Here is a 48,163-nt window from a genome sequence, read left to right as displayed (position 1 = left end):
CCCCCCATGCAGAACACGTGGTCGATAGGCCGGACGTGGAAGCCCCGCGAGGGGTGGAGCCGACCGGTACTAACGGGGAAGCGCGACACACATTCATCCCCTCCTATAGGGGACGGCATCAACCTCTTCTGCGGATCATACGCGACACGGAGCAACCGTGACGTCACAACCCAAGCGATCAACAGCGTCCACCATCCGGTCCCCGAACCACCAGCCCGAGGGACTGCGGAACCCCACATGGTTCCCTCCCACAATTGAAGATTTGCGGCGGTCATAGCCCAGGAGAGACGCCCGGTCCCATTCCGAACCCGGAAGCTAAGACCTGGCACGGCGATGGTACTGCACCCGAGAGAGTGTGGGAGAGTAGCACGCCGCCGCATCCACACGATAAGGAAGGCCCTTGGTCGAGCAACAGCTCCCAAGGGCCCTTTCGCATATACGCCAAGACACGCGGCGAACCCCCTCAGCCGGCTCCGCCGGCAGCTCCCCCTCACAAGGGGAGCAGAGGCAAGGCATGCGCCCCCTTCCAGGGGGAGCCGGCGGCCGCAGGCCGCGGGAAAAATCGTATCGGCCGAAGGCCGATTCAGTTTCCCGCGGCCTGCGACCGCTCGTTTTCTCTCCCCCAGTCCGCTGACGCGGACAGCCCCCTCGTCAGAGGGGGCTTATGCGAACGAAGTAGGGCTTAGCCTATCAATCACGCGGCGCTGATACGCCCTAAGGCTATGGCGGTGGTCAGCACGTATGCTTCGCGCGGGTTCGTCGCGTCCCAGCCGGTCGTATCGGCGGCGCGCTTGAGACGGTAGCGCACTGTGTTCGGATGCACGTTGAGCGTGCGCGCCGTGGTCTCCAGCGATCCTCCGGACGAGAGGAACGTGGACACCGTCATCATCGTCGGATCATCCGCGCCGTGACCGGCCAACGAACCGTACACCACATCCACGAGTTCGCGCCGCGCATCATCATCGCCGAGTAGCGCGCGCTCCGGTAGCGCATCCTCGGCGCGCAGCGGTGTGAGCATCCGTTTGCGCGCGAGCGTCGTCGCACCGGAATCCTTGGCGGCCGCGGCGCCCGCGCCCGGCGCGCCCGCACCATGCCCGACGACCAGCGCGGGCGCCGCACGCAACGTCGTCAACGCGGCGATCAACGTCGCCGTCGCACCGGAGACGCCGTGACGCACCGGTCCGAGGCACAACGGTGTCGTCGTCGCATCGAACGCGCCCGCGACCGCCGTACACGTCACATCGGGACTGACCGCCGCCTCCACGCGAATCAACGCGGCGACCACGCCGTCACGCATGCCGACCAGCGGCAGACCGCCGCCCAGATCGACGACCGCCTTCGTCACACCGCGCATCGTCGCCTCGACGGTGGCCGCGGGACGCCCCGCAATCGCGAAACACGCGAATCCGCCGTCGAATCCGAGCACGCGCAGCAGCGACGCGACGCGATCGTCGGACAATCCGGACGTCAGGGATTCGAACGCGACGCGCTCCACGCGGGCGCGGGCCGAACCGTCGTCATCGTCGGCTTCGGCGGCGCTCGTCAGCAGGTCCAGGAAATCAGTCATGTCTCCAGTGTAGTGAGTGCGGGCGTGGCGCAGACCCCCTCAGTCGGCCTTTGGCCGACAGCTCCCCCTCACAGGGGGAGCAGAGGGAATCGCCGATTCCTCAAGGGGGAGCAGGGGAATCGGCGATCAGCGGGTCTTGAAGTAGCGGAACAGATGGCGTTCGCGAATCAGGAGCGCACCGATCAGCGCCCCCGTCATCACGCCCGCATACCCGGCTGCCGGCACGCGCAGCAGCGCCGTGGTGAGCACCGCCGCGTCGGTGCGCGTGTTCTCCAGCCACGTCCAGGCGAACTCCACCACGCTCATCAGCGTCGCGGTGGACGCCCACGCAGCCGTTTCGACGAGGATCTGCACGACCATCGCCGGTTTCGGCACGCCGCAGTGCAATGCGGACGCGAGCTCCAACCGTCGCCGCCACACGGAGACGAATCCGGCGATCAGCGCGACCACGCCGGCCACGATCGGCGCCCATACGGTGAGTCGCCCGCGGTACATCGCGGCCGCGTCGAACGTGCGTCCGCGCGACGTGTTCAATTGCGAGACCATCGGACGTTCCTGCGTGCCCGTCGCATCGCCGACCGTCGTGACGCGCAGCAACGATTCGATGTTCTCCGGGACCGGCCACGATTTCACCCAACACTGGTCGAACAGGCCGCCGTACCCCGCGGGGACGGGCGCGACCGCCGCATACGAGTAGCCGCTCTGCCGCCCGTCGTCCGGCCAGTCGTAGACGCCGGCGACGTCGAGCGTCCTCTCGTCGCGTAACGCGAGTCGGCTGCCGGCGCGGGCGGCGAGCGGTGCCGCCGCCTCGCCCGACAGCCACACGCCGTTCACGTCGGACACCGTCGTGGGGCTCGCCTCGCGCCCGCCCGCCGTGCTGTTGCGGAACACGCCGATCGCGCCCGGCGTCGCCTCATAGACGGGCACGCCGGTCGACGGCAATGCGGCGAACGTGAGTTTCGTCTGCGAGGCGCGCGTCGCGCCGGCCGCGATGACGCCGTCGAGCGAGGCGAGACGGTCGCACGCGGTGCCGTCGATGCGGCCCGTATATGTGATGACGGTGGTGGAACCGCCTGCGGCGACGAACGCGTCCGCCTCGCGCTGGATCTTCGTGATCGCCATGAGGTCGGCGCCCGCGCACAGGAGCAGCAGGAAGGCGAGCGTCAGGGCCATCCCGCACGCGTGCGACGTGCCGGTTGCGAGATTGCGCACGGCCTCGTCGAGGACTCCGGCGAGGCGCATGCGGGGATGGGACCGTTCGCGCTGCTTCCGCGGTTGTCGTCGTGGCTGCTTCGGCTGGTTCATGATGATGCCCTTCTGCTGCCGGTCACGGCCGGTCATTGCCAATCGCCGAGGTCGATGAGGTCGGTGCACGCGTCGCGTGTGCGCGGATCGTGCGTGGCGACCACGACGATCGCGCCGCCGAGCGACAGCGCGTGAAGGCGCTCGTTCACCGTGGCGGCGGTGGTGAGGTCGAGCTGCGCGGTCGGCTCGTCGACGAGCATCAGGTCGGCGCCGCTGGCCACACCGCGGGCGAGCATGAGCCGCTGCGCCTCGCCGCCGGACAGGTCGCTGAACGGCTTGCAGGCGAGCCGCGTGAGACCGAACGCATGGAGCAGGTCCAATGCATGCGATTCGGCGTCATGGCGGCTTTCGCCGCGTGCGATGAACGGGAGCGCCACATGGTCGAGGGCGGTGCGGTTGGCCACGCCGTGCGGATTCTGCAGCACCCAGTTGACGCGGTCGCAGCCGATACGCTCCACCGTGCCTTGCGCGGGCGCGGTCCAGCCGGCGATGATCGACAGCAGCGTCGACTTGCCGGAACCGGACGGGCCGGTGAGCGCGTACACGTGCCGGGGAAGCAGCGTGACGGTGAGATGGCGGAAGAGCATGTCCTCGCCGGTCGGGTCGAAGGTGTGGCCCACGTCGGTGAGGACGACGCGCTTGGCGGGGGCGGTGTCGGCGGTGTCGGCTGCGGTGACGGTATCGGCCGGAATGACGGTGTCGATGACGGTATCGATGCTCATGGCGTTACTCCCGGCACGGCTTGCTGGTGGTGGGGGCGACGTCGACCGTGGTGAACGGGTCGACGCCGTCGGGCGAGACCATCGTCTTGCCGAGCTGCGAGGCGATGATCGTGACCGGCGTGGGCTTGCCCGTGACGCTCACGCACGCGGTGCCGCCCGACGTGCGGTAGAGCGCGGACGGCGGCACGGTGATCGACTCGATCGGATTCGCGAGACGCCACGTGAACGAGACCTGGAGCGTGCCGCCTTCGCCGGTTCCGGTGCCGCCGCCGGAACTGGTGCCGGATGCGCCGGTGCCGCCGGAACCGCCGCCGAGCGAGGCGAGACGGTATTCGGTGCTGGCGGCGATCGCGGCGAGCGCCGCCACGTCGGTGATTTCGGTGGTACCGGCGGCGACGGGGAAGTCCTGGCCGTTCACGGTGAGGATGCGGTCGCCGGTGACCGCATCCGACGATTGCGCGGATTGCGCCGATTGTGCGCCGGACTGGGACGCGGGCAACGTGGCTTTGACGGGCGCGCCGGACGTGGCGAACAGGTCCGCGCCCTGCATGGCCTGCCGGCCGACCGCGATCCGGCAGTCGGCGACGGTCACGGCGGCGGCTGGCAGCCAGATGAAGAACGAGGGGTCGATGGCCCAGCCGTCGTCCTTGGTGATGCGGCGCGCGCCCACATTGCCGGCGAGCGCGTTGTAGGCGACGATTGAATCCCAGACGAACCAGTCGGAATCGGGGGCGGCGTAGCCGAGCGCGCGCAACGCGTCGTTCAACGCGCGGGCGTCCGGTCCCTGCGTGCCGCTCGCGAGACGGCGGTACGGCGGGGTGGCGGTGTTGAGCGCGAGCAGGGGGACGGCGTCCACGGCGAGCGGGGTGCTGCCCGATGCGACGGTCGCGTTCGCCGCGCAATCCGACGAGGTGACCGTGCCGGACACGGGCGAGGTGACGGTCGTGGAGGCGCCGAGCGTCAGCGTGAGCTGGACGGAACGGGAATCGTCGAACCGGGTGGATGCGACCGTCATCGAACCGGCCGGCGTGGAGGATTCCAACGATTGGGGGATGCGCGAGCGGGTGAGCAGGAACCCGCCGGCCACTCCCGTCGACAGCAGCAGCGCCGCCAGCAGGACGATCACGGAGACGGTGACGCCGGTGCGGGCGGGCTTGGACGTGGTGGCGGAGGAGGTCTTGGAGGTCGTCTTTCTGCGCATCGTGGGTGCCTCCTTGCTGATGGTCGATTCCACTGTATGGCGTTCCGGTTGTCCACCGGGAGGGAATACGTCATCCGGAGGACGACATCATCTCCTGACCGGCTGACTTAGCCGGTCAGGATTGGCATTGGCGAAGTTTGCTTTGGTAGGAGGCATCGTCGTTCTTCTCCGCGGAGAAGGGACCGGATTGGTCGGCGAGATCGGTGTCGTAGTCGTTGACGGTGTAACCGCCATCCACGAGCCCCTGCTCGATGAGACAGGTGACGATGGTCTTGCGGATGTCCTTGTTGTCCGGATTCATCCGGACCGAAGCGACCAGGCCTCGGATGGCCGCGGTGCCGTTGCGTCGGTCGCAGGTCTGTTGGACCGTGTTGGTCCGCTCGCCCCAAGCCTTGCTTTCTTCTTCGGATAAGCCGGACGGCGGATAGACGCTTCCGGCACCGGTGGTATCGAAGTCGAAGGATCCGGGGTCGTATCCGTGGTCGATGAAGCATTGGTCGTATTGCTCCTTGAGCTCGTTCAGCTCTCCCTCGGTCACGACACCATCCTCGAGGATCGACAGACCCAGCCGATTGTCGTCGTCATTGTCGGCATCGCGCAATTCCGACCTTACGGTGTTCAGTTCCGCGGAATAACCGGTGTTGAGATCGTAGCCGTCGGTCGTCGTGGCGTTCGTGCCCGTATCGTGCCCGCCGGCCGCATTCACGGAGCAGCCGGCGAGTGTGGCGATCATGCAGATCGTGCAGACGGCGACGGCCGCGCCATTGGAGAGGATGCTGTTCATATGTCGCCCGTTTCCCATGATGCTTCGTTGCATCACCATGCTCTCAGACGGGAGACATGACGGGAAGCGAAAACGTAATCCACTGGACGACGGGCGGGCCTGACGGGCGGCCCGACACGCGGATACGCCTATACGCCTCTATGCCTATGGGCGGGCTTCGGCGGTGACGATGGCGCTGCTGTCCGTTGCCGTTCCGCGCGAATCGCGGTGGAAGGTGAGGCAGAGGAAGGCGAAGCAGAAGGCGACGGGGAGCATGTGGCGTTCGAAGTTGTTCGCCGGCGCGGTGATCATCACGCCCATGAGCAGCAGCAGCGGCAGATGCCAGGCGAGCGAGCGCCACCGTTTCAGGATCACCTCGGCCGCGCCGATGAGCAACGTCAGGATCACATAGAAGTTGCCGTGCGTCACCCAGCCGAGCACCGGGATCGCGCCCCACGAGTCGGCGAACGTGGCCACGCGCTCGCGCCAGGCGTGGTTGACGTATTTGAGCCACGTCGAGTTCTTCTGCACGTAGTCGCTGTCCACGTAGTAGTTCATCGACACGTACGGCAGGTCCGCGATGTCGAAGTAGCCGTAGCATTTCGCCATCAGCGCGTCCATCGCCACCACCGGGTTCGCCTTGACGATCTCGAGCCACGCCTTGTTGAAGCTCTTCATGTCGTCGGGTTTGACGGAACGCCAGCGGTAGCTCACCTTCTTCGACTGGATGCCGGAGGATTTCACCGGGTCCGCGTCCTGCGGGAAATACGCGTCGGCCATCTGATCGAGGTTGAAGACGGGGGCGAGCTCCTTGCGCGCCGATTCCGGGATCGTCTCCGGAGCGCGTTCGGCGACGCGGGCGATCATCTGCAACTGCACGCCGTGGCTTTCGATCGGGTCGCCGCCGATGATCGCGCCCGACGAGATCGCCATCGAGATGCCGCCGTGGATGAGGATCGTCGGCAGGAGGATCGCGACCACGTAGGTGGCCCAGCGGCGGCGGTCGGCGGCGATGGCGAGCACGAACTCGAAGAGCAGCACGTACCACGCGTATTTCGCGGAGATTAGCATGACGGCGTTCGCCGCGGCGAACGCGACGAGCGTGCGGCGGGGGAGACGGAGAATAAGGGGCTTGCGGGACCCCCTCAGTCCGCCTGTGGCGGCCAGCTCCCCCTCCCGGGGGGAGCGGGGGGACGAGGCGGCATTCCGGGGGGAACGGGGAGCGTCGGTTCGTGAGGCGTCGGTGAGGGCGTGGAGCTCGTACCAGAAGCCGAACGCCCAGAGGAACGCGAACGCGAACAGCGGGGATTTCGTCAGCGAGATCGTCGAGAACACGGCCAGCGGGCAGACGAGGAAGAATGCGACCACCGCGAGACGCACGCCCGCGTGAGCCGCCTCGGGCGGCAGCGCCGGGCGCACGCCGCGTTCGGGACGGGCGAACGCGCGCGGACGGAACCGGCTGCCGCGCTCCGGATGCGCGAAGTCACGCCGGGCCGTGCGCACGTCGGTGCGGCGCATCCACGGCAGATTGAGGAAGCGGTGCGCGGTCGCCGCCGTGCAGCAGACGGCGAACAGGAACTGGGCCGCCGCGAGCGCGATCACGCCCCAGTCGTTCGACCCGGTCAGATACCGGCTCGCGGCCATCGTCGACCCGTAGAAGAGGGTGAGCACGATGTTGTGCTGGTCGGTCAGATACGTCGGGTCGGCGGGCCACAGGTAGTGGGCGGTCGGGTAGATGTCCATCGGGGCGAACGAGAAGAAGCCGATGTATGGCTGCTTCAATCCGGTCCACTGGTTCCACGCCCAACTGAACTCGCGAGCCTGGCTGCGCAGGTCCGCGCCGAACGCGGCGAGCAACGTGGTCGGCGCCCACAGCCAGCCAACGAGGAAGACGGTCCACAGCTTCCAGCGCCGGTCGGTGAGACGCACGATCCAGCGGGAGAGGAACGTCCGGGAGTGCGCCGCGATGGTGCGCACACGGGCGCACCATCGCGCGCGACGGGTGGTCGGTGCGGTTGCGGACGTCACGTCGGTGGGAACGTCGGGACGATTGCGCCGACGCAACGGCAGGATGCGGCGTGGCGTGCGCTCGCCGGTCGCGCGGTCCGTGCGCCAGCCGAGCAGCGGCTCCCGCCTGCCCACGCGCATCAGCGCGACGATGATGGCCATATAGATGACGAAGGCGAGGATGCCGTACAACGCGTTCAGCCAATGGAACGCGGCGATCGAGGAATCCGCCCAGTACAACGGGCCGACGGCCGTGCACCAGGAGAGCCACAGCACCGCCGCCACGGCCAGCGCCCACCGCGCCACGGCACCGATGCGGTCGATGGGGCGGTACGACGTGCCCGCCGATCCCGCGGATGCGTGGGTTCGGGACGTCGCCGATTCGGCCGGGGAAGGGGGATTCGCTGTGACATCGCTCATAGGGCAGTATTCTAGCGTCGCGGTCACCTCGCTCGATCGGCTGCGCCGACCGTCTCTCCCTCCGCCGGCTGCGCCGACCGTCTCTCCCTCCGCCGGCTGCGCCGGCACCTCCCTCGTCAGAGGGAGGCGGGCGAGGCGGGAGGGTTTGGGATAGGCGGGGCGTATGGTGGTGGGCATGATTTCACTGTTGAAGGTCGCAGCATCGGAGCTGGAGCATACGAGGCGCATCGCGGACAAGGTCGTATCGGTCGCGGATATGGATTCGACGCACGCCGAGGCCCGGCGCATGCTCGAACGCGGCGAAATCGTGTTGGAGCGCGGTGAGGGCGAGCTGCCGGTCACCGTGATCACCGCCGATTATCTGAGCAACGCGCTGGTCAGGTTCGGACGCCAGTGGATCACGGCGCCGGGCAAATCGTTGGCGGCGACGTTCGTGAGCGTGATTCCCGAGACGGTCGCGGACGACGAGATGGTCAACGGGTGGCTGGCGATGATCGCCGAGCTGTCCCTGTTGGACGCGCTGGAGGGCGCGGTCGACGACTGCGGTGCCCGTCCGTACGACGATGAGTGCGGCTTCCAGCTCAAATGGCCGAATGACCTGTACTGCCACGGGTTGAAGCTGGGCGGCACGGTCGCCGAGGTGATGCCGCTGCACGGGGATTCCGAACGCAAGGCCATCGTGTTCAGCGCGGGATTGAACCTGTTTATGCCGGCCGACCATCTGCCCACGGCTCAGGCCACGTCGCTGCAGATGAACGTGGGGCCGCTGCCGCCGGTCGACGGGTTGCGCGACCTCATCATCGCGCGGTTCGTCGAGTCGATGCGGTCGCGGTTGGAGGCGTTCGTCGCCGCGCCGCTCGTGCAGTCGGGACGATTGCGCGCCGAGATGCGACACGTGTGCTGGATGATGGGGCGCACCGTCGACGCGCAGCTCATCGACGGTAGCGCCGTGCGTGGCGAAGTGGTCGCGTTGAACGACGACGCGTCGATCAGCGTGCGCACCGAGGATGGCGAGGTGCGGTCCCTCCTCGCCAGCGAAGTGGGCTTGCTGCAGTAAGCGGTATATGACTAGGCCCCCTCTGACTGAGGGGGCTGTCGAACGTAGTGAGACTGGGGGAGAGCAGAGGAGAGGCCGTAGGCCGCGGGGATATCGCATCGGCCTACGGCCGATTCCGTTTCCTCCAGCCTGCGGCCGCGGTCTCTCCCCCACCCGGCTTCGCCGGGAGCCCCCTCGTCAGAGGGGGCCGATGCCAATGGGTGTCAGCGGAGCTTGGCGAGGCCGGCGGCGACGAGGGAGGCAACGGCGGCCTTGACGATGTCGCCGATCACGAAGCCCATCGAGGCGATGGCGACGGCCGCGATCGGCGCGCCGGTCAGCGCGGACTGGATGAGGAATCCGAACGCGTAGACGGCCACGACGCCGCCGAGGAACGCGGCCGCGAAGTAGCGCAGCGCGCCGAGGAGCGTCGCCTTGACGCCATGTTCGCCAGCCTTGCCCTTGAGCCACGCGATGACGACCACGCCCGGCAGGAAGCCGAGCAGGAAGCCCGCGCTCGGGCCGACGAGCGCCATCGTGGAGGTGCCGCCGGCGAACACCGGCAGGCCCGCGGCGCCGGCCGCGAGATACGTGGCGACCGCGGCGCCCGCCTGACGCCACGTGAGCATGAGGCCGGCGAGCATCACGACGAACGTCTGCAGCGTGATCGGCACCGGCGTGCCCGGAATCGGAATCTCGCCCGCGGCGGCGGAGACCCACATGAGCACGGCGAACAGCACCGGCTTCCAGGAGACGGCGGCGACGCGGCGCGCGATGGAGACGGACTTGGCGGCGGACGATTGCGCGGCGGGCGTAGGGGTGTTGGACTGCATGAGATGATTCCCTTCTCGTGAAAACGCGGACCCGAACGAGGGATTCCGCCCGGCCGCCGGATGGTCCGCGGCCTTCCCGGCGTTACGGTCGCGGCCCGAAACGAATACGGGATGCCGCGGCTCTCCGCCGGCGTTGACATCGAGGATAGAACCGTCAAGCTACGGTGACGTTTGTGGAAGGTGACAAAAGTCCGCGCCGGGTTTTGTGGACGTTTCGATTGAAACCGTCAGTTTTGAAGAGCAGAATCTGACGTCATGGGGCAATCCGTCAAGAAACTACTCATCGCCAACCGCGGCGAAATCGCCATGCGCGTGGTCCGCACCGCGCGTGAGATGGGCATCGCCACGGTGGCCGTCTACGCCGAACAGGACCGCGAGTCGCAATACGTGTCGCTCGCCGACGAGGCGTACCTGCTGCCCGGCGACACCTACCAGGACACGTATCTCAACGAGGACCGGCTCATCGACATCCTGAAGCGCTCCGGCGCGGACGCCGTCCACCCCGGCTACGGCTTCCTGTCCGAAGTGCCGTCCTTCGCCGCCAAGGTCGAGGAGGCCGGCGCGATCTGGGTGGGGCCGCACCACACCGCGCTCACCGAGCTCGGCGACAAGATCACCGCGCGCCGCGTCGCGCTGCGCGCCAAGGTGCCGCCCGTGCCCGGCCTGTCCGAATCGGTCAAGGACATCCGCACGCTGCTCGACTTCGCGCACACGCACGGCTACCCGATCATGATGAAGCGCACCGACGGCGGCGGCGGGCACGGCATCACCGTCGTGCGCGACGACGAGGAGCTGCGCCGCTTCTACACGAACCACGACGCGCTCGAAGGCGGCGACCTCGACGAGTACTTCATCGAGAAGTTCATCGACAAGGCACGCCACGTCGAGACCCAGTCGGGCCGCGACAGCCACGGCAACTTCACCGTCTACTCGACGCGCGACTGCTCGCTGCAGCGGCGCAACCAGAAGCTCGTCGAGGAGGCGCCCGCGCCGTTCCTGACGGACAAGGTCGCCGAGACGCTCGTCGAATACTCCCGCCGCCTGTTCACCACCGTCGGCTACACGGGACTCGGCACCTGCGAGTTCATGGTCACGCCGAACGGCAAGGTCTACTTCCTCGAAGTGAACCCGCGACTGCAGGTCGAACACACCGTCTCCGAGGAGGTCAGCGGCCTCGACCTCGTGCGCGAGCAGCTCAACATCGCCGCCGGCGGCGAGCTCACACCCGCGCCCGAACCTCGCGGCCACAGCTTCGAACTGCGCATCACCTCCGAGGATCCGGCCACGAACCTCACGCCGTCCTCCGGCACGCTGGAGCGCATCGTGTGGCCGTCCGGCCCCGGCGTGCGCATCGACACGGGCGTCACGCAGGGCGACACGGTGTCGCCGAAATTCGATTCGATGATGGGCAAGGTCATCGTCACCGCGCAGGACCGCGCCGCCGCCGTGGCGCGCGTGCGCCGCGTGCTCGACGAGATGGTCATCGAAGGCGTGCCGACGCCGATCCCGCTGTTCAAGGAGATCTTCCGCGACGACGCGTTCACCGCCGAACACGGCCACGCGTTCGACGTGAGCACGAAATGGCTGGAACGCACGTACCTGAACCGCGAGGCGAACGCGGCGCGCGGCGGGCAGCCGGCGTCGCTCGCCGGCGCGCCCGGCGCGGACGCGAAGGTCGCCTCCGAGACGTTCGTCATCGAGATGAACGATCGTCGCGTCAAGCTCACCGTGCCGCTCGACGTCGTCGAGAACCTGACCGGCGGCGCGCGCGCACGCGGCGCGAAACGACCCACGCAGCCGCTGCGCGGGTCCGGCTCGCACGCCGGATCCGTCGCACGCGGGCCGATCGACGACGGCGCGAAGTCCGGCGTCATCGCCTCGCCGATGCAGGCCGTCGTCACGCGCGTCAACGTGGCGGAGGGCCAGGAGGTCGCGAAGGGCGACCTGATCGTCGTGCTCGAATCGATGAAGATGGAGAACTACGTGTACGCGCCGGCCGCGGGCACGGTGAAGAAGATCTTCGTCGGCCCGGCCGACGGCGTCGAAGCCGGCGACACGCTGGTCACGCTGGACGTGGTTGGGGCGTCCGGCTCGGCCGGCGACGCCGAGGACAACGGGAAGGAGGCCACGGAATGACCGACATCGTGGAGATGCCCGCCGTGCGCGACGCCGTGAAGCAGGCCGCCGGACAGGGCGGCGCCGGCGACGGCCGCCAGCCGCTGCGCGCGGCCGTCGTCAAGGCCGCCGAACTCGCGCGCGACGCCGAGAACCGCGCGCGCGACAAGCAGCACGCCAAGCACAAGAAGACGGCGCGCGAACGCCTCGACCTGCTGTTCGACACCGGAACCTTCGAGGAGATCGGCCGCTTCCAAGGCGGCGACATCAACGCCGGGAAGGCCGGTGCGGCCGTCATCACCGGCTTCGGCCTCGTCTACGGGCGCAAGGTCGCCGTCTACGCGCAGGACTTCTCCGTCAAGGGCGGCACGCTCGGCACCGCGGAAGGCGAGAAGATCTGCCATCTCATGGACATGGCCATCGCGCTCAAGGTGCCGATCGTCGCGATCGTCGACTCCGGCGGCGCGCGCATCCAGGAAGGCGTCGCCGCGCTCACCCAGTACGGGCGCATCTTCCGCAAGACGTGCGAGGCGAGCGGCTACGTGCCGCAGATCTCGCTGATCCTCGGCCCGTGCGCGGGCGGCGCCGTCTACTGCCCGGCCCTGACGGACCTCATCATCATGACGCGCGAGAACTCCGACATGTTCGTCACCGGACCGGACGTCGTCAAGGCCGCGACCGGCGAGACCATCTCGATGGCCGACCTGGGCGGCGGCGAGGTCCACAACCGCAAGTCGGGCGTCGCGCACTACCTCGGCGCCGACGAATCCGACGCGATCGACTACGCGCGCACCGTGCTCGCCTACCTGCCGTCCAACTGCGACGAACAGCCGCCGGTCTACGCGTACGCCGCCACGCGCGCCGAACGCGAGACCGCGAAACGGCTCGCCACGCTCGTGCCCGACAACGACCGCCAGCCGTACGACATGCTCGACGTGATCCGCTGCATCGTCGACTACGGCGAGTTCGTGCAGGTGCACGAACTGTTCGCCGCGTCCGCGCTCGTCGGCTTCGCGTGCGTCGAAGGCCGCCCGGTCGGCATCGTCGCGAACCAGCCGAACGTGAACGCCGGCATCCTCGACGTGGACTCGTCCGAGAAGATCGCCCGGTTCGTGCGCCTGTGCGACGCGTTCAACCTGCCCGTCGTCACCCTCGTGGACACGCCCGGCTACAAGCCCGGCGCAGAACAGGAGCATGCGGGCATCATCCGCCGCGGCGCGAAGGTCATCTACGCGTACGCGAACGCGCAGGTGCCGCTCGTCACCGTCGTGCTGCGCAAGGCGTTCGGCGGCGCGTACATCGTGATGGGATCCAAAGCCATCGGCGCCGACATGAACTTCGCCTGGCCCAGCTCGCAGATCGCGGTGCTCGGCGCGGCCGGCGCGGTGAACATCATCCACCGCCACGACCTCGCCAAAGCCAAGGCGTCCGGGCGCGACGTGGAGGCGCTGCGCGCGAAGTACATCGCCGACTACGAGGAGACCACCGTCAACGCGAACCTCTCGCTCGAACTCGGGCAGATCGACGCGATGATCGACCCCGAGCAGACGCGCGAGGCGATCGTCGCCTCGCTCGGCACGCTCGCCACCAAACGCCGCGTCCGCGCGAACGACAAGCACCACGGCAACCAGCCGCTCTGATCGGTCCGTTCGGCAGACCGATCAGCGCGAGGAGGAGGACAGTCCAGTGGACTGTCCGACGACGGAGCCATCCGCATAACAGAACGTAACCACAGACTTACGTAACGCAACAACAGACAAGGAACACCAATGAGCACATTCTTCCTCGACCAGCTCGCCGCAGGCGAGACGCCGCACGCGCTCGCCTTCGCGGGCCAGTCCACGCCGTGGCCGGTCGCGCTCGCCGACCAGACCACCGATCCGACGCTCGCCGAGGCGCTGCACGCGCACGTCGACGCCGCCTACACGAAGCTCACGCCGGTGAACGCCGACCTGCTCGCCACCACCGGCCGCCCGGTCGACCTGTTCGGCTTCACGCCGAACCCGGCCCGCCTCGGCGCGGCCGCCGACGCCACCGCCTCCGTCGAAGGCATCGCCCTCACCCAGCTCGGCGCGCTCATCGACCTCGAACACCTCGGCTACACGCTGCCGGCCGCCAAGCCGGCCGCCGTGCTCGGCCACTCGCAGGGCGTGCTCGCCGTCCACATGGCCAAGGCCATCGAGCAGACCGGCTCCATCGAAGCCGCCCGCGACCAGATCGACGAGATCCTCGCCACCGCCGCCCTGATCGGCGCCGCCGGCACGCGCGCCGCCCGCGAACTCGCCCTGAACCCGCTGCACGGCGAGGCCACGCCGATGCTGTCGGTGCGCGGCGCCACCCGCGCCCAGGTCGAGACGCTCGCCGCCCGCGTCAACAACCCGCGCGGACCGATCGCCATCGCCGTGACCAACTCGGACGACCACCACGTGATCTCCGGCTTCCCGGACGACCTCGCCGCCTTCGCCGTCGAAGTCGCCAAGGAGCACAAGAAGCAGGCCGCCCTGCGCGAGGAGAAGGTGCGCGGCGGCGCCGTGTTCGCGCCCGTGCTCGAGTACCTCGACGTGACCCTGCCGTTCCACTCCCCGCTCATGAAGCCCGCCGTCGACCAGACGATCGCCTGGGCCGAGGCCTGCGGCTTCGACACCGACCGCGCCCGCGCGCTCGCCGAGGAGGTGCTGCTCAACCATGTGGATTGGGCCGCCCGCGTGCGCGAGGCCCTGACCGACACCGACCCGGCCAAACTGTGGATCGTGGACATGGGCCCGGGCTCCACGCTCGGCAAGCTCATCGGCAACGTGGTCGAAGGCACCGGCGTGGGCGTCGTCGAAGCGACCACGCTCGCCGAGCGCGCCGCCCTCTCCACGCTCGACCCGGCCGAGGCCGAGACGCTGCGCACCCAGAACTGGAAGGCGTTCGCCCCGCGCGTGGCGCACACGCCCGCCGGCGACCGCCTCGTCACCAAGTTCTCCGAGCTCACCGGCAAGCCGCCGGTGCTGCTGCCCGGCATGACCCCCACCACCGTCGATCCGGAGATCGTCGCCGCGGCCGCGAACGCCGGCTACTGGGCGGAGCTCGCCGGCGGCGGCCAGGTCACCGCCGAGGTGTTCGACCGTCACGTCGCCAAGCTCGAGGAGCTGCTCGACGAAGGCCGCACCGTCGAGTTCAACGCCATGTTCATGGACCGTTACCTGTGGAACCTCCAGTTCGGCTCCTCCCGCATCGTGCCGAAGAAGCGCGCGTCCGGCGCGCCGATCGACGGCGTCGTCGTCTCCGCCGGTGTGCCCGAGCTCGACGAGGCCGTGGCGTTGGTCGCGCAGCTCAAGAAGGACGGCCTGCCGTACGTGAGCTTCAAGCCCGGCACCGTCGACCAGATCCGTCAGGTGATCCGCATCGCCAAGGCCGTCGCCCCGACCGTCATCCTCATGCAGGTCGAAGGCGGCGCCGCCGGCGGCCACCACAGCTGGGAGTCGCTCGACGACCTGCTCACCTCCACCTACGCCGAAGTGCGCGCCTGCGACAACCTCGTGCTCGTCGCCGGCGGCGGCATCGGCACGCCGGAACGCGCCGCCGACTACCTGTCCGGCCAGTGGTCGCGCGCCTACGGCCTGCCCGACATGCCGGTCGATGGCGTGCTCGTCGGCACCGCCGTCATGACCGCTAAGGAGGCGCACACCAGCCCCGAGGTCAAGCAGCTGCTCGTCAAGACCCCCGGCATCACCGCCGAGACCGTCGCCGCGTCCGGCGCGGCCGACGACCCGTTCGCCCCCGCCGGCGAGCGCTGGGTGCCGTCCGGCAAGTCCGTGGGCGGCGTCGCGTCCGGTCTGAGCCATCTGCACGCCGACATCTACGAGGTGGAGAACGCCTCCGCCGTGTGCGGCCGTCTGCTCGTGCGCGTCATGAAGCACCCCGAGGAGCTCGAGTCCCGCCGCGACGAGATCATCGCCGCGCTGGACCGCACCGCCAAGCCGTACTTCGGCGACCTGGCCTCGATGACCTACCTCCAGTGGGCGCAGCGTTTCGCCGATCTCGCCTACCCGTGGGTGGACGACACGTACGCCGACCGTTTCCTGCACCTGCTGCACCGCATCGAGGCCCGTGTGGCCGACGTGGATTCCGGCGAGTTCGATTCGAAGCTCGACGTGACCCGCGACGACGTGATCGCCGATCCGGCGCCCGCGCTCAAGGCGCTGGCCGCCGCCTACCCGCAGGCCGCCGAGCTCAAGGTCACTCCGGCCGACGAGGCGTGGTTCCCTGTGCTCGTGCGCGAATACCCGAAGCCGATGCCGTTCGTGCCGGTCATCGACAACGACCTGCTGCGCTGGTGGGGTCAGGATCAGCTCTGGCAGTCCGAGGACCCGCGCTATTCCGCGGATTCCGTGCGTGTCATCCCCGGCCCGATCTCCGTGGCCGGCATCACCACCGTCGACGAGCCGGTGGCCGACATCCTCGGCCGTTTCGAGGCCGCCGCGCTGGAGCGCGCGAAGGAGTCCGGCGCTGAAGCCGAGGACGAGTACGCGACGCTCGGCGAGGCCGAAAACGCCGAGGACTTCATCCGCAAGTCGCCGAACATCTCCTGGGTGGGCCACGTGACCGACAACCCGGCGTACGGCACCAAGCTCGGCGACAAGGACTACGAGATCCGCGCCGTGGACGCCGCGAACGGCGAATACGACCTCGACATCCATCTCGACACGTATTGGGACGACGATCCGGACGGCGGCAAGTCGAAGCACGCCGTGCGCGACATCGTCATCCCGCTCACCGTGCCGACCGACGCGACCGGCGGCATGCCGATCGTCAACCGCGAACGGCTGATTCCGGACGTGTACGCGATGCTCGCCGCCACCGCCGGCATCGGCAACACCGCCATCACCGGCGACAAGCTGACCGCGATGCCGGCCATTTCGGCCCCCTCTGACGAGGGGGCTGGCACGCGCAGCGTGACTGGGGGAGAGACCGCGGCCACGGCCGCTTCGCGTCCGTTCGGCGAGGCGCACGCCACCTACACGTTCTCCGCGAACCTCGGCTACGACCACGAGGCGGCTACCGGCGGCGCCCTGCCGGGCACGCTGCGCGCCTCCCGCATCGCGCCGGACGCGCTCGTCGGACCCGCCTGGCCGGCGATCTACGCGGCGCTCGGCTCCGTGTCCGTGAACGGATACCCGGTCATCGAGGGTCTGCTCAACGCCGTCCACCTCGACCATCTCATCGAACTCGAAGAGACCGAGGACGAACTGCTCAAGCATGTCGGCGAGACCGTCACGCTCACCTCCTGGGCCGAGGACTACTTCGAATCCGCGTCCGGCCGTGTCGTCACCATCCACGTGACCCACGCCGCCGCCGACGGCACGCTGCTCGCCCGCGAGACCGAACGTTTCGCGATCCGCGGCCGCGTCTACTCCGACGCGCTGCCCGTCGACTCCCCGGAGTTCGGCGACGCGAAGCACGACGAGATCGAATCTACGCCGAGGCGTCTGCTGCGCCGTGTCAAGGTGACCGCGCCGAACGACATGACCGCGTTCGCCCGCACCTCCGGCGACTTCAACCCGATCCACACCTCCAAGCGCGGCGCCGCGATCTCCGGCCTCGCCGCGCCGCTCGTGCACGGCATGTGGCTGTCCGCCACCGCCCAGCACGCGGTGCAGGCGGCCGACGAGAAGGGCGCCCACTACGAGATCGCCGGCTGGACCTACAACATGTACGGCATGGTCCAGCTGAACGACGAGGTCGAGATCTCCGTCGAACGCGTCGGCAAGGTGCGCCACGGTGGCATGGCCCTCGAGGTCGCCTGCCGCATCGACGGCCAGCTCGTCTCCCGCGGCACCGCGCTGGTGCGCGCGCCCGAGGCCGCGTTCGTCTACCCTGGCCAGGGCATCCAGAAGCAGGGCATGGTGTTGGACGAGCGCGCCAAGTCGCCCGCCGCCCGCGATGTGTGGGAGCGCGCCGACAGGCTCACCCGCTCCAAGCTCGGATTCTCGATCCTCGCCCTCGTGCGCGACAACCCCAAGGAGCTCACCGCCAACGGCGTCACCTACCGCCACCCGGAAGGCCTGCTCAACCTCACGCAGTTCACGCAGGTCGCGCTCGCCACCGTCGCGTTCGCGCAGACCGCGCGCCTGCGCGAATCCGGCAGCGACATCTGGCCCGCCTACTTCGCCGGCCACTCGCTCGGCGAATACAACGCGCTGTCCGCGTTCGCCGGCGTGATCCCGCTGGAGACCGTGCTCGAACTCGTGTTCCACCGCGGCTCCACGATGCACCACCTCATCCCGCGCGACGCGCAGGGCCGCTCCAACTACCGCATGGGCGCGCTGCGCCCGAACCAGTTCGGCGTGGGCGACTCGCAAGTGAAGGCGTACGTCGAATCCGTGTCCGAGAAGACCGGCGAGTTCCTGCAGATCGTCAACTACAACCTGGCCGGCGCGCAGTACGCGGTCGCCGGCACGATCGCGGGCCTCAAGGCGTTGCAGGCCGACGCGAACCGCCGCGCCAAGGAGGCGGGCGGCAAGCCGGCGTTCATGCTCGTGCCCGGCATCGACGTGCCGTTCCACTCCACGCTGCTGCGCAAGGGCGTGCCCGAGTTCCGTGACAAGCTCGACGCGCTGCTTCCCGCGCACATCGACTACCGTGGCCGCCTCGTCGGCCGCTACATCCCGAACCTCGTGGCCACGCCGTTCGAAATGACCAAGGAGTTCGCGGCGAAGATCCTCGAGGTCGTGCCCTCCGAGCGCATCAAGGCCGCGCTCGACGATCCGGCTGTGTGGGACTCCTACGCCGCCGACGACCAGAAGCTCGGCCGCCTGCTGCTCACCGAACTGCTCTCCTGGCAGTTCGCCTCCCCGGTGCGCTGGATCGAGACCCAGTCGCTGCTCTTCCACAAGGCCGCGCAGGGCGGTCTCGGCGTGGAGGAGTACGTGGAGGTCGGCCTCGGCAACGCGCCGACCCTCGCCAACCTCGGTGCCAAGACCCTGCGTCTGCCCGAGTTCGCCGGCACCGACGTCACCGTCTACAACGTGGGCCGCGACGAAGGCCGTGTGTACATGACCGATTCGGACAGCCTTGTGCCCGAGGAGGAGCCGGAGAGCGCTCCGGCCGCTTCGGCCGCCGTCGAGGCGGCCCCGGCCGGCGGCTCCGCCGTCGCCAAGCTCGGCTCCGGCGCGGCTCCGGCTCCTGCCGCGGGTGCCGCCGCTCCGGCCCCGACTTCGGCTCCCGCCGTCCCTGCGCCCCCGTCATCGGGGGAGCTGCCGGCGCAGCCGGCTGAGGGGGCATCCGGTGCGGACGTGCCCGACCTGCCGTTCAAGGCCGCCGACGCGATCGGCGTGCTCATGGCCTACTCGGCCAAGGTGCGCCTCGACCAGATTGGCGCCTCCGACACCACCGACACGCTCACCAACGGCGTGTCCTCCCGCCGCAACCAGCTGCTCATGGACATCAGCTCCGAGCTGGGCGTGGCCAGCGTGGACGGCGCCGCCGAGGCGACGCTCACCCAGCTCGCCCAGATCGTGAACAAGGCCGCCCCGAACTACAAGCCGTTCGGTCCGGTCCTCTCCGACGCGATCCGCGACCGTCTGCGTGCCCTGTTCGGCGCGGCCGGCGTCAAGCCGGCGCACATCCGCGAACGCGTGACCGGCGTGTGGCAGCTCGGCGAAGGCTGGGTGGCCGCCACGACCGCCGCGCTCCTGCTCGACACCCGCGAGGGCTCCAGCTCGCGCGGCGGTGACCTCGCCAAGCTGCCGACCGGCGCCGCCGCCAACGCGGCCGCCGCCGACAAGCTCATCGACGACGCCGTCGCCCTGGTCGGCCAGACCAAGGGCGTGGCCGTCTCCAAGCCGTCCGCCGGCGGTGCCGCGGGCGGTGCTGTGGTCGACTCCGCCGCGCTCGACGCGTTCGCCGAGAAGGTCACCGGCGCCAACGGCGTGCTCGCCGCCACCGCACGGTTCGTGCTGAACGAGCTCGGCGTGGCCGCCCCGGCGCCCGAGGCCGGCGAGGACGAGAACGCGGCCGTGGTCGCGGCCGTCAGCGCTGAACTCGGCTCCGACTGGCCCAAGCAGGTCGAGCCGCGCTTCGACGCGAACAAGGCCATCCTCTTCGACGACCGTTGGGCTTCCGCCCGCGAGGACCTCGCCCGCGCCTACTACGAAGGCGACGCGGACGCGCTCGCCGGCAGCTTCATCGGCCTCGGCAAGGCCGTCGCCGCCGAAGCCCGGTGGTTCGCGGCGAAGGCCGATGACGAGACGCTCAAGTCCGCGTTCGACCGCATCGCCTCCGAGGCGCTCGAGCCGGCCTCGTCCGACGCGCAGGCCTCCCGCTTCGCGGGCGACGTGGCCGTGGTCACCGGCGTGAGCCCGAACTCGATCGCCGCCCAGGTGGTCGAGGGCCTGCTCGCCGGCGGCGCCACCGTGATCGCCACCTCGCACAGCTTCAGGCCGTCCATCAAGGCGTGGGGCCGCCAGGCGTACCGCGAGCACGCCACCGGCGACGCCAAGCTGTGGCTCGTGCCCGCGAACCTGTCCAGCTTCCGCGACGTGGACGCGCTCGTGGACTGGGTGGGTCACGTCCAGAAGAAGACGACCGGCGCGACCACCACGATCCTCAAGCCCGCCTACGAGCCGACCCTGTTCTTCCCGTTCGCCGCCCCGCCGGTGCACGGCACGCTCGCCGACTCCGGCGAACTGTTCGAATCGCAGGCCCGCCTCATGCTGTGGGGCGTCGAGCGCGCGATCGCCGGACTGGCGAAGATCGGCGCCGACACCGACGTGCAGCACAAGCTGCACGTGGTGCTGCCCGGCTCTCCGAACCGCGGCGTGTTCGGCGGCGACGGCGCGTACGGCGAGGTCAAGTCCGCGTTCGATGCGATCGTCAACCGCGCCCGCGCCGAACGCGACGCCTGGTCGGACCGTGTCACCTTCGCCCATCCGAAGATCGGCTGGGTGCGCGGCACCGGTCTGATGGGCGGCAACGACCCGCTCGTCGCCGTCGTCGAACGTCACGGCATCCACACGTACTCCACCGCGCAGATCGCGGTCAAGCTGCTCGACCTGTGCACCGCCGACTCGCGCAAGGCGGCCGCCGAGGCGCCGCTCGACGTGGACCTGACCGGCGGTCTCGGCAGCGAGCCGATCGACATCAAGGCGCTGAGGGCGGAGGCGGAGGCCGACGCCGCGGCCGCCGTCTCGGCTCCCTCTGATGAGGGAGCTGGCGCGCGCAGCGCGACTGAGGGAGAGAGCGCGCCCCGTGGGCAGCGGATCAAGGCCCTCCCCACGCCGCACGTTCCGCACCAGCCGCACGTGGACCTCGCCGACTGGGAGGGAGTGACCGCCCGTCCGGAGGACGAGATCGTCATCGTGTCCGTCGGCGAACTGGGCCCGTGGGGCTCCGGCCGCACGCGCGCCCAGGCCGAACTCGGCATCCACCCGGACGGCACCGTCGACCTCAACGCCGGCGCCGTGCTCGAGCTCGCGTGGAACATGGGCCTGCTCACGTGGGCCGACAGCCCGAAGCCCGGCTGGTACGACACCGACGGCAACCTCGTGCCCGAGGAGGACATCGCCGACCGCTACCACGACGAGGTCGTGGCCCGCTCCGGCATCCGCCCGTTCGAGGAGGGCATGGGCGACGACTACAAGGACGGCGCCGACGAGGAGGAGGCCGAGGTCTACCTCGACCACGACGTCACCTTCTCCGTGCCCACCGAGCAGGTCGCCCGCGAGTACGTCAAGCTCGACGAGGCCCACACGTCCATCGCCCGCGACGATGAGTCCGGCGAATGGAACGTGACCCGCCACGCAGGCTCGATGATCCGCGTGCCGCGCCGCGCCGCCATGACCCGCACGGTCGGCGGCCAGTTCCCGAAGGGCTTCGACCCGGTCAAGTGGGGCATCCCCGCCTCGATGGTCGGCGACGTGGACCGCATCGCGCTGTGGAACATCGTCACCACCGTGGACGCGTACCTGTCGGCCGGATTCAACCCGGCGGAGATCCTCCAGGCGATCCACCCGTCGCTTGTCGCCTCCACGCAGGGCACCGGCTTCGGCGGCATGGCCTCGATGCGCAAGCTCTACCTCGACCGCTTCCTCAACCACGAGATTCCGACGGACATCCTGCAGGAGGCGTTGCCGAACGTCGTCGCCGCGCACGTCATGCAGAGCTACATCGGCGGCTACGGCAACATGATCCAGCCGGTCTCCGCCTGCGCCACCGCCGCGGTGTCGCTGGAGGAGGGCGCCGACAAGATCGCGCTCGGCAAGGCCGACTTCGTCGTCACCGGCGCGATCGACGACATCGGCGTGGAATCGGTGATCGGCTTCGGCAACATGAACGCGACCGCCAACTCCGCCGAGATGTACGGCAAGGGCATCGACGCGCGCTTCTTCAGCCGCGCGAACGACCGTCGCCGCGGCGGCTTCCTGGAGTCCCAGGGCGGCGGCACGATCCTGCTCACGCGAGGCGACATCGCGTTGAAGCTGGGCCTGCCGGTCGCCGGCGTGATCGGCTTCATCCACTCCTACGCGGACGGCGCCCACACGTCGATCCCGGCCCCGGGCCTCGGTGCCCTGGCGGCGGGCCTCGGCGGACGTGACTCGAAGCTGGTCCACGACCTCGCCAAGCTCGGCGTCACGCCGGACGACATCGCCGTGGTCTCCAAGCACGACACGTCCACCAACGCGAACGATCCGAACGAGTCCGAACTGCACAACACGCTGGCGCACGCCATCGGCCGCACCGACGGCAACCCGCTGTTCGTCATTTCGCAGAAGACCGTCACCGGACACGCGAAGGGCGGTGCCTGCATCTTCCAGGTCAACGGCCTGACGCAGCTGTTCGCCTCCGGCGTCATCCCGGCGAACGCGGCGCTCGACTGCGTCGACCCGAAGCTCGCGAAGGACGACCACATGACCTGGCTGAGGAAGCCGCTGCGCATCGGCGGCGGCGAGGACGTGTTCGGCCGTTCCGCGGCCGGTCAGCCGGTCAAGGCCGGACTCGCCACGTCGCTCGGCTTCGGCCACGTCTCCGGCTTCGTGGCGCTCGTGCACCCCGGCGCGTTCGAGGCGTCCGTCGCGAAGGCGGACGGCGAGGCCGCGCTCGAGGCGTGGCGCGAACGCGCGAACGCCCGTCTCGCCGCCGGCCAGCGCCGTCTCGAGGAGGGCATGATGGGCCGCGCCGCGCTCTACGAGCCGATCGACAACCGCCGCTTCCGCGAGGACGGCGTGAAGCTCGCGGGCGGCGGCCGCTACGACGCCCACGAGGTCGAGAAGGCCATGCTGCTCGACCCGGACGCCCGCCTGAACGCCTCCGGCTACTTCGAGGCGTGATCCGGTGACGCCAATCGCCTCCTTCGTCAGAGGGAGGCTTTTTCATATTCGTACATATTCATGCATATTCGTATGCGTATCGATTCGCATGCACATCGATGGGAGGTCATCATGCCGGTGCTGGGACTCGGCCATGACGTGGTCGACGTGGCGGCGTTCGCCGAGCAGCTCGCGTTGCCCGGATCGCGCATGCGCGCGCTGTTCTCGGTGCGCGAGACGCGCCAGGCCGCGGCCCGCGCGGCGGCGAAGCATGACGGCGAGGCCGTGCATCTCGCCGCCAAATGGGCCGGCAAGGAGGCCGTCCTTAAAGCATGGTGCGAGGCCGTGGGGGAGGGGCCGTTGCCGTACACGATCGACGATTTCCCCTGGTCCGGCGTCGAGATTCTCGACGACGCGCACGGCCGCCCGCACGTCGCGCTGCGCGCCGACGTCGCACGCGCGTTGCGCGAGTCCGTGCCCCAGTCCTCCGCCTTCCGCTGGCATGTCTCCCTCACCCACGACGCCGGCGTCGCCTCCGCCGTCGCGCTCCTCGACTCATAACCCCATGGTGCGGTGAAATCCCCATGGTGCGGTGCCGCAAAACGGCCATTTTCCAACGATATGGAGATTGTGTGTTGCCGCACCATGGGAGTGGTGGGCGATGGTGGACGGGCGTGGGGTGCAAACGCTGTTACCGTTGCGGCGACGCGTCTCGAAACGGTTTGACACGCCGGTTATCGAACCGGTTTGATAACACGCGCGCGCGACGATACACTGGACACCGTCATCGCATACAACCAACGACGAAGTTAGGCATCGCAGCTAAAAGGAGTCACAGATGGCCGAAACCACCGCAACCAAGTCCGCCCCCGCGACCGACGACGTGTTCGCCGCGCGACTCGCCCGCCATCACGACGAATTCGAATCCCTGTTCCGCATGCTGTACGGCGACTCGCCGGAGCTCGCCGTCTTCGAGCGCGCCATGGCCGAGGCCTACGCCGAGCGCCCCGCCGACCTCAAGGCCCTCGACGTCGAGCGCGAGAAGGACCCGGAGTGGTACAAGCGCGGCGACATGTTCGGCATGACCATGTACACCGACCTGTTCGCAGGCGACCTGAAGAAGCTCGCCGGCAAGATCGACTACCTCAAGGAACAGAAGCTCACCTACCTGCACCTCATGCCGCTGCTGAAGATGCCCCACCCGGACAACGACGGCGGTTACGCCATCGAGGACTTCGACACCGTCGACCCGCTGCTCGGCTCCAACGAGGACCTCGCCGCCCTCACCAAGAAGCTGCGCAAGGCCGGCATCAGCCTGTGCCTCGACTTCGTGATGAACCACACCGCCTCCTCCCATCGTTGGGCGAAGGCCGCCGAGGCCGGCGACCCCGAATACCAGGATTACTACTTCTGCTACGACGACCGCACCATCCCCGACCAGTACGACGCCGTCGTCCCGCAGGTCTTCCCGAACACCGCGCCCGGCAACTTCTCCTGGAACGAGAAGATGGGCAAGTGGGTCATGACCCAGTTCTACCCGTTCCAGTGGGATCTCAACTACCGCAACCCGAAGGTCTTCACCGCGATGATGACCTCCGTCATGCACCTCGCCAACCTCGGCGTCGAGGTGTTCCGCCTCGATGCGGTGCCGTACATCTGGAAGCAGTTCGGCACCAACTGCCGCAACCTGCCGCAGGTCCACACCATCGTGCGCATGATGCGCATGATGCTTGAGATCGTCTGCCCGGCCGTCGTCCTCAAGGGCGAGGTCGTCATGGCCCCCAAGGAGCTCGCCGCCTACTTCGGCACCCCCGAGCGCCCCGAATGCCACATGCTGTACAACGTGTCCATCATGGTGAACCTGTGGGCCGCGCTCGCCAGCGGCGACGTGCGTCTGCTCAAGCGCCAGGCCGACAAGCTCAACGCCCTGCCGGACAACTGCTGGTTCGTCAACTACCTGCGCTGCCACGACGACATCGGCTGGGGCCTCGACGAGGACGAGGAGGTGCGCCTCGCCATCGACCCGCTCAAGCACAAGGAGTTCCTGTACCACTTCTACGAGGGCACCGTGCCCGGCAGCTGGGCCATGGGCGAGCTGTACAACTACGACGAGGCCAGCAAGGACGCCCGCAGCTGCGGCACCGCCGCCTCCCTGTGCGGCGTCGAGAAGGCGCTCATCACCCACGACAAGCCCGCCTACGAGAAGTCCATCGACCGCGACCTGCTGCTCCACCGCGCGATGGCGTTCCTGCGCGGCTTCCCGATGCTCAACTGCGGCGACGAGATCGGCCAGCTCAACGGCTGGGACTACAAGGAGGACCCGGACCGCGTGGCCGACAGCCGCAACCTGCACCGCAGCAAGTTCGACTGGAAGAAGGCCGCCGAGCGCCACACGCCCGGCACACTCCAGAACCGCCTGTGGGAGGGCATGGAGTCGCTGCGCGAGATGCGCGACGACCCGTGCTTCGGCCCGGACGCGTGGGTGACCACGTGGGACACCCACGACGACGCGATTCTTGGCGTCCTGCGCAAGGAGGGCGAGCGCACGATCGTCGGCCTGTTCAACTTCACCGACGCCGACACCTACGCCGTGCTCGACAGCACCGCCGACGTCACGCTTCCCGAGCGCGTCGACCTCAAGCCCTACGAGGCGAAGATCATCGTCGCCCACGAGTGAGCGCTCCCCGAATCGTCGTCGCGGGGTGACGCCGCACGCGCCGCTCCACGACGTACCATCATCGGCATCGTGTCCTGTTCCTCTCGGACGCGATGCCGTCCCACCTGTGGCCCCGGCCGCGCGGATCCCCTTCCCGCGCGGCCGGGGCCATCCATATTCCGGCGGCGATCCGGGCGGCGGGTCCGGCGATCCCGCAACGGTGGAAGGGCCGGATCATCGTCCGTCGCCGCGCGCTACAGTCGCGTACATGGGAATCATCGGGAACGATGCGCGCATGCCGCGCACGGAACAGGTCGCCGACCGCGTCGTCGCCGTCGACGAGAGCGGATCGACGAACACGCTCGCGCGCGAGCTGGTCGCGTCGGGGGAACTTGCGGGGAACGTCGCCGGGGTCGGCGTGGGTGGTTCCGCCGCATCGGATCGCCCATACGTCGCCGTCGTCGCGGCCGACCGGCAGACTGCCGGGCGCGGTCGTCTCGACCACACGTGGCAGAGCGCGCCGGGTGAGTCGTCCACCGTGTCGTACGTCGTGACCGTGCCGCGCGCGCTCGCCGTCGACGAGACGGTGAACGGCTGGCTGCAGATGACCGCCGGCCTCGCCACGCTCGACGGCATCCGCGCCGCGCTCGCCGAAACCGGCGCGAAACCGCGACATGACGCGGCCGCCGACCGTCTCGGACTCAAATGGCCGAACGACATCTTCGCCGGCGGACTGAAACTCGGCGGCATCCTCGCCGAACTCGTGCCGTTGCCGGAAACGGTCGCGTCGGGAGGCGGGCCGTCGGTGGAAGCGCCCGACGATGCCGGCCGCGTCGCCATCGTCTTCGGCGTCGGACTGAACCTCGCCGTGCCCGCCGACCGGCTGCCCACGCCGCAGGCCACGTCGCTGCAACTGCACTACGCGCCATTGCCGTCGGGGGAGGGGGTGCGCGACCGGATCGCCGCCGGGACCGTTGTCGCATTGCGCCGCCGTCTCGCCGCGTTCGCCGCCGGGCCACGCGACGCGGCGGCGGCGTTGCGGCGCGAGACGGCTGGCGTGTGCGTCACGCTCGGACGCCGCGCCGTCGCGCATTTCACCGACGGAAGCTCGCTGGAAGGCGAGGCCATCGCGCTGAACGACGACGCGTCGCTCACGATCCGCGACGACGCCGGCGTGACGCACATCGTGCGCACCGCCGACGTCGGCGTGCTGCCCGCGTGACGTGTGACGCCGCCCGGCGGTGGGACGATTGCGGAGGTTCCGGTCGCGGCATCGCCGGCGACACGACGGTGCCGCGCGGGTTGTGCGTCGCGCGGCCTTGTGTATAATGGCACGAGTTGTTTTATCGGAGTGATTCGATGAGACGATGCGCGGATGTAGCTCAATGGTAGAGCCTCAGTCTTCCAAACTGATTACGCGGGTTCGATTCCCGTCATCCGCTCCACTAAGAGCCGGCGGGATTCCGCCGGCTTTCTGCGTTGTGAGGGGTGCATTCGAACTGTTCCGAATGCGTATCTTTGTTGCGAGGGGTACCTGATTCCGGATATCCCGGGTACGTGTGGCTTTATATCGGGGTTCATACTCGGGAAACTGGTCTGGAGGCACCCCTCGTAAGCCAGATGGATGTCCGTGACGCGTTCTTCTCCGGCGGCTTGCAGTATCGTGGACGGAAGAAAAACGGCGCGCGCCGTGGTCGGGCGCGACGGATGTGAAGGAACGACGGCAAGCGAGGCGGTATATGGCGGACGAGAGCGAATGCAACGAGGCCACCGAGATCGTGGACGGCAGGGTCGAGACGGTCGAGGTGTCGAAGCATCCGGAGGCGACGATTCCCGAGACCGACCTGTCGCTCGCGGACATCGAACGCGGACGCTCCCACCCCGTGCGCTGGGCCGTGTACGCCGTGGCCGTGCTCGTCGCGATCATCGCGCCGTACTGGTACGGGCGCGCGCTCGCCGTCAACGACACCGCGTGGCTGACCGCGCACCTCGACGAGTTCACGCCGCAGGGCATGACGTTCCTCTCGTGGACGGTCACCCTGACGGCCATCGCCATGCTGGGCGTCGCGATCGTCGACTCCGGGCGGTGGATCTGGCGCATCCTGTTCGTGATCGGGCTCGCCGCCGAACAGTTCGTCGCCGGCGTGGCGCTGCTCAGGCTTGACTTCTGGTATTCGACGTACGTCGTGTACGGCGAATCGGCGACCGTCGCGAACGCGGCCAACCTCGGCATCATCGCCGCCGGATTCGGCGTGGCCGTGTTCGCCGTGATTTGGGTGGGGCTGCTCGTCGTCATCAGGAAGGAGTCGCCGCTCAACGTGCTCACGCGCAGCTGGGCGTCGTTCATCCTGTTCTTCGTGATCGAGGTGGCGGCGCTGCTCGTCGTCATGTTCGGCGGGCTGCTCTCCACCGTCGCCGCGTGATTCGTGGCCGTGAGAGGCGCGGACGGGCGGGGCGCGTTCGCCCTGCGCGTGACACGCACGTCCGCGCCGTGTCCTATAGTTTCCATTTGGCGTAAATCGCCCGCGGATAGAGAGCGCTCCACGCACCGAGCATGGGGCACCGCGCAACGACCATAAGGAGGATGCCGTGGCACTTACGGCTGAAGAGAAGTCCCAGATCATCAACGAGTTCGCGACGCACGAGGGCGACACCGGCTCCCCGGAGGTCCAGGTCGCGCTGCTCTCCAAGCGCATCTCCGACCTGACCGAGCACCTGAAGAAGCACCAGCACGACCACCACTCCCGTCGCGGCATGCAGATGATGATCGGTGACCGTCGCTCCCTGCTCGACTACCTCAAGCGCAACGACATCAACCGTTACCGTGCGCTGATCGAGAAGCTTGGTCTGCGTCGATAGTACAGACTTCCGCCCGGGCGCCTTACGGCGTTCGGGCGTTTTACATACGCCTGCCAAACGGCAACACAACCGAAGAGGGGACGGATTCGAGAGGACGGGCCGCAAGGTGCGGCCGGCGAGAGAATCCGGTTTACGAATCGTGAGTTGACACGAGGGCGCGGCCGGGGGTCGCGCATGGCGACGGCGGGAGGCCCGATCGGAGGTCCGATCGGATGGGGCCGCGCCGCCGGAACGAAAGCGAATGTAAGAGCCTGGCCCGGCTGAAGAAGGGCCGCATGGTTGTAGGAAAAGACAAGACAAAGGAGGAACCCTGATGGAGGGTCCCGAAATCAAGGCCGCAGAGGCCATCATCGACAATGGGTCGTTCGGCAAGCGCACGCTGCGCTTCGAGACCGGCCGTCTCGCCCAGCAGGCTGACGGCGCCGTCGCCGCCTACCTGGACGACGACACCATGGTGCTGAGCACCACCACCGCCGGCAACAGTCCGAAGGAGAACTACGACTTCTTCCCGCTGACCGTCGACGTCGAGGAGAAGATGTACGCCGCCGGCAAGATCCCCGGCTCCTTCTTCCGCCGCGAAGGCCGCCCGTCCAACGACGCGATCCTGGCCTGCCGCATCATCGACCGCCCGCTGCGCCCGCTGTTCCCGCACACGCTGCGCAACGAGGTGCAGGTCGTCGAGACGATCCTGTCCGTCAACCCGGACGACGCGTACGACGTGGTCGCCCTCAACGCGGCCTCCGCCTCCACCATGATCTCCGGCCTGCCGTTCTCCGGCCCGGTCTCCGGCGTGCGCCTGGCCCTCATCGACGGCCAGTGGGTCGCCTTCCCGACCTGGTCCGAGCGTGAGCGCGCCGTGTTCGAGATCGTGGTCGCCGGCCGCGTGATCGACAACGGCGACGTCGCGATCGCCATGATCGAGGCGGGCGCCGGCAAGAACGCCTGGCACCTCATCTACGACGAGGGCCAGACCAAGCCGGACGAGACCGTCGTGGCCGAAGGCCTCGAAGCCGCCAAGCCGTTCATCAAGGTCATCTGCGAGGCCCAGAACGAGCTCAAGGCCGCCGCGGCGAAGGAGACCCGCGAGTTCCCGCTGTTCCCGGAGTACACCGAGGACCTCTACAACCGCATCGACGAGATCGCCCACCAGGATCTCAACGAGGCGCTGACCATCGCGGAGAAGCTGCCGCGTCAGGAGCGCATCCACGAGATCAAGGAGCACGTGCGCGAGATCCTCGCCAACGAGTTCACCGACATGGACGACGCCGAGAAGGACAAGGAACTCGGCAACGCGTTCAAGGAGCTGCAGCGCCAGATCGTGCGCCGCCGCATCCTCACCGAGGACTACCGCATCGACGGCCGTGGCCTCAAGGACATCCGCACCCTGTCCGCTGAGGTGGACATCGTGCCGCGCGTCCACGGCTCCGCCCTCTTCCAGCGCGGCGAGACCCAGATCCTGGGCGTCACCACGCTGAACATGCTCAAGATGGAGCAGCAGCTCGACTCCCTGTCCGGCCCGCAGTCGAAGCGCTACATGCACAACTACGAGATGCCGCCGTACTCCACCGGCGAGACCGGCCGCGTCGGCTCCCCGAAGCGCCGCGAGATCGGCCATGGCGCCCTCGCCGAGAAGGCCCTCGTGCCGGTGCTGCCGAGCCGCGAGGAGTTCCCGTACGCGATCCGTCAGGTCTCCGAGGCCATCGGCTCCAACGGCTCCACCTCCATGGGCTCCGTGTGCGCCTCCACCCTGTCGCTGCTTGCGGCGGGCGTGCCGCTGAAGGCCCCGGTCGCGGGCATCGCGATGGGCCTGGTCTCCGGCGACGTCGACGGCCAGCACATCTACAAGACCCTGACCGACATCCTGGGCGCCGAGGACGCGTTCGGCGACATGGACTTCAAGGTGGCCGGCACCTCCGAGTTCATCACCGCCCTGCAACTCGACACCAAGCTGGACGGCATCCCGGCCGACATCCTCGCCGCCGCGCTGCAGCAGGCGAAGGACGCCCGCACCACGATCCTCGAGGTCATCAACGAGTGCATCGACGGCCCGGCCGAGATGAGCGAGTTCGCCCCGCGCATCATCACCACCTCCGTCCCGGTCGAGAAGATCGGCGAGGTCATCGGCCCGAAGGGCAAGATGATCAACCAGATCCAGGAGGACACCGGCGCCGAGATCGCGATCGAGGACGACGGCACCGTCTTCATCTCCTCCGAAGGCGGCGAGGCCGCCGAGAAGGCGAAGCAGATCATCGACTCCATCGCCAACCCGCATGTGCCGGAAGCCGGCGAGACCTACAACGGCAAGGTCGTCAAGACCACGTCGTTCGGCGCGTTCGTGAACCTCACGCCGGGCACCGACGGCCTGCTGCACATCTCCCAGATCCGCAACCTCACCAACGGCGAGCGCATCGACCAGGTCGAGGACGTGCTCAAGGAGGGCGACACCGTCGAGGTCGTCGTCCAGGGCGTGGACGACCGCGGCAAGATCTCCCTCGCGATCCCCGGCTTCGAGGATCAGGAGAACAACGCGCGTCGCGGCGGCGACCGTCCGGCCCGCGGCGAGCGCGACGACCGTCGCGGCTCCCGCGGTCCGCGTCGTGACCGTGACGACCGTCGCGACCGTGACGACGATTTCGACGATCGTCCGCGTCGTCGCCGTTCCGACGACCGTGACGACCGTCGCGATGATCGTGATTACGATGATCGTCCGCGTCGCCGTCGCGCCGACCGCGACTACGACGATCGCGATCGTGATTACGATGATCGTCCGCGTCGTCGCCGTTCCGACCGCGACTACGATGACCGCGACGACCGTCGCGTCTCCCGCGCCGACCGTGATGACGATCGTCCGCGTCGTCGTCGTTCCGATCGTGACGACGACCGTCGCTCCGACCGTGACGACCGTCGCGGCGGCCGCGGCCGTGGCGGCTACGACCGCAACCCGCGCTACGCGACCGACGAGAACTACGACGAGTACCACGCGGACCGCATCGAGCGCACCGAGCGCCCGCGCCGCCGCGTCCGTCGCGACTTCGATCCGTTCGAGGACTGATTCGGACCGATCGGACTGTGGTCGCTGGTTCTCTCTCGGCCCCCTCTGACGAGGGGGCTGTCAGACGAAGTCTGACTGGGGGAGAGACCTGAACGCAAAACGAGGGGTGGATGCCGACCCATATGTGGACCGGCATCCACCCCTCGTTTGTTCTCCCGCGTATATCGACCGCGCTACAGCCCGGCCTCGGCGAGGGCGTGGTCGATGTCGCGGATGAGGTCATCGGTGTCTTCGAGGCCCACGGCCAGGCGGAAGAATCCGCGATGGAACTCCTCCGGGTACAGGTACTGACGTTCGTCGTCCTCGCCGAGGAACACGATGAGGCTTTCGTCATGGCCGAGCGAGACGGCGGACGTGATTACGTTGAGCTTGCTGACGAACCGGTTGTGCCCGTCATGGTCGGTGTCGAGCCCGAACGAGAGGACGCCGCCGAAGCCCGCGTCCGGGCGGGCGAGCTGACGCGCCGCCACGTCGTGGTGCGGATGCGATTCGAGTCCCGGGTAGGCGACGAACCGCACCTGCGGCAGGCTTTCCAGATGCTTCGCGATGGCCAGCGCGGACGCGTTGTGCTGGCGCATGCGCAACGGCAGCGTGACGGATCCGCGGTTGATGAGCCACGCGTTGAACGGCGAGATGATGCCGCCGTAGTTCACCTGGTAGGTGAAGCGGATCTGGTCGGTGAGCTCCTTGCGGGTGGCGATGGCGCCGCCGAGCGCGTCGCCGTGTCCGTTGATGTATTTGGTGAGGCTTTCGATGACGATGTCCGCGCCGAGGTCGGCGGGGCGCACGTTGAACGGCGAGTTGAACGTGTTGTCGACGGACAGCAGCGCGCCGGCGTCGTGCGCGAGCTTGGCCACCGCCTCGATGTCCGTGACCTTGAGGGTCGGGTTGGCGGGCGTCTCGATGTGCACGAGCTTCGTGTTCGGGCGGATCGCGCGTTCGATGTTCCGCGGATCGGACGTGTCGACGATCGACGTCTCGATGCCGTACTTCTCCGGCAGGATCTGGTTGAGCAAACGGTAGGCGGCGATGTACGTCGTGTCGGAGAAGATCGCGTGGTCGCCGCGGCTCAGCAGCGTGGTGAACGTGGCGGCGAGGGCGGCGACGCCGGAAGCGAGCACGACCGCGTCCTCGGTGCCTTCCAGGTTCGCGAGCTTCGCCTCCAGATAACGCTGGTTCGGATGGCCGTTGCGCGTGTACAGGTTCACGTCGGAGCTGGACCAGTTGATGTCGGAGGGGTCGTAGGGCAGCGCGTAGGCGTTCGCCAGCGTAATCGGGCGGCGGATCGCGCCGGTCTCGGCGTCGACCCCGTTGCCGAGGTGGATGGATTTGGTCGCGAACCCGAGGGGCGTGCCGTCGAAGGATTCGCCATGATGTACGAGATCTGAGGTCATGGTTTCGGTTTACCAGCCGCGCGTCTCCCGCGCGAGTGCGCGTGGTCGGCGGGAATCCGCGGAATCGCAGGGGTTGATAGCCGCCCATAGGAAGAACCGTGCCCGATTGCGGTGCTCGCGCTTCTCCACGCGGGAATCCCTCGCGCTCCGGGCCCATGGTGCGGCGAAAACCCCATGGTGCGGTGAACCGCTCATGGTGCGGTGGTGGGTGTTGATATTCCGCCGTTATGGAGATTATGTGTTGCCGCACCATGGGAATGTGGTCGGCTGCGACACGCCGGCGGGGTGGGAGACGGTGGGTATGTACCGGTTTGTTGCGGGGCGTGGAAGAATGGGTGCAAGCGGTTACGGATGATCGCGGACGATTACGGAACGCGGGGCGCGTGGGTGCGGCCGTGTTCCCCCGAGCGAAGGAGCGGGCCATGGGCGGTGCGGCGGTGGCGATAGTGATTGTGGTGGTGATTCTGGCGGTCGTCATCGGACTGGTCGCGTGGACGATCGCCGTCTATAACGGTCTCGTGCAGTTGCGCAACCGGGTCGGCAACGGTTGGGCGCAGATCGACGTGCAGCTGAAGCAGCGCGCCGACCTCATCCCGAACCTCGTCGAAACGGTGAAGGGGTATGCGGCGCACGAGTCCGGCGTGCTCACGCAGGTGACGGCCGCCCGCGCCGGCGCGATGGCCGCCGCGGCTCCGGGCGCCACGATCGCCCAACGTGCCGCCGCCGAGAACCAGCTGTCGCGCGCGTTGCTCAACCTTACGGCCACGGCCGAGGCGTACCCGCAGTTGCAAGCCAACCAGAACTTCGTGAACCTCCAGAACCAGCTGCAGGCGCTCGAGCAGAAGATCGCATACGCGCGCCAGTTCTACAACGACGTGGTGATGAAGTACAACACGCGCATCGAGACCGTGCCGAGCAACATCATCGCGGGGCTCTTCCACTTCACGCAGGCGCAGTACTTCGCCGCCGACGAGGCGAGCCGCGCCGTGCCGCAGGTGAGGTTCTGACCGGCGACCGTACGGAACGGGGCGACAAGCTCGTGAAAGGAGGTGGACGACGATGCGCAGACGACTGATCAACGCCGTGTTCGGCGCGCTGATCGCCACGGCCGTCCTCGTGGGCATCCTCGTCATCAGCCATGTCGGCGGCGTCGACGGTGCGACGATGAGCTACCGGACCATCGACTACACGGCCGTCGCCACCGCCGACGGCGATCTCAAGGTCACCGAACACCTCGACTACAAGCTCAAGGTGCGCGAGGACGAGGACGGCCACACCAAACGCTGGAAGCAGCTCTACTGGCAGTACACGCTCGACCCGGAAAAGCTCACCGACATCACGGACATCAGCGTGCGCAACGCCACCACCGGCGAGACCTACACGCGCATCGAACCGCGGAACCCCGACCTCGTCGGCGACGGTACGTGGGACATCGAATACGCGAACCACTGGTACATCGCCGACGTGACCGACGGCGCCGACGACCCGCAGCCCTACGAACCCGGTGAGGACGGGCTCGCCACCGGCTACGGCGCGCCCAAGACCATCGAGATTGGCTGGAACATCCCCGCCGTCAAGGAGACCGACAGTCTGAGATTCGACGTCTCGTTCACCATGCACGACGTCGCCACGAAACACCCGGACGTCACCACCTTCCAATGGGAGCCCATCGAAACCAGCAACCAGGTGCCCGCCGGCGTCATCACCGGCGTGGTGCGGTTCCCCGAAGGCGTCACGAAAGCCGACGCATGGAGCTGGCTGCACACCGAAAGCGTCAGCGGGACCAATACGGACGCCGAAGGGCGCACCGACGACGGCACCCTCCGCTTCACCGTCCACGACCTCAAGGCCGGCGGCTATATCAACGTCGTCGCCGCCTACGATTCCGAGCATGCCGGCACCGTGAAACGCTCCGATCCCCATATCAGGCTCGCCCGGCTCAAAGCGGACGAGAAAGCCAAGGAGCAGGCATGGCGGGACCGGCAACGCGGCGCCGCCCGACTCCGCCTCGCCACATGGGCGGGCCTCGCGCTCGCGGCCGTCACGCTCATCGCATGGGCGCTCGCCGCCGTGTTCCGCACACGCCGGCTCGCCGGCTACCACGGTCCCATCGAATACTGGCGCGATCCGCCCGGCATCAGCCCGGCCTGCGCCGCCCGCCTCATCGACGCGGTCGACACGCCCCCGTCCGGCAAGACGGGGAAGACCGACGACCGTGCGCTCGCCGCGACCGTGATGGCGCTCGCCGTGAAGAAGGCCATCGCCATCTACCCCGGTTCCGCCGACCTGTACCGCGGCATCGATCTGAGCCGGGCGGACGCGGTCGGCATCTCCCGCATGATCGGCGCCGACCTGGGCAGGATCAACGCCGCGCGCTCCACCAGCACCATCGTCATCCTGCCCGCCGCACTCGGCGCGGGACGCCCGGGGCTCGGCCTGTGCCGCTCCGAATCCGCCTGCCTGGACCTGCTCATCGCCATCTCCTACCGCGTGGGAAGCCCGGTGTTCGACCTCATGCAGATGCGCGCCGCCTGCAGGAAATGGAAGGACGGCTACAAGCCGCTCGGCGGGTTCGCCGCAGCCACGGAAAGCGAGTTCATCCTGCTCGACGCCACCCGGTCGACGGTTCCCAGCTACGCGACGCCCGGCATCCTCCTCGTGCTTCTCGGCTGCGCGCTGCTCGTCACCCCGGTCCTCACCTCGAACATCGCCGTGCAGCTGTGCGTGGGCGCCCCGTCGTTCTTCACCGGCGTGTTCACGTTCCTGGCCAGCGCGCCCCTCACGCTCACCGCGCGCGGCCAGGACCTCGGCGGCAGATGCCTGGGGCTCAAACGCTATATGGAGGATTTCTCCGACTTCACCGACCGCGGCGCGGCCGACCTGGCCCTATGGGACTGGTACATGGTGTACGCGGCAGCGTTCGGCATCTCCCGGCGCATGGTGGCCGAACTCGCCAAGGCATACCCCGAGGTCGCCGACCCCGATTGGCTCGACGCGAACGGTTCCGGCTCCCTCTGGTATTGGAGCTACCGTCCGTACCGGTGGCGGAGCCGCCATGACGGTGCGGACACGTCCGGCACGTCCGGTTCCCCCATCGGCGCGGACGGATTCGGCGGGCCGGGCTCCGGCGGCTTCATGTTCGGCGGCGACTCGTTCGCGGCCGGTCTGGGCGACATCGGTTCGCAGCTGAGCTCCGGATTCGCGTCCGTCTCCTCCACGATCTCGGCCGCGGCGCCGTCCTCCGACGGCGGTTTCGGCGGGAGCGGCGGTGGAAGCGGTTTCGGCGGAGGCGGCGGCGGGTCGGGCGGCGGCTCCTCCGGCGGCCGCTGACCCGCGGAACGCCGCGACGTGATGCGCAGCGACGGGATGCCGCGGGATATGAACGGATGCGACGGGACACGCCGTACCGGTGGGATGATGGCGTACGGGCATGGAATCTCGAAGATCGGGGGCGACGGGACATGGCGACACGACATGGCAGGACGATGCGGCGGTCCGTCGGAAGACGGATCGGCGGCGCGCTGGTCGGCGGCCTCATCGTCGGGGCCTTGGTCTTCGCCGTGATGTTCGCATCCGTCCACTTCGCCGTCCGGACCTCGCCGATCGGCTACCGCAGTCTCGACTACGAGATGGCGGTGCAACCCAACGGCGACCTCAAGGTCACGCAGCACATCGACGTGAGGCTCGACAAGCGCGACGGCGACGCTCCGTGGAGACAGCTCTTCCAACGCTACGAGATCAACAGTTTCGATCTGACGGACATCACCGACATCTCCGTGCGCGACGCCGACACCGGCCAGACGTACACGCAGGAGGATCCGATCTCGCCGACCGACGTTTCCGCCGACGCCCGATGGGACCGCTACCACGCCGGGCGCTGGTACATCGCCGACACGGACGCCCCATGGACGGACACGGGCCCGCAGCCGTACACGCCCGGCCGCGACGGGCTCCCCATCTACGACGACCCCACGGAGTATCAGGACTACGCCAAGGTGCACGGACTCGACGACTCGCCGACCAAGACCGTGGAGATCGGATGGAACATCCCCACCACCGTGAAGGCGCGCAGCATGCGCTTCGACGTGACGATGACCCTCGTGGGCGCCGCCACCCTCTACCAGGACGTCGCGTCCTTCCAATGGGAGCCGATATCCATCGACAACACGATCCCCATCGGCACGGTGACCGGAACCATACGCTTCCCCGAAGGCGCCCGCGCGTCGGATTCATGGGGGTGGCTCCACTCCGCGGGAGTCTCGGAGATGTCGCGCGACACGGACGGAACCCTGCGGTTCGCCGTGCGCAACGTGAAGGCCGGGCGGTCTCTCGACATGGTCGTCGCCTACGACGCCGACGTGACCCGGGACACCTCCCACGGCACGCGCGGCAGCCAATACAGCCCGGCCGGCACCTGGATACGGCACGATGACTGGGCGCAGCTGCCCTCGCTCAAACGGGAGGAGCGCGAGCGGGAACGGCAATGGCACGACCGTCAGCGGCGCGCGGCGACGACATGGGGCGTGGTCGCGGCGATCGGCGCGGCGCTCGCCATCGTCATGACGGCGTTCGCGCTGCGCGCGCTGCTCCGTTCGCTTCATCCCATGCCCGGCGAATCCGGCGGACCCGATGACACCACCGCGCCGGACCTCACGTATGTGCATGAGCCGCCGGATATCAGTCCGATCGGCGCCGCACGCATCGCGGAGATCCTCGGGCTGCCGGGGAAGGGCATGCCCGAAGGGCGTCGCCTGGCGGCCACCATCCTCGACCTCGCGCGCAGGGAAGCGATCGAACTCCGCACCGGTCCGGCGCAGGCCGTGACCATCACGATCCCATCGCCGCGCCGGGAGCGTCACGACGGACCGCACCTGCGCCCGTACGAAGACAAGGCGCTGCTCCTGCTGGAAGGCGTCGCCGGACGTCTGGACCGTGACACGTTCGACCTGGACGAGATGCGCGCCCTCTGCCGTACCTGGAAGGACGGATCCGGACTGCTCGACGACTACGAGCGGGCCTGCAGGCGCGAATGCCGACGTCTCGGCGCTTCGGAACGTTCCGGGCGGATCGTCGGCGCGCTCGCCGCCGTCACCGGACTGTACGGCGTGGTCGCGGCGATCGTCGCCTGGAACGTCACCGGCGATCCTGCATCGGCGGCCATGTTCGTCGTCCCGTCGATCGCGATTGCCGTCGCCGCGGTGACGATCTGTCCCGACGAGACCCTCACCCGCAAGGGGCGGCGGTACGCCCGCCGGGTGTACGGGCTCTACCGCTATCTGGAGGATTCCGGCGGTTCCGCCGATCGTGACTCCGCCGATCGTGACTCCACCGATGCGGCGTTCCGGGACCGTCTGCTCGTGTACGCGACGGCCATGGGAGTCTCCGGCAAGGTGATGCACGGGTTCGCCGGGGCGTCCGGGGCCATCGGCGGCATCGGCGCGCAGCTGCGCGATCAGCTCGCCCAGGTAGCCGTCGCGATCTGGGCGGCGTCATCGACGGCGTCATCATCATCGGCGTCATCCGGCAGTGGTTCCGGCAGTGGTTCCGATGGCACCGGAAGCGACGTCGGCGGGTTCGACGGCGGGTTCGACGGGACGGACGGCGGTTCCGGCGGCGGATCGTTCGGAGGCCGGTGAGATCCACGGTGAAATCCACGCGGATGCCTACGCTGGAACCGGCATGACGCGCGTCCGCCGCCTCACGGCCAACGCGAGAACGTGGGCGTGACGGGCGCGACGACGACCAGCCAAGACGGGAACGCAAGGAAGGAGCGCACCATGGCGCTGTACCGCAATCTGGGACCATTCTCCACCACCGCGATCGGCCACGGCGAGATGCCGCTGACCATCGAGAACAATCGCGGGCACGAGGTCGGCATCGAGACACTGCACGCTTCGCTCGACGCCGGCTGCCGCCACATCGACACCGCGTGGGCCTACTACACGCCCGGCGAGGAGGAGCAGACCGGCGAAAAGCTCGTGCGCGAGGCGCTCGCCACGTGGAAGGGGCCGAAGAGCGAGGTGACCGTCGCCACGAAGATCGGTCTGCGCCGCGCATGGGAGGGCGACAAGCCGGTCTGGCCGCGCGACGGCAGGCCGGAGCATCTCATCGAGTATGGCAAGCAATCGGCGATGGCGCTCGGCGTCGACACCATCGACCTGCTCTACCTGCACCGCCACGATCCGGAGGTGCCGTACAACGAGTCCATCGAGGCTCTCAAGCAGCTCGTCGACGAAGGCGTGGCCTGCGTGGCAGGCGTGTCCAACGCGTCGATCGAACAGATCGACATCGCACGCTCGATCCTCGGCGACAAGCTCGTCGCCGTGCAGAACCAGTACTCGCCGATCCACCTGGAGACGCAGGACACGCTCGACTACTGCGCGAAGCTGGGCCTCGCGTTCGTGTGCTGGAGTCCGCTCGGCGGCTACCGCCACCCGTACGACGAATCCAAGTTCGACCCGTTCCGCGAGGTCGCGGCCGCGCACGGCGTGAGCTACCAGCAGGTCACGCTCGCGTGGGAGCTCGCCAAGGGCGACCACATGTTCGTCATCCCCGGTGCCCACCGCCCCGAGACGATCCTCGACTCCCTCAAGGCCGACCAGCTCGAACTCACTCCGGACGAGATGGCCAAGCTCGGCTGATTCCCGGCCTCACACCAATCCGGCCAACACCTGCGCCGCCCCGGCGAACTCCTCCGGGGTGGTGTAGGCGTAGCTCAGGCGCAGGGCGTTGTCGCCCTCGAAATCGTAGATGTCGCCCGGATTGAGCAGCACGCCGCGCTCGGCGGCCTGCTGGAACAGCCGTCCCATGCGCACCGGCTCATCGAACGTGAGCCAGATGTAGAACCCGCCGTGCGGCACGTTCCAATGCGCGCGCCCGGCGAACAGCCGTTCCAGCGTCTCCAGCGCCGCGTCGCGCCGGCGGCGCAGTTCGGCGCGCAGACGCCCCAGATACTCCGTGTACAGTCCGCTTGTCAGGAACCGTGCGAACACCCATTGGCTGAGCGTGCTCGCGCCGTAATCCATCTGCATCTTCACGTCCGCGAGCCGGTGCACGATCCGCTCGTCGGCCACGATCCATCCGATGCGCAATCCCGGCGCGAGCGATTTCGACGCGCTGCCCAGCGTGATCACCATGCCCGTCCCGTCATAGGATTTGAGCGCGCGCGGCGTGGACCCTTCGAAGACGAGATCCTGATACGCGCAATCCTCGATGATCGGCAGCCGATGCGCCACGCACGCGTCGATAAGCGCGCGTCGGCGCTCCTCGGGCATCGTCACGCCGGTCGGATTGTGGTTCGTGGGAATCGTATAGAGGACGGCGTCGCCGGCGCGCTCGTCGCGTTTCGCCATCCGCTGAGGTCCGGCTGGCGCATCCGTCTCCGTCGCGGCGGACAACAGTCCGTCCAGCGCGTCCACGTCGAGACCGTCGCCGTCCATCGACATGCCGGCGAGCCGCATGCCCGCCGACTGGAACACCTGCAGCGACTTGATGTAGCTCGGCGCCTCCGCGTAGACGGTCGATCCGGCGGACAGCAGGCTCACCGAGATCATCTGCAATCCCTGCAATGCTCCCGAGGAGACGAGCACCTGTCCGGGGCTGCAGTCGACGCCCCAGTCGCGCATGTGCGCGGCGATCGCCTCCCGCAGCACGTCCAGACCCTCCGGCGGCGGGTAGCCGAGCGCGTCGATCTCGGCGGCCGCCTCGCCGGCCACGTGCCGCCACATGTCGCGCGGGAAGAGCCGTGGGTCGATCTCACCGGTGCCCAGGCGCGTCTTCGTGCGGTCGAATTCGAGCCGGTTGATGGTCTGGATGGTCGCGTTGTTCGCCTTGAAGAATCCGGATGAGACGTAGTCCGCCCAGTCGGGCGCGCCGGGCAGCATCAGCGACCACGTGTTGCTCGCGATGCGCGTGCCGGCCCCGTGCCTGCCTTCGACGATGCCGTAGTCGGCGAGTTCCTGGACGGCCGCGATGATGGTGGACCGGTTCACACCGAACGATTCGGCCAACGCGCGCTGACTGGGCAGCCTCGCGCCGATCGGCCACGCGCCGGAGGCGATGCGCCCGCACATGTAGTCGACGATCTGCTCGGTGACGGGCGTGGGACTCGTGCGGTCCGGGGCCCAGTCGATGTCGAGCGGCGTGGTACGCGGCATATGCGGCTCCTTGGTGGCTTGTCGGGTGTGGATGTTCCTCCTTGCCTCCCTCTGACGAGGGAGGTGGCATCGCGCAGCGATGACGGAGGGAGAGACCCCGGCCGTGGGCCGGTGGGGGAGGTGGATTCCGCGCCCCCTTCAGGGGGAGCTGGCGGCCGCAGGCCGGCTGAGGGGGTGTTTGGTTGGGTGGTAAATGCTTGCCTTGGCTGGTTGCCAAGTGTAATCGGTTGCGTAGGATATGGCAACGGCATTGGAATGGTGCGGATTGCATGGCATGTGATTCGCCTATGGCTGGTTGGCTGAACTGTGTTTGGCTGGTTTTGGCTGGGTGTGGATTGCCCAGCCAAAACCAAAAAGCCGGTTGAGGGGCTGCCGTGACTACCCCTCAGACGGCCTGCGGCCGCCAGCTCCCCTGACAGGGGGAGCCGAGAAACGGGTGGAACCGTGCGTAATGCGGGTACCGGCCACTGGCTCCCTGACAAGGGGAGCCGAGGGACGGGTGGAACCGCGCGTGACGCGGGTGCCGGCCGAGGGAACGAGGAGCGAGGATGGGACTGTATATTCAAGGGCTCACGATGGGATTGGCGTACATCGCGCCGATCGGCATGCAGAACCTGTTCGTCATCAATTCGGCGTTGACGCGCACGCGCCGCAACGCGCTCGTCACCGCGCTCATCGTCATCTGCTTCGACATGGCGCTGAGCCTGTCCTGTTTCTTCGGCGTGGGCGCGCTCATGCAGGCGCACCCGTGGCTGGAGAACATCGTGCTCGGTCTCGGCGGGCTCGTCGTCATCCGCATCGGCCTCGGCCTCGTCCTCCCCAAGCGTCGCACTACCGAACGCACCGCCGTCTCCGCTCCCGCCGGCGGGAGCTCCCGCGAAGCGGGCGGGGACGGTCCCGCCACGGACGATCCGGCCGCGTCCCGGTCCGCGGCACGTCCAGCCGCCCATCTCGGCGCACGCGGACTCATCGACACGATCGGCACCGCCTGCGCGGTCACCTGGTTCAACCCGCAGGCCATCATCGACGGCACGCTGATGCTCGGCGCGTTCGCCGCCACGCTGCACGCCGGCCAGACCACCCCGTTCATCACCGGCGTGGAGACCGCCTCCGTGCTGTGGTTCCTCGGCGTCACGCTCGTCGTCAACGCGTTCGCCCACAAGTTCAGCCCGAAGATCATCGATATCCTCAACCGCGTGTGCGGCGGCGTCATCGCCCTCTATGGCGTCAAACTTCTCGTCGACTTCGCCCTCGCCGTCCTCTGACGCCGCCCTCGCGTCCGCCCCGATCCGTCTCCCAGCGGGCCGCTACACTGTTGGGGTGATGAATACGAATGGCAACAACCCCCTGCGCATGCGCCGCAAGCCCGAAGTGCTCGCCCCGGCCGGCAACCTGCGCGGACTCAAGACCGCCGTCGACTACGGCGCGGACGCCGTCTACTGCGGCGGCAAGGCGTTCGGCATGCGCAGCGCCCCCAGGAACCTCAGCCTCGAGGACTTCGAGGAGGGCGCTCGCTACGCGCACGAACGCGGCAGCCGCGTCTACGTGACGCTCAACGTGCTGCCCCGCAACGCCGAGGTCGAGGCGATGCGCGACTACATCGGCCAGTTGAAGGACACCGGCATCGACGCGATGATCGTCACCGACATCGGCGTGATGATGATGGCCCACCAGATCGCCCCCGACGTCGAGCTGCACGTCTCCACCCAGGCCGGCGTCACCAACTACGGCGCCGCGCAGGCGCTCTACGAGTTCGGCGCTCGCCGCGTCGTGCTCGCCCGCGAGATGGACCTGCAGGCCGTGCGCGACATCCGCGCGCGCATCCCCGACGACATGGACATCGAATGTTTCGTGCACGGCGCGATGTGCATGGCGTTCTCCGGCCGCTGTCTGTTCTCCAACTACCTGACCGGCCGCGACGGCAACCACGGCGAGTGCGCGCAGCCCTGCCGCTGGAAGTACTCGATCGTCGAGGAGAAGCGCCCCGGACAGTACTTCCCGATCGAACAGACCGAAGAGGGCGCATACCTGTTCAACTCGCAGGACATGTGCATGCTCGACCACATCGACGATCTCATCGACTCCGGCGCGACGAGCCTCAAGATCGAAGGCCGCTCGAAATCCGCGTACTACATCGCCGCGATGACCAACGCGTACAAGACCGCCGTCGACGCATACATGGTCCAGCGCGGCTTCGAAACCGCGGACGGCACCGTGCTCAAGCCGTTCCGCGACCGCGTGATCCGCCCCGACGACCCCGATTTCGCGGACGTCGCCGACGACACAATCGAGAGGAACGCCGACCGCGCGTTCGCCGGCGTGCCCGGCGAGCCGCCGGCCGAAGGCGACGCCGAAACCGCCGCCCCGGCGGCAGGCACGGCCGCCCCGGCGAAGACCGAGGACGCGGCCGCACGCTCCGCCGGCGGCGCGCAGCTCGACCAGCTGAGCTACAAGGCCCGCTCCGCGCGCCGCAAGTCGAACACGCGCGAGGAGGTGCTGCCGGAAGGCTGGCATCACGCGAAATGCCGTCCCGCGCCGCACGTCGAACTGCCCGGCTGGCTGCTCGACGAACCCGACAAGGTCGCCCACCGCGACTACTCCACCGGCTTCTACTATCCCGAGCACAAGGTGACGCAGAACACCAACCGCTCCGCCTACTTCCGCGCGTGGATGGTCGTCGGCGAAGTGCTCTCGTGGAGCCCGGAACGCGGCGGCCGCGTGACCATCATGAGCCGCAACAAGATCGAACCCGGCCAGGAGGTCGAATTCCTGCTGCCCGGCGAGAAGCCGCTCGCCTACACGGTGCCCGGCAGCGGACTTGAGGACGCGGACGGCGTGCCGGTCGCCGCGATCAACAACCCGGCGCACGTGTTCTCGCTGCCCTGCCCACACGAGGTGCCCGAGAACGCGGCCATCCGCTCGCGCACGAAGAAGCCCACACTGAAGGCTGAATGACCCCCTCAGTCGCTTTGCGACAGCTCCCCCTGAAAGGGGGCGCAAAGACAACGTAAGGAACAAGAATCATGAGTGAAATCGACGAGACGATCCTCGACTCGAACCAGATCAGCTCCACCGACAAGGCGGGCCGCCCGATCCCCGTCACCATTCCGATCGCGCTCGCGCCCGGCGTGACCGTCGTCTACACGACGCGTCTCGGAGGCCTGTCGACCGGCGACTTCGGCAATCTCAACCTGGGCGGCAAGTCCGGCGACGACCCGGAGGCCGTCCTGTCGAACCGCATCGCGCTCGCCGAGGCGGTCGGCGCGCGCCTCTCGCTCGTCTCGCAGGTCCACTCCGGCAAGGCCGTCGACGTGGACGAGGCGTTCGAGATCAACACGCCGTTCGGCTTCGACGTCTCCGGCACGCGCACCGGCGCGGCCGCCGCCGAGGCGACCGGCGAGCCGACCGAACCGACCACGCCGACCGAGCCTACCGCCGAGGCGGCCGATGCCGCGCCGCACGTCGTCGAGGCCGACGGCCAGGTCACCGCACAGACCGGCGTCGCGCTCGGCATGTTCGCCGCCGACTGCCTGCCCGTGCTGTTCGCCGACCCCGTGAGCGGCGTGATCGGCGCCGCCCACTGCGGCCGTCGCGGCCTCGAACGCGGCGTCATCCAGTCGACCGTCGACCTGATGGCCGCCAAGGGCGCGAAACCGGAGAACATCGTCGCCACGCTCGGCCCGTGCATCTGCGGCGACTGCTACGAGGTGGGCGACGAGATCGCCGACACGTTCGTCAAGCGCTTCCCGCTCACCAAGACCGAGACGCGCTTCGGCGGCGCCGGCATCGACATCGCCGAGGCCGCGCGCATCGACCTCGCGTTCGCCGGCGTGCACCGCATCGTCGATTCGATGCCGCGCATCCACGCCGCCACCGAATACCTGGAGGAGGACGCCGAACTCGCCGAACTGTGCCGCACCGACGGCGAGGGCCCGGCCGAGTTGTCCGCGCGCATCGCGGCCATCCGCCACAGCATGTGCACGCTCGAGAATCCGCTGTGGTACTCGCATCGCCGCGCCGCGAAGGCCGGCAAGCGTCATGAGGGCCGTCTCCTCGCGCTCATCGTGCGCCACTGAGACGTCGCCCCGCATAACGCTCGCCCCGCGTCCGGCGGATATTCCGTGCAGATGCGCGTGTGATTTCCGTCACCGTGCCGGGGCGCGTTCTACGGTGGAGGCATTATGACCGTAAGAGAGAACATGAACCAGTCCGCGCCCGTCGTGGCGGTGGTGCTCGCCGCCGGATTCGGCACGCGATTCGACCCCGACAACCCCAAGCAGCTCGTCTCCGTCGGCGGCAAGCCGATCGTGTGCTGGAGCATCGAGGCGTTCGAGCGGTGCGCGCGCGTCACCGATATCGTCGTCGTCGTCAACCCGAAGGTGCGCGACGAGGTGGAGCGGCTCATCGGCGAGGCCGCCTACGGCAAGGTGCGCGTCGTCATCGACGGCGGCGAGGAGCGTGTCGACAGCACGGCCGCCGCGCTCGACATGCTCGCCGCGGCCGGCATCCCCGACGAGGCGAAGATCCTCATCCACGACGCGGTGCGCCCGTTCGTCTCGCAGGAGTCGATCGACGGCTCGATCGACGCGCTCGACGAGTTCCGCGCCGCGACCGTCGCGTTCGCGTCCACCGACACCGTGCTGCTCACGCGCGACCTCGGCGACCGCAAGGTCGTCGCGAGCGTGCCGGACCGTCCGGACACGTACCGCGCGCAGACGCCGCAGTCGTTCCGTTTCGCGACGATCCGCCACGCCTACGAGCTGGCCGCCGCCGACCCGGACTTCCACCCGACCGACGACACGCGCGTCGTCGTCGACTACATGCCCGACGAGCCGGTCGCGATCGTCGCCGGCAGCGAGACGAACCTCAAGATCACGACGCTCGCCGACATCCCCGTCGCCGAGCGCATCGCCGCCGACCTCACGCACCACATGACGCGCGAGGAGGCGAAGGCGCGCATGCACGCCATGTTCGCCGGCGCCGCCGCCCAGATGCACCGCCGCTGAGCGCGCGTCGCGCGTCGCGGCGTCGCGGCGGCGGTGCGCGTGCGCGACCGGCCGGCCGCGGACGGGTACACTGGGTGCCATGCAACAGCTCAGTGTCGTGATCTCCGGCTTCGACCACTATGACGACGTCCGCGTCAACCCGTCCTACGAGGTGCCGAAACTGCTCGCCGAACGCGGCGTCGACGGGCTCGACGACGTGGAACTCAGCATCCGCGCGGTGAGCCTGCCCGTCAGCTTCGCCAAGGCGTGGCCCACGCTGCTCGCCGCCATCGAGGAGGCGAAGCCGAACATCGTCATCGCCACCGGGCTCAAGCACGCGGCACGCGGCGTGATGATGGAGCGTTGCGCGACCAATCTCATGGACGCCGCCAAGCCGGACGCCGACAACGTGGCGCCGCGGCGCAGGCCGATCGATCCGGACGGTCCCGCCGCCTACTGGACGCGACTGCCGCTGCGCGCGATCATCGCCGATTTCGCGCACGACGGCATCCCCGCGACGCTGAGCTCCGACGCTGGCACGTTCGTGTGCAATTCGCTGTTCTACAACCTGCTCAACTGGGCGCACGGGCAGGAGCGCGTGCTCGCCGGATTCGTGAGCTTCCCGCTCGTCAACGAGTCGCCCCACCCGCAGCATGGCCTGCCGTTGCGCCAGCTCGTCGCCGCCGGCGGCGACGTGGTGCGCGAGACGGTGCGCTACTATCGCCGGCCCAGTTCCAAGGAGATCCTCATCGCGTGACGCGCGCATGGTGCGTGCGCGCGTGACGTGCGTGACGTGCGCGGTTGCGTGACGCGCCGGCATCGAACGAAAATGGATGATGCTGTGTGCATTACGGACGTGTTCAGCCTGTTCCCAGCCGCGATGGGATACGATTTTGCTCGATATGCCCGTAGGGCAAGGGTAGAGCGACGTGATGGAGCCGAAAGGATCAGACATGGATCAGTTCCCGATCGTGTTGAGGGGTTACGACAAGGACAAGGTGGACGAGGCCTTCGCCGCCGCGCAGGAGCGCGTGCGTCAGGCGCAGCGCACCCTCGCCGGCATGCGCGAGCAGATCGCGGCCGACGACGACCGCATCCTGCAGCTGCAGGCGCAGCTGGAGGAGGAGAAGAAGCGCAAGCCCACCAAGAACAGCTTCGCCTCGCTCGGCGCCAACGCGCAGCAGATGCTCGCCTCCGCCGAACAGACCTGCTCCGAACTGCTCGAACGCGCCAAGGCCGACGCCTCCACCACGCGCAAGGCCGCCCAGGCCCAGGCCCAGACGCTCATCAACAACGCCAAGCTCGACGCCCAGCACATCGTCGGCGACGCCAACCAGAAGGCCTCCTCGATCCTCGACCAGGCCAACAACGAGGCTGAGACCATCACCACCACCGCCCGCAACGACGTCGCCCAGCTGCGTGCCGAGACCGCGAAGAACGTCACCGAACAGCGCCAGACCGTCGAGCTCGAACTGCGCAACTCCCGCGAGGAGCACAACAAGAAGCTCGCCTCCGAGCGCGCCTCGCAGGAGCGCGAGCTGTCGGACCTCAAGGCCACCGCCACCGCGCAGATCGCCGCCCAGCGCAAGAGCACCAACGAGGAGCTCTCCCGCCTCAAGTCCGAGGCGAACGACCAGATCGAGGCGGCGCTCGCCGAGGCGAACAAGAAGCTCGCCGACGTGCGCGAACAGGTCTCCAAGATGATGACCGACGCCCAGCGCAAGGCCGGCGAGATCACCGACGAGGCCAAGTCGAAGGCGCAGGAGATCACCGACGACGCCGAAGTGCACCGCACGAAGAC

28 protein-coding genes, 1 tRNA gene, 2 rRNA genes and 2 pseudogenes (1 of these 33 running past the window's edge) are annotated in these 48,163 nt (G+C 68.5%); 24 read left to right on the top strand and 9 right to left on the bottom strand.

Annotated elements, in window-relative coordinates:
• Positions 1 to 93, top strand: a 23S ribosomal RNA gene (locus AC1AYN_RS10190); the annotation flags it as partial.
• A 170-nt stretch (positions 94 to 263) separates the two neighbouring features.
• A 5S ribosomal RNA gene (rrf, locus tag AC1AYN_RS10185) occupies positions 264 to 380 on the top strand.
• A gap of 314 nt (positions 381 to 694) precedes the next feature.
• Here rrf and AC1AYN_RS10180 read toward each other — a convergent pair.
• From AC1AYN_RS10180 to AC1AYN_RS10155, 6 genes are all read right to left on the bottom strand, one after another.
• Positions 695 to 1,567 (bottom strand): helix-turn-helix domain-containing protein, encoded by an 873-nt coding sequence (locus AC1AYN_RS10180; RefSeq protein ID WP_476533112.1) that lies wholly within the window; start codon positions 1,565 to 1,567, stop codon positions 695 to 697.
• 126 nt (positions 1,568 to 1,693) lie between these two features.
• The gene (locus AC1AYN_RS10175) at positions 1,694 to 2,908 is read right to left on the bottom strand and encodes a hypothetical protein (RefSeq protein ID WP_476533111.1); all 1,215 of its coding nucleotides are present in this window, start codon (positions 2,906 to 2,908) and stop codon (positions 1,694 to 1,696) included.
• A complete protein-coding gene (locus AC1AYN_RS10170; RefSeq protein ID WP_476533110.1) occupies positions 2,905 to 3,594 on the bottom strand; it encodes an ATP-binding cassette domain-containing protein in 690 nt (229 codons plus the stop codon). Before AC1AYN_RS10170 ends, AC1AYN_RS10175 begins: the two co-directional genes overlap by 4 nt.
• Before the next feature lie 4 nt (positions 3,595 to 3,598).
• Positions 3,599 to 4,795 (bottom strand): hypothetical protein, encoded by a 1,197-nt coding sequence (locus AC1AYN_RS10165; protein WP_476533109.1) that lies wholly within the window; start codon positions 4,793 to 4,795, stop codon positions 3,599 to 3,601.
• Between the two features lie 115 nt (positions 4,796 to 4,910).
• Positions 4,911 to 5,579, bottom strand: coding sequence for a hypothetical protein (locus AC1AYN_RS10160; protein WP_476533108.1), 669 nt, complete (start codon positions 5,577 to 5,579; stop codon positions 4,911 to 4,913).
• Between the two features lie 144 nt (positions 5,580 to 5,723).
• A complete protein-coding gene (locus tag AC1AYN_RS10155) occupies positions 5,724 to 7,985 on the bottom strand; it encodes a DUF6020 family protein (protein WP_476533107.1) in 2,262 nt (753 codons plus the stop codon).
• Between the two features lie 175 nt (positions 7,986 to 8,160).
• On the opposite strand from AC1AYN_RS10155, the gene AC1AYN_RS10150 reads away from it, so the two are divergent.
• The gene (locus tag AC1AYN_RS10150) at positions 8,161 to 9,042 is read left to right on the top strand and encodes a biotin--[acetyl-CoA-carboxylase] ligase (protein ID WP_476533106.1); all 882 of its coding nucleotides are present in this window, start codon (positions 8,161 to 8,163) and stop codon (positions 9,040 to 9,042) included.
• A 203-nt stretch (positions 9,043 to 9,245) separates the two neighbouring features.
• Here AC1AYN_RS10150 and AC1AYN_RS10145 read toward each other — a convergent pair whose 3' ends face one another.
• Positions 9,246 to 9,854 carry a biotin transporter BioY gene (locus AC1AYN_RS10145; protein WP_476502864.1) on the bottom strand — a complete coding sequence of 203 codons (609 nt, stop codon included), beginning with the start codon at positions 9,852 to 9,854 and terminating at the stop codon, positions 9,246 to 9,248.
• 255 nt (positions 9,855 to 10,109) lie between these two features.
• On the opposite strand from AC1AYN_RS10145, the gene AC1AYN_RS10140 reads away from it, so the two are divergent.
• From AC1AYN_RS10140 to AC1AYN_RS10090, 11 genes and pseudogenes are all read left to right on the top strand, one after another.
• Positions 10,110 to 11,990: an acetyl/propionyl/methylcrotonyl-CoA carboxylase subunit alpha gene (locus AC1AYN_RS10140; protein WP_476502863.1), complete on the top strand. Its 1,881-nt coding sequence runs from the start codon at positions 10,110 to 10,112 to the stop codon at positions 11,988 to 11,990.
• On the top strand, positions 11,987 to 13,609 hold the full coding sequence (locus AC1AYN_RS10135) for an acyl-CoA carboxylase subunit beta (RefSeq protein ID WP_476533105.1): 1,623 nt from the start codon (positions 11,987 to 11,989) through the stop codon (positions 13,607 to 13,609). The genes AC1AYN_RS10140 and AC1AYN_RS10135 overlap by 4 nt, the downstream gene beginning before the upstream one ends.
• Before the next feature lie 129 nt (positions 13,610 to 13,738).
• Positions 13,739 to 16,868: pseudogene (locus AC1AYN_RS10130) on the top strand (fatty acid synthase subunit beta domain-containing protein); the annotation flags it as partial.
• Between the two features lie 560 nt (positions 16,869 to 17,428).
• A pseudogene (locus tag AC1AYN_RS10125) lies at positions 17,429 to 23,281 on the top strand (acyltransferase domain-containing protein); the annotation flags it as partial.
• A gap of 111 nt (positions 23,282 to 23,392) precedes the next feature.
• Positions 23,393 to 23,821 (top strand): holo-ACP synthase, encoded by a 429-nt coding sequence (locus tag AC1AYN_RS10120; protein ID WP_476533104.1) that lies wholly within the window; start codon positions 23,393 to 23,395, stop codon positions 23,819 to 23,821.
• Positions 23,822 to 24,098: 277 nt separating this feature from the next.
• Complete coding sequence (locus tag AC1AYN_RS10115) at positions 24,099 to 25,937, top strand: alpha-amylase family protein (RefSeq protein WP_476533103.1); 1,839 nt, start codon at positions 24,099 to 24,101, stop codon at positions 25,935 to 25,937.
• A gap of 274 nt (positions 25,938 to 26,211) precedes the next feature.
• Positions 26,212 to 27,138 carry a biotin--[acetyl-CoA-carboxylase] ligase gene (locus AC1AYN_RS10110; protein WP_476533102.1) on the top strand — a complete coding sequence of 309 codons (927 nt, stop codon included), beginning with the start codon at positions 26,212 to 26,214 and terminating at the stop codon, positions 27,136 to 27,138.
• A gap of 149 nt (positions 27,139 to 27,287) precedes the next feature.
• Positions 27,288 to 27,361 (top strand) — tRNA-Gly (locus AC1AYN_RS10105).
• A gap of 294 nt (positions 27,362 to 27,655) precedes the next feature.
• Positions 27,656 to 28,339, top strand: coding sequence for a hypothetical protein (locus tag AC1AYN_RS10100; RefSeq protein ID WP_476533101.1), 684 nt, complete (start codon positions 27,656 to 27,658; stop codon positions 28,337 to 28,339).
• Between the two features lie 166 nt (positions 28,340 to 28,505).
• A complete protein-coding gene (gene rpsO, locus AC1AYN_RS10095) occupies positions 28,506 to 28,775 on the top strand; it encodes a 30S ribosomal protein S15 (RefSeq protein WP_034527929.1) in 270 nt (89 codons plus the stop codon).
• A 313-nt stretch (positions 28,776 to 29,088) separates the two neighbouring features.
• On the top strand, positions 29,089 to 31,827 hold the full coding sequence (locus tag AC1AYN_RS10090; RefSeq protein ID WP_476533100.1) for a polyribonucleotide nucleotidyltransferase: 2,739 nt from the start codon (positions 29,089 to 29,091) through the stop codon (positions 31,825 to 31,827).
• 173 nt (positions 31,828 to 32,000) lie between these two features.
• Here the strand turns inward: AC1AYN_RS10090 and AC1AYN_RS10085 are convergent, their stop codons facing one another.
• The gene (locus tag AC1AYN_RS10085; RefSeq protein ID WP_476533099.1) at positions 32,001 to 33,221 is read right to left on the bottom strand and encodes a trans-sulfuration enzyme family protein; all 1,221 of its coding nucleotides are present in this window, start codon (positions 33,219 to 33,221) and stop codon (positions 32,001 to 32,003) included.
• Positions 33,222 to 33,643: 422 nt separating this feature from the next.
• On the opposite strand from AC1AYN_RS10085, the gene AC1AYN_RS10080 reads away from it, so the two are divergent.
• From AC1AYN_RS10080 to AC1AYN_RS10065, 4 genes are all read left to right on the top strand, one after another.
• Positions 33,644 to 34,228: a LemA family protein gene (locus tag AC1AYN_RS10080; RefSeq protein ID WP_476533098.1), complete on the top strand. Its 585-nt coding sequence runs from the start codon at positions 33,644 to 33,646 to the stop codon at positions 34,226 to 34,228.
• A 52-nt stretch (positions 34,229 to 34,280) separates the two neighbouring features.
• Positions 34,281 to 36,551: a DUF2207 domain-containing protein gene (locus AC1AYN_RS10075; RefSeq protein WP_476533097.1), complete on the top strand. Its 2,271-nt coding sequence runs from the start codon at positions 34,281 to 34,283 to the stop codon at positions 36,549 to 36,551.
• Between the two features lie 131 nt (positions 36,552 to 36,682).
• On the top strand, positions 36,683 to 38,857 hold the full coding sequence (locus AC1AYN_RS10070) for a DUF2207 domain-containing protein (protein ID WP_476533096.1): 2,175 nt from the start codon (positions 36,683 to 36,685) through the stop codon (positions 38,855 to 38,857).
• A gap of 141 nt (positions 38,858 to 38,998) precedes the next feature.
• Positions 38,999 to 39,862 (top strand): aldo/keto reductase, encoded by an 864-nt coding sequence (locus AC1AYN_RS10065; protein ID WP_476533095.1) that lies wholly within the window; start codon positions 38,999 to 39,001, stop codon positions 39,860 to 39,862.
• A 9-nt stretch (positions 39,863 to 39,871) separates the two neighbouring features.
• Here the strand turns inward: AC1AYN_RS10065 and AC1AYN_RS10060 are convergent, their stop codons facing one another.
• Positions 39,872 to 41,377, bottom strand: a complete 1,506-nt coding sequence (locus AC1AYN_RS10060; RefSeq protein ID WP_476533094.1) for an aminotransferase-like domain-containing protein — start codon at positions 41,375 to 41,377, stop codon at positions 39,872 to 39,874.
• Positions 41,378 to 41,925: 548 nt separating this feature from the next.
• On the opposite strand from AC1AYN_RS10060, the gene AC1AYN_RS10055 reads away from it, so the two are divergent.
• From AC1AYN_RS10055 to AC1AYN_RS10030, 6 genes are all read left to right on the top strand, one after another.
• Positions 41,926 to 42,642 carry a LysE/ArgO family amino acid transporter gene (locus tag AC1AYN_RS10055; protein ID WP_476533093.1) on the top strand — a complete coding sequence of 239 codons (717 nt, stop codon included), beginning with the start codon at positions 41,926 to 41,928 and terminating at the stop codon, positions 42,640 to 42,642.
• A 58-nt stretch (positions 42,643 to 42,700) separates the two neighbouring features.
• Entirely contained in the window at positions 42,701 to 44,332 is a 1,632-nt protein-coding gene (locus AC1AYN_RS10050) for a peptidase U32 family protein (RefSeq protein ID WP_476533092.1), read from the top strand.
• Between the two features lie 68 nt (positions 44,333 to 44,400).
• Positions 44,401 to 45,453, top strand: coding sequence for a purine nucleoside phosphorylase YfiH/LACC1 family protein (locus tag AC1AYN_RS10045; RefSeq protein ID WP_476533091.1), 1,053 nt, complete (start codon positions 44,401 to 44,403; stop codon positions 45,451 to 45,453).
• Positions 45,454 to 45,558: 105 nt separating this feature from the next.
• Positions 45,559 to 46,383, top strand: a complete 825-nt coding sequence (locus AC1AYN_RS10040; RefSeq protein ID WP_476533090.1) for an IspD/TarI family cytidylyltransferase — start codon at positions 45,559 to 45,561, stop codon at positions 46,381 to 46,383.
• A 79-nt stretch (positions 46,384 to 46,462) separates the two neighbouring features.
• Positions 46,463 to 47,119 carry a pyroglutamyl-peptidase I gene (locus tag AC1AYN_RS10035; protein ID WP_476502846.1) on the top strand — a complete coding sequence of 219 codons (657 nt, stop codon included), beginning with the start codon at positions 46,463 to 46,465 and terminating at the stop codon, positions 47,117 to 47,119.
• Between the two features lie 196 nt (positions 47,120 to 47,315).
• Positions 47,316 to 48,163, top strand: partial view of a cell division protein gene (locus AC1AYN_RS10030; protein ID WP_476533089.1) — the 5' portion only. 607 nt of this gene lie beyond the right edge of the window; only the first 848 of its 1,455 coding nucleotides appear in the window; the start codon lies at positions 47,316 to 47,318; the stop codon falls past the right edge of the window.

The sequence above is a fragment of the Bifidobacterium sp. LH_413 genome (genome assembly GCF_056357015.1).
Note: the sequence above shows the minus strand (reverse complement) of the source record. Positions and strands in the feature narration are given on the sequence as shown.

Bases quoted from the DNA above. Each gene is read 5' to 3' on its own strand.
- AC1AYN_RS10180 (WP_476533112.1), bottom strand. From the start codon at position 1,567: ATGACTGATTTCCTGGACCTGCTGACGAGCGCCGCCGAAGCCGACGAT.
- AC1AYN_RS10175 (WP_476533111.1), bottom strand. From the start codon at position 2,908: ATGACCGGCCGTGACCGGCAGCAGAAGGGCATCATCATGAACCAGCCG.
- AC1AYN_RS10170 (WP_476533110.1), bottom strand. From the start codon at position 3,594: ATGAGCATCGATACCGTCATCGACACCGTCATTCCGGCCGATACCGTC.
- AC1AYN_RS10165 (WP_476533109.1), bottom strand. From the start codon at position 4,795: ATGCGCAGAAAGACGACCTCCAAGACCTCCTCCGCCACCACGTCCAAG.
- AC1AYN_RS10160 (WP_476533108.1), bottom strand. From the start codon at position 5,579: ATGAACAGCATCCTCTCCAATGGCGCGGCCGTCGCCGTCTGCACGATC.
- AC1AYN_RS10155 (WP_476533107.1), bottom strand. From the start codon at position 7,985: ATGAGCGATGTCACAGCGAATCCCCCTTCCCCGGCCGAATCGGCGACG.
- AC1AYN_RS10150 (WP_476533106.1), top strand. From the start codon at position 8,161: ATGATTTCACTGTTGAAGGTCGCAGCATCGGAGCTGGAGCATACGAGG.
- AC1AYN_RS10145 (WP_476502864.1), bottom strand. From the start codon at position 9,854: ATGCAGTCCAACACCCCTACGCCCGCCGCGCAATCGTCCGCCGCCAAG.
- AC1AYN_RS10140 (WP_476502863.1), top strand. From the start codon at position 10,110: ATGGGGCAATCCGTCAAGAAACTACTCATCGCCAACCGCGGCGAAATC.
- AC1AYN_RS10135 (WP_476533105.1), top strand. From the start codon at position 11,987: ATGACCGACATCGTGGAGATGCCCGCCGTGCGCGACGCCGTGAAGCAG.
- AC1AYN_RS10120 (WP_476533104.1), top strand. From the start codon at position 23,393: ATGCCGGTGCTGGGACTCGGCCATGACGTGGTCGACGTGGCGGCGTTC.
- AC1AYN_RS10115 (WP_476533103.1), top strand. From the start codon at position 24,099: ATGGCCGAAACCACCGCAACCAAGTCCGCCCCCGCGACCGACGACGTG.
- AC1AYN_RS10110 (WP_476533102.1), top strand. From the start codon at position 26,212: ATGCCGCGCACGGAACAGGTCGCCGACCGCGTCGTCGCCGTCGACGAG.
- AC1AYN_RS10100 (WP_476533101.1), top strand. From the start codon at position 27,656: ATGGCGGACGAGAGCGAATGCAACGAGGCCACCGAGATCGTGGACGGC.
- AC1AYN_RS10090 (WP_476533100.1), top strand. From the start codon at position 29,089: ATGGAGGGTCCCGAAATCAAGGCCGCAGAGGCCATCATCGACAATGGG.
- AC1AYN_RS10085 (WP_476533099.1), bottom strand. From the start codon at position 33,221: ATGACCTCAGATCTCGTACATCATGGCGAATCCTTCGACGGCACGCCC.
- AC1AYN_RS10080 (WP_476533098.1), top strand. From the start codon at position 33,644: ATGGGCGGTGCGGCGGTGGCGATAGTGATTGTGGTGGTGATTCTGGCG.
- AC1AYN_RS10075 (WP_476533097.1), top strand. From the start codon at position 34,281: ATGCGCAGACGACTGATCAACGCCGTGTTCGGCGCGCTGATCGCCACG.
- AC1AYN_RS10070 (WP_476533096.1), top strand. From the start codon at position 36,683: ATGGCGACACGACATGGCAGGACGATGCGGCGGTCCGTCGGAAGACGG.
- AC1AYN_RS10065 (WP_476533095.1), top strand. From the start codon at position 38,999: ATGGCGCTGTACCGCAATCTGGGACCATTCTCCACCACCGCGATCGGC.
- AC1AYN_RS10060 (WP_476533094.1), bottom strand. From the start codon at position 41,377: ATGCCGCGTACCACGCCGCTCGACATCGACTGGGCCCCGGACCGCACG.
- AC1AYN_RS10055 (WP_476533093.1), top strand. From the start codon at position 41,926: ATGGGACTGTATATTCAAGGGCTCACGATGGGATTGGCGTACATCGCG.
- AC1AYN_RS10050 (WP_476533092.1), top strand. From the start codon at position 42,701: ATGAATACGAATGGCAACAACCCCCTGCGCATGCGCCGCAAGCCCGAA.
- AC1AYN_RS10045 (WP_476533091.1), top strand. From the start codon at position 44,401: ATGAGTGAAATCGACGAGACGATCCTCGACTCGAACCAGATCAGCTCC.
- AC1AYN_RS10040 (WP_476533090.1), top strand. From the start codon at position 45,559: ATGACCGTAAGAGAGAACATGAACCAGTCCGCGCCCGTCGTGGCGGTG.
- AC1AYN_RS10035 (WP_476502846.1), top strand. From the start codon at position 46,463: ATGCAACAGCTCAGTGTCGTGATCTCCGGCTTCGACCACTATGACGAC.